Source organism: Paenibacillus sp. GYB003 (assembly GCF_036577625.1).
In the GTDB taxonomy this organism is placed as follows: domain Bacteria; phylum Bacillota; class Bacilli; order Paenibacillales; family NBRC-103111; genus Paenibacillus_AB.
In genome coordinates this window covers 1-56,945 of the sequence record NZ_JARBDC010000008.1, presented here as the reverse complement: position 1 = coordinate 56,945, position 56,945 = coordinate 1, and the positions used below count along the sequence as shown (strand labels likewise).

At 59.5% G+C, this 56,945-nt stretch carries 54 protein-coding genes (1 of these 54 running past the window's edge); 36 read left to right on the top strand and 18 right to left on the bottom strand.

From position 1 onward, the window contains the following. On the top strand, positions 1-341 hold the 3' portion of the coding sequence (gene fsa, locus PV407_RS05625) for a fructose-6-phosphate aldolase (RefSeq protein ID WP_332088911.1). Its footprint begins 319 nt before the window's first position; only the last 341 of its 660 coding nucleotides appear in the window; its start codon lies beyond the left edge, outside the window; the stop codon is at positions 339-341. Positions 342-430: 89 nt separating this feature from the next. On the opposite strand, the gene PV407_RS05620 is transcribed toward fsa, so the two are convergent. Then, positions 431-1,321 carry an AraC family transcriptional regulator gene (locus PV407_RS05620; protein ID WP_332088910.1) on the bottom strand — a complete coding sequence of 297 codons (891 nt, stop codon included), beginning with the start codon at positions 1,319-1,321 and terminating at the stop codon, positions 431-433. A 181-nt stretch (positions 1,322-1,502) separates the two neighbouring features. Here PV407_RS05620 and PV407_RS05615 point away from each other — a divergent pair, with 181 nt between their 5' ends. The 6 genes from PV407_RS05615 to glpX all read left to right on the top strand — a co-directional run bounded on the left by PV407_RS05615 (position 1,503) and on the right by glpX (position 7,044). Next, entirely contained in the window at positions 1,503-2,366 is an 864-nt protein-coding gene (locus PV407_RS05615) for a sugar phosphate isomerase/epimerase family protein (protein WP_332088909.1), read from the top strand. Further along, a complete protein-coding gene (locus PV407_RS05610) occupies positions 2,363-3,406 on the top strand; it encodes a Gfo/Idh/MocA family protein (protein WP_332088908.1) in 1,044 nt (347 codons plus the stop codon). Before PV407_RS05615 ends, PV407_RS05610 begins: the two co-directional genes overlap by 4 nt. Then, complete coding sequence (locus PV407_RS05605) at positions 3,403-4,113, top strand: PIG-L deacetylase family protein (protein WP_332088907.1); 711 nt, start codon at positions 3,403-3,405, stop codon at positions 4,111-4,113. The genes PV407_RS05610 and PV407_RS05605 overlap by 4 nt, the downstream gene beginning before the upstream one ends. Positions 4,114-4,138: 25 nt before the next feature. Next, a complete protein-coding gene (locus PV407_RS05600; RefSeq protein WP_332088906.1) occupies positions 4,139-5,089 on the top strand; it encodes a glucosamine-6-phosphate isomerase in 951 nt (316 codons plus the stop codon). A 166-nt stretch (positions 5,090-5,255) separates the two neighbouring features. Beyond that, entirely contained in the window at positions 5,256-5,942 is a 687-nt protein-coding gene (gene sleB, locus PV407_RS05595) for a spore cortex-lytic enzyme (protein WP_332089011.1), read from the top strand. A gap of 121 nt (positions 5,943-6,063) precedes the next feature. Next, the gene (gene glpX / locus PV407_RS05590) at positions 6,064-7,044 is read left to right on the top strand and encodes a class II fructose-bisphosphatase (RefSeq protein WP_332088905.1); all 981 of its coding nucleotides are present in this window, start codon (positions 6,064-6,066) and stop codon (positions 7,042-7,044) included. An 85-nt stretch (positions 7,045-7,129) separates the two neighbouring features. Here the strand turns inward: glpX and PV407_RS05585 are convergent, their stop codons facing one another. From PV407_RS05585 to PV407_RS05575, 3 genes are read right to left on the bottom strand one after another with little or no spacing between them, the layout of a single operon-like run. After that, positions 7,130-8,050 (bottom strand): glycine betaine ABC transporter substrate-binding protein, encoded by a 921-nt coding sequence (locus PV407_RS05585; protein ID WP_442951630.1) that lies wholly within the window; start codon positions 8,048-8,050, stop codon positions 7,130-7,132. Positions 8,051-8,075: 25 nt separating this feature from the next. Beyond that, positions 8,076-8,909, bottom strand: coding sequence for an ABC transporter permease (locus PV407_RS05580; RefSeq protein WP_332088903.1), 834 nt, complete (start codon positions 8,907-8,909; stop codon positions 8,076-8,078). Then, positions 8,887-10,104 (bottom strand): quaternary amine ABC transporter ATP-binding protein, encoded by a 1,218-nt coding sequence (locus PV407_RS05575; RefSeq protein WP_332088902.1) that lies wholly within the window; start codon positions 10,102-10,104, stop codon positions 8,887-8,889. Before PV407_RS05575 ends, PV407_RS05580 begins: the two co-directional genes overlap by 23 nt. Before the next feature lie 239 nt (positions 10,105-10,343). On the opposite strand from PV407_RS05575, the gene PV407_RS05570 reads away from it, so the two are divergent. From PV407_RS05570 to PV407_RS05550, 5 genes are all read left to right on the top strand, one after another. Then, a complete protein-coding gene (locus PV407_RS05570) occupies positions 10,344-10,904 on the top strand; it encodes a GbsR/MarR family transcriptional regulator (RefSeq protein WP_332088901.1) in 561 nt (186 codons plus the stop codon). A gap of 274 nt (positions 10,905-11,178) precedes the next feature. Further along, on the top strand, positions 11,179-11,952 hold the full coding sequence (locus PV407_RS05565) for a DeoR/GlpR family DNA-binding transcription regulator (RefSeq protein ID WP_332088900.1): 774 nt from the start codon (positions 11,179-11,181) through the stop codon (positions 11,950-11,952). A 139-nt stretch (positions 11,953-12,091) separates the two neighbouring features. Next, positions 12,092-12,958 (top strand): class II fructose-1,6-bisphosphate aldolase, encoded by an 867-nt coding sequence (fba, locus tag PV407_RS05560; protein ID WP_332088899.1) that lies wholly within the window; start codon positions 12,092-12,094, stop codon positions 12,956-12,958. A gap of 85 nt (positions 12,959-13,043) precedes the next feature. Continuing rightward, positions 13,044-13,982 carry a 1-phosphofructokinase gene (gene pfkB, locus PV407_RS05555; protein ID WP_332088898.1) on the top strand — a complete coding sequence of 313 codons (939 nt, stop codon included), beginning with the start codon at positions 13,044-13,046 and terminating at the stop codon, positions 13,980-13,982. 149 nt (positions 13,983-14,131) lie between these two features. Then, entirely contained in the window at positions 14,132-14,524 is a 393-nt protein-coding gene (locus PV407_RS05550) for a DUF1499 domain-containing protein (RefSeq protein ID WP_332088897.1), read from the top strand. Positions 14,525-14,621: 97 nt separating this feature from the next. Here the strand turns inward: PV407_RS05550 and tpx are convergent, their stop codons facing one another. The 3 genes from tpx to PV407_RS05535 all read right to left on the bottom strand — a co-directional run bounded on the left by tpx (position 14,622) and on the right by PV407_RS05535 (position 16,029). Beyond that, positions 14,622-15,119 carry a thiol peroxidase gene (gene tpx / locus PV407_RS05545; RefSeq protein WP_332088896.1) on the bottom strand — a complete coding sequence of 166 codons (498 nt, stop codon included), beginning with the start codon at positions 15,117-15,119 and terminating at the stop codon, positions 14,622-14,624. Positions 15,120-15,264: 145 nt separating this feature from the next. Further along, positions 15,265-15,714, bottom strand: a complete 450-nt coding sequence (locus PV407_RS05540; protein ID WP_332088895.1) for a WGxxGxxG-CTERM domain-containing protein — start codon at positions 15,712-15,714, stop codon at positions 15,265-15,267. A gap of 108 nt (positions 15,715-15,822) precedes the next feature. Beyond that, complete coding sequence (locus PV407_RS05535; protein WP_332088894.1) at positions 15,823-16,029, bottom strand: YozQ family protein; 207 nt, start codon at positions 16,027-16,029, stop codon at positions 15,823-15,825. A gap of 142 nt (positions 16,030-16,171) precedes the next feature. Between PV407_RS05535 and PV407_RS05530 the strand changes: the two genes are divergently transcribed. Together PV407_RS05530 and PV407_RS05525 are read left to right on the top strand one after the other, a co-directional pair. Further along, on the top strand, positions 16,172-16,774 hold the full coding sequence (locus PV407_RS05530) for a rhomboid family intramembrane serine protease (protein ID WP_332088893.1): 603 nt from the start codon (positions 16,172-16,174) through the stop codon (positions 16,772-16,774). A 37-nt stretch (positions 16,775-16,811) separates the two neighbouring features. Continuing rightward, positions 16,812-17,702, top strand: a complete 891-nt coding sequence (locus tag PV407_RS05525) for a LysR family transcriptional regulator (protein WP_332088892.1) — start codon at positions 16,812-16,814, stop codon at positions 17,700-17,702. Positions 17,703-17,778: 76 nt separating this feature from the next. On the opposite strand, the gene PV407_RS05520 is transcribed toward PV407_RS05525, so the two are convergent. Together PV407_RS05520 and PV407_RS05515 are read right to left on the bottom strand one after the other, a co-directional pair. Continuing rightward, positions 17,779-18,465: a zinc metallopeptidase gene (locus PV407_RS05520; protein ID WP_332088891.1), complete on the bottom strand. Its 687-nt coding sequence runs from the start codon at positions 18,463-18,465 to the stop codon at positions 17,779-17,781. An 18-nt stretch (positions 18,466-18,483) separates the two neighbouring features. Continuing rightward, positions 18,484-18,915: a MerR family transcriptional regulator gene (locus PV407_RS05515; protein WP_332088890.1), complete on the bottom strand. Its 432-nt coding sequence runs from the start codon at positions 18,913-18,915 to the stop codon at positions 18,484-18,486. A 339-nt stretch (positions 18,916-19,254) separates the two neighbouring features. Between PV407_RS05515 and PV407_RS05510 the strand changes: the two genes are divergently transcribed. From PV407_RS05510 to PV407_RS05500, 3 genes are read left to right on the top strand one after another with little or no spacing between them, the layout of a single operon-like run. Then, the gene (locus PV407_RS05510) at positions 19,255-20,646 is read left to right on the top strand and encodes an ammonium transporter (RefSeq protein ID WP_332088889.1); all 1,392 of its coding nucleotides are present in this window, start codon (positions 19,255-19,257) and stop codon (positions 20,644-20,646) included. A gap of 33 nt (positions 20,647-20,679) precedes the next feature. Continuing rightward, positions 20,680-21,777, top strand: coding sequence for a DUF294 nucleotidyltransferase-like domain-containing protein (locus PV407_RS05505; RefSeq protein ID WP_332088888.1), 1,098 nt, complete (start codon positions 20,680-20,682; stop codon positions 21,775-21,777). Beyond that, positions 21,774-22,496 (top strand): exonuclease domain-containing protein, encoded by a 723-nt coding sequence (locus PV407_RS05500; RefSeq protein ID WP_332088887.1) that lies wholly within the window; start codon positions 21,774-21,776, stop codon positions 22,494-22,496. The genes PV407_RS05505 and PV407_RS05500 overlap by 4 nt, the downstream gene beginning before the upstream one ends. Here the strand turns inward: PV407_RS05500 and PV407_RS05495 are convergent. Further along, a complete protein-coding gene (locus PV407_RS05495; protein ID WP_332088886.1) occupies positions 22,493-22,927 on the bottom strand; it encodes a M67 family metallopeptidase in 435 nt (144 codons plus the stop codon). The genes PV407_RS05500 and PV407_RS05495 overlap by 4 nt on opposite strands. A 115-nt stretch (positions 22,928-23,042) precedes the next feature. Then, the gene (locus PV407_RS05490; protein ID WP_332088885.1) at positions 23,043-24,344 is read right to left on the bottom strand and encodes an MFS transporter; all 1,302 of its coding nucleotides are present in this window, start codon (positions 24,342-24,344) and stop codon (positions 23,043-23,045) included. A 194-nt stretch (positions 24,345-24,538) separates the two neighbouring features. Between PV407_RS05490 and PV407_RS05485 the strand changes: the two genes are divergently transcribed. After that, positions 24,539-25,072: a TlpA family protein disulfide reductase gene (locus PV407_RS05485; RefSeq protein ID WP_332088884.1), complete on the top strand. Its 534-nt coding sequence runs from the start codon at positions 24,539-24,541 to the stop codon at positions 25,070-25,072. 98 nt (positions 25,073-25,170) lie between these two features. Here the strand turns inward: PV407_RS05485 and cimA are convergent, their stop codons facing one another. Then, positions 25,171-26,787: a citramalate synthase gene (gene cimA, locus PV407_RS05480; RefSeq protein WP_332088883.1), complete on the bottom strand. Its 1,617-nt coding sequence runs from the start codon at positions 26,785-26,787 to the stop codon at positions 25,171-25,173. A 160-nt stretch (positions 26,788-26,947) separates the two neighbouring features. Here cimA and PV407_RS05475 point away from each other — a divergent pair, with 160 nt between their 5' ends. The 8 genes from PV407_RS05475 to PV407_RS05440 all read left to right on the top strand — a co-directional run bounded on the left by PV407_RS05475 (position 26,948) and on the right by PV407_RS05440 (position 39,394). Continuing rightward, on the top strand, positions 26,948-28,246 hold the full coding sequence (locus PV407_RS05475) for a DNA polymerase IV (RefSeq protein ID WP_332088882.1): 1,299 nt from the start codon (positions 26,948-26,950) through the stop codon (positions 28,244-28,246). After that, positions 28,243-28,779, top strand: a complete 537-nt coding sequence (mobB, locus tag PV407_RS05470) for a molybdopterin-guanine dinucleotide biosynthesis protein B (RefSeq protein ID WP_332088881.1) — start codon at positions 28,243-28,245, stop codon at positions 28,777-28,779. Before PV407_RS05475 ends, mobB begins: the two co-directional genes overlap by 4 nt. A gap of 88 nt (positions 28,780-28,867) precedes the next feature. After that, the gene (locus PV407_RS05465; RefSeq protein WP_332088880.1) at positions 28,868-29,101 is read left to right on the top strand and encodes a ferredoxin; all 234 of its coding nucleotides are present in this window, start codon (positions 28,868-28,870) and stop codon (positions 29,099-29,101) included. Between the two features lie 368 nt (positions 29,102-29,469). Further along, a complete protein-coding gene (locus tag PV407_RS05460) occupies positions 29,470-31,329 on the top strand; it encodes a CHASE2 domain-containing protein (protein WP_332088879.1) in 1,860 nt (619 codons plus the stop codon). 43 nt (positions 31,330-31,372) lie between these two features. Then, positions 31,373-34,615, top strand: a complete 3,243-nt coding sequence (locus PV407_RS05455; protein WP_332088878.1) for a FecR domain-containing protein — start codon at positions 31,373-31,375, stop codon at positions 34,613-34,615. Beyond that, complete coding sequence (locus PV407_RS05450; protein WP_332088877.1) at positions 34,612-36,093, top strand: hypothetical protein; 1,482 nt, start codon at positions 34,612-34,614, stop codon at positions 36,091-36,093. The genes PV407_RS05455 and PV407_RS05450 overlap by 4 nt, the downstream gene beginning before the upstream one ends. Positions 36,094-36,119: 26 nt before the next feature. Then, complete coding sequence (locus PV407_RS05445; RefSeq protein ID WP_332088876.1) at positions 36,120-37,733, top strand: stalk domain-containing protein; 1,614 nt, start codon at positions 36,120-36,122, stop codon at positions 37,731-37,733. A 218-nt stretch (positions 37,734-37,951) separates the two neighbouring features. Beyond that, entirely contained in the window at positions 37,952-39,394 is a 1,443-nt protein-coding gene (locus PV407_RS05440; protein ID WP_332088875.1) for a L,D-transpeptidase family protein, read from the top strand. A gap of 162 nt (positions 39,395-39,556) precedes the next feature. On the opposite strand, the gene PV407_RS05435 is transcribed toward PV407_RS05440, so the two are convergent. Further along, positions 39,557-39,697, bottom strand: coding sequence for a hypothetical protein (locus PV407_RS05435; protein ID WP_332088874.1), 141 nt, complete (start codon positions 39,695-39,697; stop codon positions 39,557-39,559). A 753-nt stretch (positions 39,698-40,450) separates the two neighbouring features. On the opposite strand from PV407_RS05435, the gene PV407_RS05430 reads away from it, so the two are divergent. From PV407_RS05430 to PV407_RS05420, 3 genes are all read left to right on the top strand, one after another. After that, positions 40,451-41,551, top strand: a complete 1,101-nt coding sequence (locus PV407_RS05430; protein ID WP_332088873.1) for a quinone-dependent dihydroorotate dehydrogenase — start codon at positions 40,451-40,453, stop codon at positions 41,549-41,551. A gap of 23 nt (positions 41,552-41,574) precedes the next feature. Beyond that, on the top strand, positions 41,575-42,378 hold the full coding sequence (locus PV407_RS05425; protein WP_332088872.1) for a GTP pyrophosphokinase: 804 nt from the start codon (positions 41,575-41,577) through the stop codon (positions 42,376-42,378). Positions 42,379-42,486: 108 nt separating this feature from the next. Further along, positions 42,487-42,906: a DUF309 domain-containing protein gene (locus PV407_RS05420; protein WP_332088871.1), complete on the top strand. Its 420-nt coding sequence runs from the start codon at positions 42,487-42,489 to the stop codon at positions 42,904-42,906. Between the two features lie 109 nt (positions 42,907-43,015). Here PV407_RS05420 and PV407_RS05415 read toward each other — a convergent pair whose 3' ends face one another. Next, positions 43,016-43,558, bottom strand: a complete 543-nt coding sequence (locus PV407_RS05415; protein ID WP_332088870.1) for a thioredoxin family protein — start codon at positions 43,556-43,558, stop codon at positions 43,016-43,018. Positions 43,559-43,711: 153 nt separating this feature from the next. On the opposite strand from PV407_RS05415, the gene PV407_RS05410 reads away from it, so the two are divergent. Both PV407_RS05410 and PV407_RS05405 read left to right on the top strand, forming a co-directional pair. Beyond that, complete coding sequence (locus tag PV407_RS05410; protein WP_332088869.1) at positions 43,712-45,241, top strand: RsmB/NOP family class I SAM-dependent RNA methyltransferase; 1,530 nt, start codon at positions 43,712-43,714, stop codon at positions 45,239-45,241. Further along, the gene (locus PV407_RS05405; RefSeq protein WP_332088868.1) at positions 45,242-45,994 is read left to right on the top strand and encodes a pseudouridine synthase; all 753 of its coding nucleotides are present in this window, start codon (positions 45,242-45,244) and stop codon (positions 45,992-45,994) included. Between the two features lie 50 nt (positions 45,995-46,044). Here PV407_RS05405 and PV407_RS05400 read toward each other — a convergent pair whose 3' ends face one another. Further along, entirely contained in the window at positions 46,045-48,183 is a 2,139-nt protein-coding gene (locus tag PV407_RS05400; protein WP_332088867.1) for a bacterio-opsin activator, read from the bottom strand. A gap of 135 nt (positions 48,184-48,318) precedes the next feature. Between PV407_RS05400 and PV407_RS05395 the strand changes: the two genes are divergently transcribed. Then, positions 48,319-48,792 carry a hypothetical protein gene (locus PV407_RS05395; protein ID WP_332088866.1) on the top strand — a complete coding sequence of 158 codons (474 nt, stop codon included), beginning with the start codon at positions 48,319-48,321 and terminating at the stop codon, positions 48,790-48,792. 108 nt (positions 48,793-48,900) lie between these two features. Next, positions 48,901-52,218, top strand: a complete 3,318-nt coding sequence (locus PV407_RS05390) for an S-layer homology domain-containing protein (RefSeq protein WP_332088865.1) — start codon at positions 48,901-48,903, stop codon at positions 52,216-52,218. A 219-nt stretch (positions 52,219-52,437) separates the two neighbouring features. Here the strand turns inward: PV407_RS05390 and PV407_RS05385 are convergent, their stop codons facing one another. Both PV407_RS05385 and PV407_RS05380 read right to left on the bottom strand, forming a co-directional pair. Beyond that, the gene (locus PV407_RS05385; RefSeq protein ID WP_249865622.1) at positions 52,438-52,530 is read right to left on the bottom strand and encodes a YjcZ family sporulation protein; all 93 of its coding nucleotides are present in this window, start codon (positions 52,528-52,530) and stop codon (positions 52,438-52,440) included. 52 nt (positions 52,531-52,582) lie between these two features. Then, positions 52,583-52,675, bottom strand: a complete 93-nt coding sequence (locus PV407_RS05380; protein ID WP_332088864.1) for a YjcZ family sporulation protein — start codon at positions 52,673-52,675, stop codon at positions 52,583-52,585. A gap of 225 nt (positions 52,676-52,900) precedes the next feature. Between PV407_RS05380 and PV407_RS05375 the strand changes: the two genes are divergently transcribed. The 3 genes from PV407_RS05375 to PV407_RS05365 all read left to right on the top strand — a co-directional run bounded on the left by PV407_RS05375 (position 52,901) and on the right by PV407_RS05365 (position 56,130). Further along, entirely contained in the window at positions 52,901-53,941 is a 1,041-nt protein-coding gene (locus PV407_RS05375; protein WP_332088863.1) for a hypothetical protein, read from the top strand. A 235-nt stretch (positions 53,942-54,176) separates the two neighbouring features. After that, complete coding sequence (locus PV407_RS05370; protein ID WP_332088862.1) at positions 54,177-55,163, top strand: Gfo/Idh/MocA family protein; 987 nt, start codon at positions 54,177-54,179, stop codon at positions 55,161-55,163. A gap of 94 nt (positions 55,164-55,257) precedes the next feature. Continuing rightward, positions 55,258-56,130 (top strand): sugar phosphate isomerase/epimerase family protein, encoded by an 873-nt coding sequence (locus PV407_RS05365; RefSeq protein ID WP_332088861.1) that lies wholly within the window; start codon positions 55,258-55,260, stop codon positions 56,128-56,130. A 17-nt stretch (positions 56,131-56,147) separates the two neighbouring features. Here the strand turns inward: PV407_RS05365 and PV407_RS05360 are convergent. Then, positions 56,148-56,945 (bottom strand): RsmF rRNA methyltransferase first C-terminal domain-containing protein (locus PV407_RS05360; RefSeq protein WP_332088860.1); only part of this gene is annotated, 798 nt, incomplete at its 5' end.

Here is a 56,945-nt window from a genome sequence, read left to right as displayed (position 1 = left end):
ACGTGACGCTCATTTTCAGCTCGACGCAAGCTTTGCTCGCGGCCCGTGCGGGGGCGACTTACGTATCGCCGTTTATCGGACGTCTGGACGACGTGAATCAGATCGGCATGAACCTCGTGCGCGAGGTAAGCGACATTTTCCAAATCCACGGGTTGGCAACGGAAATTATCGCGGCCAGCGTCCGGCACTCCGCCCATTTTATCGAATCCGCGCTCGCGGGAGCCCATATCGCGACCGTACCGTATAAGGTCATCGAGCAGATGACGAAGCATCCGCTTACCGATCAAGGCATCGCCAAGTTTACGGCCGATTGGGAAAGCGCCAACCTGAGCAAATTTTAAAACGGCGAAAAACCGGCAGCCTTCCTTTCGAGGGCTGCCGGTTTTATTCCGATCAACAATTTTTTCAATACGATCCCCTCCGTTATATGTTACCGCATACGCGCCTTCACCGTCTTCGCGTATTCGGTCGGCGTCATGTCGGCGGCCGTCTTGAAATGGCGCGAAAACGTATGGATGCTGCTGTAGCCCAGCATTTCGGCGAGCTCGGTCATATTGTATTTCTCCTCGCGGATCAGCAATTTCGCCCGTTCGATTTTCAAGTTTTTGTACGTCTTCATGACGCTCATGCCGAGCTTGTCTTTGAACAGCGCGCTGAGGCGGGATTGCCCGACGTGAAACCGGGCGCACAGCTCCTCCAGCGTCAGGCTGCCGGACAGCCGTTCCTCCATGTAGGCGATCGTCCGCTTCACCAGCTCGTCCTCGCTGCGCTCCTTCGCGGTCGACGACAGCCGGTTCGAAGCGGCGGCCGACTCCCCGTCGCGCGTCGCCAGGCTGAGCAGCAGCAGCTCCAGATGGCAGCGCAGCAGCTGCTCGCAGCCGAACGGGGCGTCGTCCCGGCGGACGAGGTCGTGAACGGTCGGATGGTCGAACGGCGGATAATAGGCGGCGAAGCCGCATTTGACGATTTGCGCGATCAAGTTGCGTTCGTAATCGGTCAGGCAGTACAAGCCGTTTTCGAACCGGCTCATGGCGGGGGAGCGGCATTCGAAGCAGACGACGATCACGTTCGGTCCGATTTTGCGGTTCGCCCAGACGGAATGAAATTCGTTCGGCTTATGGAACAGCAGATCGCCCTGCTTCAGCACGTAGCCGACCGAATCGGCCATCACCTCGATTTCGCCCTTGTCGACGTAAAGCAGCTCCCAAAAGTCGTGCGCCTCCCCCTCGAACACGAAATCTTTGGCAAATTCGAAATAGTGCAGCGAAATCAAGTCGGTCACCGCGAATGCGGTTTGCAGCTCGGTTTTCACGAATTGCATGCGTCCGCTCCCCTCCGCCTTTTGCAATCGATTGCTGGTACTCTCATCTTAGTCGAAATCGGCAAGCCGGGAAAGCCGCTTGCGGAAAAATTGCTAAATATTCGGTTGGTTTCGGTAAAGCAATCGGGCGCGCGAATCGGTACGATGAAAGCGATATCGTCGGAAGGGAGCTGACGGCAAAGTGAAAAAAGGAATCAACCAATGGTCGTTTCCGGACGGGATGTCCGCGGCGGCGTGCATGAAGCTGGCGAGGCGGGCCGGCTTCGACGGCATCGAGCTGGCGCTGGCGGAAACGGGCCCGCTCAGTCTGGAAAGCGGCGCGCGGGAAATTGCGGAATTGCGCCGTATCGCCGATTCGGAAGGGCTCGACATCGCAAGCCTCGCCTCCGGGCTCGGGTGGACGTATCCGCTGACGAGTTCCGACAAGTCCGTGCGGAGCAAAGCGGGCGATATCGTGAAGCGGCAGCTCGAGGTCGCCTTCGAGCTGAGGGCGGATACGATTCTCGTCGTGCCGGGCGCGGTCGGCGTCGATTTTATTCCAGGCTCGGCCGTCACCGATTACGACGTCGCCTACGACAATGCGCTGGAGGCGCTGACGGCGCTCGCCTCCGAAGCCGAAGCGGCAAACGTGGCGATCGGCGTCGAGAACGTGTGGAACAAGTTTTTGCTGTCGCCGCTCGAAATGCGAACGTTCCTCGACAGTATCGGATCGGACTTCGTCGGCGCTTATCTCGATGTCGGCAATACGGTGCTGACCGGCTATCCCGAGCATTGGATCAAAATTTTGAACCGGCGCATCAAGAAGGTGCATTTCAAAGATTTTCGCCGCAGCGGCGCGGGGCTGTCCGCGTTCGTCGATTTGCTCGCCGGCGACGTCGATTTTCCGCTCGTGACGGAGAAGCTGCGGGAGGTCGGGTATTCCGGCTACGCGATCGCCGAAATGATCCCCCCTTACCGCCATTATCCCGAGCAGATCGTGTTCAATACGTCGGGCGCGATGGATGCGATACTCGGAAGAACACGTACGGAAGGAGAATCGGCATGATCAAAATCGGTTTGATCGGAGCGGGCTTCATGGGCGCGATGCACGCCTCGTGCTACGAAGCGCTGGCGGGCGGCCGGGACGATTTCCGCGTAACGGCCGTCGCGGACGACGATCCGGCCAAAGCGGCCAAGCTGGCGGGCAAGCTTGGAGCGGACGTTTATGCGTCGGCGGAGGCGCTGATGCGGGAAGCGGACGTGAACGCGGTCGACATTTGCCTGCCGACCCATTTGCATTTCGAAACGGCCGCTTCGGCGATGAAAAACGGGTTCGACGTATTCGTCGAGAAGCCGGTATGCTTGACCGAAAGCGAAGCGGAGACGCTTCTCGCCCTGCAGCGCGAAACCGGCGCGCAGGCGATGGTCGGCCAATGCATCCGCTTCTGGCCGGAATATACGGAGCTGAAGCGGCTCAAGGACAGCGGCGTCTACGGGCGGCTGCTGTCGGGGGTATTCAAACGGATCAGTCCGAGACCCGGCTGGGCTTGGAACGGCTGGCTGCACGATCCGGCCAAAAGCGGCTCGGCCGCGCTCGATCTGCACGTGCACGACGTCGACTTCGTCCGCTCGCTGCTGGGCGAACCGGACCGGCTCGTAGCGGAAACGGTTTCGCGGGATGGGGCGAACGGACATATTTTCAGCTTGTACCGGTACGGCGACGCGGTCGTTTCGCTCGAAGGGGGATGGGATTACCCCGAAACGTTTCCGTTCGAGATGGCGTACCGGGTCAGCTTCGAGCGGGCGACGGTCGTGTTCAGCTCGGCCGCCGATCCGTCGCTGCGCATTTACGAAGCGGGCGGCGGCGTCATCGAGCCGAAGCCGGAGGCGTCTACGCCCGCAGCCGGCGACGGCGACAGCGGCGGCAACATTTCCAGCCTGGGCGGCTATTACAACGAGCTGCGCTATTTTCTCGATTGCCTTGCGGCGGGCCGGCCGATCGAGCAGTCGACGCTGCAGGACGGCTGCGACTCGCTCAAGCTGACGCTGCGGGAAATCGCGGCCGCCCATCATGCGGCCGGAAACGAAGGAGGAAAGAGAACATGAACGTGCTTGCGATCGCCTGCCATCCGGACGACCTGGAGATCGGTTGCGGCGGAACGTTGGCCAAATACGCCAAGCTCGGCCACAACGTGACGATGGTTCACGTCGCGAACGGCAACAAAGGGCATAAGGTGATTCGTCCGGACGAGCTCCGGCTCATTCGCGCCAAAGAAGCGCAGCATGCGGGCGCGCTGATCGGCGCGACGGTGCTCAGCATGGACGTGGACGATTTGCTCGTCAAATCGGACCGGGACGAGCTGATCGCGGGTCTTGTGGACGTCATCCGGCAAACCGCGCCCGACGTCATCATCACGCACCCGCCGGAAGATTACATGAAGGACCATATGGAAGTGTCCAAGGCGGTGTTCGACGCCAGCTTCTCGGCGACGGTGCCGCATTACGAAACGAACGTTCCGGCGCCGGACGGATTGAAGGTCGCGCCGATATATTATATGGATACGCTGGCCGGCGTCGGCTTTCTGCCGACGGAATACGTCGACATCACCGAAACGATCGAAACGAAAATCGCCATGAACGCCGCTCACGAAAGCCAGATCCGCTGGCTGCGCGAGCACGACGGCATCGATTTTCTCGACTTCGTCCGGACGGTTTCGAAATTCCGCGGCCTGCAATGCGGCGCCGCCTACGCCGAAGGCTTCGTGCAGTGCCGGGCTTGGCCGCGCCTGACGACGGCGAGACTGCTGCCCTGATTCAAACAAGAACGGAGGAATAGCCATGAATTTCATGACGACGGCGAGCGGTTCGCTGCTCGAACGTTTTTATCCGGCGGGCTGGGATATGGCGAAGCTCGACCGCTGCTGCGACCATCCGCCCGAGGCGATCGGCGAGCGGCAGCCGTTCTGGCACCCGGAATTCGCCCCGATTGCCTGCGACAACGTATACGACTTCGATACGATGCTCGGGCACGAAATCGCCTTGAACATACGGCGGACGAAGGAGGCGGGACGCAAGCTGGCGCTCATTTTGCCGGTCGGGCCGATGGGGATGTACAAGTGGGCCGTCTATTTCCTGAAGCAGTGGAATACGGACTGCTCCCACGTCTACGGCTTCAATATGGACGAATGGAGCGACGCGGACGGCCATACGCTCGAGCCGACCAACCCGGGGGCGTTCCAATACGCGATGGAGCAAGCGTTTTACGGGCCGCTCGGGACGCTTACGGTGCCGCCGGAGCAGCGCAATTTCGCGACGAAAACGAATTTGCCGGCATACGCCGCCAAAATCGCCGAGCTGAAGGCGGGAGGCGCCGAGCTGATCACCGTGTTCGGCATCGGGCGGATGCTGCATATCGCGTTCTGGGAGCCCCATTTCGCCGCGGAATACGACAGCGAAGCGGCATGGCGCGGGGAAACGCACCGGATCGGCGCGCAGCTGCATCCGCTGACGATCGAGCAGAACGCCATCACCAGCTTCAAAAGCCGGACGACGCTCGTTCCGTGCCGTGCCAATACGATCGGCCCGGGACTGTTCCTGCAATCCGACCGGATCATCGGCGGCTGCGACGGAGCGCTCGGACGCGGCATGCAGTGGCAGGGCATGTCGCTCTGGATCACGCTCAGGCACGGTCCGGACATGTGGCTTCCTTCGACGTATATGCCGACGCTGCCGGGCAAGCTGTTTTTTTTGCGGGAATTGGCCGGCCCGCTCGTGGCGGAGGTCAATTAGAGGGGACGATTCGCCGCCCCTTTCCGTACGGGCGAAGGCGGTCGGAATAGAAAGCGCGAAATACCTTCATAATACCACTATGGAGGTGTTTGCGTTGTCGACTTCTAAATGGAAGCGGGCCGCAATCGCGCTGGCAATCGTATCGACCTTCGCGACGGCCGCATGGATGGCGCCCAAAGTCGTCTCATCGTTCAGCGATCAGACGTTTTCGTACGGAGCGAGCGGCTCCGACGTGTACGAGCTTCAAGGACGACTGCAGTTTTTGGATTACTACCGGGGGCCGATCGACGGCGAATTCGGCTGGCAGACGGACCGGGCCGTTCGCGATTTCCAGTATAAGTTCGGTATGACGGTGGACGGCGTCGTCGGACCGAAAACGAAGCTGATGCTTTGGAACGCGACGAAAAGCTGGGCTCCCGGCGCAGGCGTTGGCGCCGGCGGAGGCGGCGGAGGAGGAACGACGGGCGGCGGAGGGCTGCCTTCCGGCAATTCCGCCTTCGGCAGCAGCGAGATGAAGCTGATGGCCAACGCCGTGCACGGGGAAGCGCGTGGCGAGCCGTACGTCGGGCAGGTGGCCGTTGCGGCGGTCATTATCAACCGGGTGCAAAGCCCTTCGTTTCCGAATACCGTTTCGGGCGTCATTTTTCAGCCGGGGGCGTTTACGGCCGTCGCCGACGGCCAAATTTGGCTGACGCCGAACGAAACGTCGTACAATGCGGCGCAGGATGCGGTGAACGGCTGGGATCCGTCGGGCGAAGCGCTGTACTACTTCAATCCGGAAACGGCGACTTCGGCGTGGATTTGGACGCGTCCGCAAATCAAGCAAATCGGCAAACATATTTTTTGCAAATAGCGGAAGCCGCCGCAAAATGATGTGGCACATATAACGAAATTTCGAAATGTAATACACACTAATGAGTATAAATGATACAATATAAAGAGAGGTGAGCTTGGGTCAAAGGGGAGAGGTACCGGTGGAAAGAGAATTGGCGCTGGAAGTCGTCCGCGTCACCGAAACGGCCGCCCTGTCGGCGGCGCAGTGGATGGGGAGAGGCAAGAAGAACGAAGCGGACGCCGCGGCGACGACGGCGATGCGCATGATGTTCGATACGGTTTCGATCAAAGGAACGGTCGTAATCGGCGAAGGGGAAATGGACGAGGCGCCGATGCTGTACATCGGCGAGCAAGTCGGCAGCATGAACGGGCCCGAGGTCGACGTCGCGGTCGATCCGCTGGAAGGAACGAACATCGTCGCCCGCGGGCTCGACAACGCGATATCGGTGCTGGCGATCGCGAACAAAGGGCGGCTGCTGCACGCGCCGGACATGTACATGGAGAAGCTGGCGGTCGGTCCGCAGCTTGCCGGGAAAGTCGATATGCTCGCCCCGCTCGAAGAGACGCTGGCGATCGCGGCGAAGACGCTGTGCAAAAATTTGAGCGAGCTGACGGTCATGATGCTCGACCGCGAACGCCACGAATCGATCGTGCGGACGCTTCGAAAGGTCGGCGTGCGCATCAAGTTCATTACGGACGGCGATGTGGCGGGGGCGATCGCGCCGGCGATGCCGGAGAGCGGCATCGATCTGTTCATCGGCTCCGGCGGCGCTCCCGAAGGCGTGCTGGCGGCCGCCGCGCTCAAATGTTTGGGCGGCGAGCTGCAAGGCCGCCTGATGCCGGGCAATGCGAACGAATATCGCCGCTGCGTCGAAATGGGGCTGCAGGATCCGTACCGGGTGCTGACGATGGAAGATATGGTCGGGCGCGAGGACGTCATCTTCGCCGCCACGGGCGTAACGTCCGGCAGCTTCCTGCAAGGGGTGCAATATTTGCCCGGCGACCGCGCGGAAACGCATTCGCTCGTCATGCGGGCGCATACGCGCACGGTTCGCCACATTCGCGCCCTTCATTATTTGCCGAACAAGCATATCGTGAAAATCGCCGCGGAAGGGAAGTAACCGCTCTTTCCGCATCCGCAGCATGAAGTGAAGAAGAAGCCCCCGCTTGAATAGCGAGGGCTTCTTCTTCTTTTCTGCATTGTTATCATTTGGCCAAATCTTCGATCGACGTAATGTCCATGTAGTTTGGAACGACCAGTCCGGTTTTCGTTCCTTTCAGGTTCGGACCGAGATTGTCGACTTTGTCTTTGTACTTGTTCAAATAGTCCTCGTGCGTCGTCGGCAGCCAAGCGGCGACCATCGCATCCGTGTCGCCTCCGGCGACCCCGGCCCACATCGGACCGGCTTCGACCTGCAGGGCGGTCACTTTGTAGCCGAGCTTGCTTTCGAGAACGGCTTTGACCACGTTCGTGCTGGCGATTTCCGAGTCCCACGCGACATAGCCGAGCTTGAGCGACTTTCCGTCCGCCTTGGCGACGCCTTCCGTCCATTTGTCGACTTTCGCCTGGTTGGCGTTGATCCAGTCCTGGGCCGCCTGCTCCGGCTTTTTGCCGTCCTGGATCGCGCTCATGACGGCGGCCATGTCGTCGGCGGTCCATTCGAACCGGTCCAATACCGTATAAGCGGACGGATGGTCGTCCTTCAGCCCTTTGCGCGCGACCGTATGAATTTGTTCCTCGCCGCCGAACGATTGCTTCGGATCGTCCAAATATTTCAGCTCGTATTTGGCGAACATCCAGTGCGGCGTCCAGCCGGTGACGATGATCGGCTTTTTGTCGCGGATCGCCTTGTCGAGCGCCGCGGTCATCGCCGCGCCCGAGCCTTCGACGAGCTTCCAGTCCTTCAACCCGTAATCGGCGATCGCCTTGTTCGCCGATTTCATAATGCCGGCGCCCGGATCGATTCCGATAATTTGCCGGCCGACCTGCTCGGCGACCGGTTTCGTTCCGCCGCCCGCTCCGGGCGCGCCGCCGGCGTTTCCTTCCGGCGTCGACGCGTTGCTCGAGCAGCCCGCGAGCACGGCGGTCAGCGTCAAAGCGGCAAGCAGCGTTCGTTTCGTTTTCATAAACATCATAAGGTGGCAGTCTCCTTTACTTGTTCGATTTCGATTTCATCATGCGCTGGGTAAACCGGTCCAGCACAATGGCGACAATGACGACCGCGAGGCCCGCTTCGAACCCTTCGCCGATTTTGATCTGCGTCACGGCGCGGTAGACCGAAGCTCCGACACCCTGTGCGCCGATCATCGAAGCGATGACGACCATCGACAGCGACAGCATGATCGTCTGGTTGACACCGGCCATGATCGTCGGCCACGCGAGCGGCAGCTCGACCTTCACCAGCTTCTGCCCCGGCGTCGAGCCGAAGGCGTCGGCCGCCTCGCCGAGCTCGGCCGGCACTTGCCGGATGCCGAGATGCGTCAGCCGAATCGTCGGCGGCACGGCGAAAATGACCGAGGCGATGACGCCCGGCACGACGCCGAGTCCGAAAAACATGACCGCCGGGATCAAATAGACGAAGGCCGGCATCGTCTGCATGAAATCGAGCACCGGCGTAATCGTCTGCGCCGCGGCTTTGCTTCTCGAGCATAGAATGCCGAGCGGGATGCCGAACACGATCGAGATGAACGCCGACGACAGCACGAGCGCCAGCGTATCCATCGTCTCGTCCCAGAAGCCGAGATTGACGATCAGCAGCAGACCGATCGCCGAAAACAGCGCGAGCGGCCACCTTCCGAGCTTGAATCCGATCGCCGCCAGCAAAACGATGACGACGTAAAACGGGGCGATGTGAAGCGCCCACGAGAACGCGTCGACCAGACCGGTTATGACGGATGAGAGAAGTTCGAAAAATCCGGACATATGGTCCGACAGCCAGTCGACGATCGATTCGATGAAGACATCAAGCGGTAGTTTCGGGAACATGGGCGTTCGCCTCCTTTCCCGGTATTTGCCCGGCGAGCGCTCCGAGAACCGCGCCCCGCACGATCACCCCGACGAGCCGTCCCGCCTCGTTCACGACGGCGACGGGCACTTTCGACGTCCCGCACACCTCGAACAAATCGTTCAATACCGTTTGCGGCGAAACGGTCGGCACGTCGCGGTTGACGATGTCGTCCAGCGTCTTGTTCGAGCGCACCGCTTCCGCCGCATCGTCCGCGGAAATGACGCCGAGCAGCGTTTGCGACCGGTCGACGACGAACAGGTTCGAAATGCCCCGCTCGCGCATGAACTGCAGGGCGACGCGCGGTCCCCGGTCGGGACCGATCGTTTCCGGCCGCCTCATGACGTGTTCGGCGGTCAGCACCTTCGACAAGTCCGCGTCTTCGACGAACCGTTCGACGTATTCGTTCGCCGGGTGGATCATGATTTGCTCCGGCGTGCCGACCTGCACGACGGCTCCGTCCCGCATAAGCGCGATTTTGTCGCCGATTCGCAGCGCTTCGTCCAAATCGTGCGTAATGAAGACGATCGTTTTTTTCATTTTCAGCTGCAGCTCGAGCAGTTCGTCCTGCATGCTCCGGCGGATGAGCGGATCGAGCGCGCTGAACGCCTCGTCCATGAGCAGCACTTCGGGTTCGTTCGCCAGCGCCCGGGCGAGACCGACCCGCTGCTGCATGCCGCCGCTCAGCTCATCCGGCATTTTGTCCGCCCAAGCGGAGAGACCGACGAGCTCGAGCGCCTTCAGCGCCTTCTCGCGCCGTTCCTTCTTCGGTACGCCTTGAATTTCCAAGCCGAATTCGACGTTGGACAGGACGTTCCGGTGCGGGAGCAGGGCGAACTTCTGGAATACCATGCCGATCGTTTTGCGGCGCAGCTCGCGAAGCTCGCCCGGATTCAGCTTCGTAATATTTTGCCCACGTACGAAAATTTCGCCCGCCGACGGCTCGATAAGACGGTTCAGCATGCGCACCAGCGTCGATTTTCCGCTGCCGGACAGCCCCATGATGACGAAAATTTCGCCTTCGCCGATGTCCAGACTGACCCGATTGACGGCGAGCACGAGCTGCTTCTCTTTAGCCAGCTTCTCCTTCGTCCAGCCTTCCTCCAGCAGTCCGAGCGATTGCTGCGAATGCGGGCCGAACAGCTTGCTGACTTGCTTGAGCTCGATGATAGCCATGCGAGCACCCCCTTATTCGATTGTGTATTCACGTCTGCGTGAAGCTTACTTGTATATTGTAACCATAAACCGTACAGAATTACAACATAAAAAACTTTACGTATCGAACGTACAGAAAAAACTGTACGAAGTTTACGACGGTATGCTCGGTTATTCTCCGCCATCCTGCCCGATCCGTTCCTTTACTTTGTGAAACGCATCTCATACAATACAAATAGAACGATGGGAGGCCGAAGACGATGCAACCGTTTGACGGGTTGTCCGAACAGCAAATCGATACGATCCAGAAAGCCCGGAAACGCATAATCGAGGCGATCGGCAAAAATATGGATTTATACGGAGTGACGCAATCGGTCGGTCACTTATACGGCATGCTGTTTTTCTCGGAGAAACCGATGACGCTGGATGAGATGGGTAAAGAAATGGAAATGAGCAAGACGAGCATGAGCACCGGCGTTCGGATGCTGCTCGATCTGAAGATGGTCCATAAAGTTTGGGAGAAAGGCGCGCGCAAAGATTTGTACGAAGCGGAGCCGGACTGGCACCAAACGTTTACCGATTATTTCGCCATCGAATGGCGGCGGGCGATCGAAGCGAACGTGACCGCCCTGAACCGGTCGGCCGGCGAGCTGAGGCGGCTGCAGGAGGCGGAAGCCGGCGACGAGAAGCTGAACGCCGTATTGTCCCGCGATTTGGCCAAAATCGAAGGCGCCCTGCGCTATTACGACTGGCTCGACCGATTGATCGACACGTTCGAATCCGGGCAAATTTACGATTTCGTTCCGAAGGACAAGTCTTGACGATCCGAATATAGCAGGCAGCCATAGAAGCTGCGAGCAGCGCTCCCGAGCGGAGAAGACAGCGAACGCGTTGTCGTTTCCCGCGGCCGGGAGCGTTTTTGCGTCTGAGCAAGCCCGCATTCGGACGACGGCGGGGGGCCCGTCTGGTAAAAATCCGTTCGGGCTGGTAAACTGGAATGGAAACGATCACAAACGAACTGGAACGAACGAATGAAAAAATGGCGGCCATCGCCGGTCGAGCCTGTGGCGTTGGCGTTTATGCAGGAGGATACGCATGTTTGCGGAAGAACGGTATTTGCGCATAATGGAGCTGGTCAATCGGGACGGGAAAGCGACGGTCGCGGAGCTTAGCGACGCGCTCGGCGTATCGCCGGTAACGGTGCGGCGGGATTTGGAAAAGCTCGAGGAGAAGGAGCTGCTGCTTCGGACGCACGGGGGAGCGATGGCGCTCCATTCCCGGGTAAGCGAGGTCGCCCACGAGAAATCGTTCTCCGAGAAGGAGGAGGCGCTCGTCGCCGAGAAGGAGCGGATCGCCGAGGCGGCGGCGAAGCTGGTGAACGACGAGGACGCGGTGCTGCTGACGGCCGGGACGACCAACATGATGCTGGCCAAAAAGCTCGCCGGCAAACGCGGGCTCAAGGTGGTGACGAACGCCGCCAATATCGCCGTGCAAATCGGCAATTCCGCCGATTTCGAAGTGATTTTGATCGGGGGCAAGCTGCGCCCGAAATCGTTCGCGCTCGTCGGCCCGCTCGCCGAAAGCGCGCTCGGCAGCATCCGGGTCGACAAGCTGTTTCTGGGTGTCGACGGCTTCGATTTGCGGGAGGGACTGACGACGCCGAATTTGTCCGAGGCGAATATGGACCGCAACATGATTTCGATCGCCAAAGAGGTGATCGTCGTCGCCGACCACAGCAAGTTCGGCAAAGTGTTTTTTTCCCACGTGGCGCCGCTTTCGGTCGTTCATACGGTCGTGACGGACGACGGGCTGGACGCGCGGACGTGCGACCGGATTCGCGACCTCGGCATTCAACTCATCGTTACTTAGCCTCGCTGTTCGCACGAAGACTCCGCATGTTTTCGCAAAAATAAATTGTCACCGGATGGTCGATCGGCTACAATAGAAAAAGAAACAAAACGAAACGAAATAGTCGGAAAAGAAACACCATCCGCGGGAGGAATCACTCATGCCATTAGTATCGTCGACCCCTATGCTGCAAGCCGCCCGAGCCGGCGGATATTGTATCGGCGCGTTCAACGTGCATACGCTGGAGATGCTTCAGGCGGTCGTGGAAGCGGCCGTCGAGACGGAATCTCCGCTTATCATTCAGTCGACCGTAGGCACGGTCAAACATTTGGGGCCGGACTACATCGCCGCCGCCGCGACGGTAGCCGCCAACGCGAACCGGATTCCGATCGCGCTCCATCTCGACCACTGCACCGAATTCGATTTGATCGTGCGCTGCATCCGCGCCGGCTACACGTCCGTCATGATCGACGCCTCGCATTCCCCGTTCGACGAAAACGTGCGGCAGACGCTGCGCGTCGTCGAAGTGGCGAAGCCGGCCGGCGTGAACGTCGAAGCCGAGCTCGGCAAGGTAGGGGGCGTCGAAGACGAAATCGTCGTGGCCGACAACGAAGCGCTCATGGCCGATCCCGACGAATGCCTGAAGTTCGTCGAGCTGACGGGCGTTCCGACGCTCGCCCCGGCGATCGGTACCGCGCACGGCATTTACAAGGGCGAGCCGAAAATCGATTTCGACCGGATCGGACGAATCGCTTCTTTGGTCGACGTGCCGCTCGTCCTTCACGGCGGATCGGGCATTCCGGAGGAGCAGGTGCGCCGCGCCGTCTCGCTCGGCATGGCGAAGATGAACGTCGCCACGGAGCTGCGCATCGTCTTTTCCGATGCGATCAAGGCGGTATTCGCGCAAAATCCGGACGAGAACGATCCGCGCAAATATATGGTTCCGGCCAAACAAGCGCTGAAGGAAGCGGCGATCGAAAAAATGCGCTTGTGCGGCAGCTTCGGGAAAGCGAACGATTTCCGCTGAGCGCGGACGGCGCTTAATCGGAAGAACGGCCCGCCACCGACTCAGGACGCTATTTATAGAAGAACGATAAAGGATGCGGCGACGAATGGGACTGATTACGACCGTAACATTGAATGCGGCGATCGATAAAACGTACGTGCTCGATTCGTTTCCCCTCGGCAAAGTGTCGCGCGTGGCCGAGATGATCAGCGTGCCCGGCGGGAAAGGAATCAATGTGGCGCGCGTCGCGAAGCAGCTGGGCGGCGCGGTGAAGGCGACCGGCTTCGTCGGCGGCAGCAACGGCGATTTTATCGTGCGCGAATTGACGAGAGCGGGAATCGAGAACGATTTCGTTCGCGTCGAGGGAGAGTCGCGCCTCTGCCTGAACATGATCGATGCGAGCGCGTGGACGTCGACCGAGCTGCTCGAGCCGGGTCCGACGCTGACCGCCTCGCACGTCGAGGCGATGAAGGAGAAGGTGAAGCTTCTGGCCGCGCAATCGGCTATCGTCGCGTTTTCCGGCAGCCTGCCGAAGGGCGTACCCGCAACGCTGTACGCGGAATTGGTCGAAATCGCCAAGGCGCAAGGGGCCGAGGCGTTTCTCGATACGAGCGGCGAGGCGCTCGTCGAAGGCGTCAAAGCGAAGCCGGCTTTCATCAAGCCGAACGAGGACGAGATCGACAAGCTGCTCGGACGGAAGCCGGAGCGGGAGTCGGAGCTGCACGACTGCGTGCGGCGCCTGACGGAGCAAGGCATCGGCTGCGTCGTCGTCACGCTCGGCGCAAGCGGCTCGCTCGCGGGCTGCGGCGGAAAGCTGTACCGCATTCGCGCCCCGCGCATCGACGCGGTCAATCCGGTCGGCAGCGGCGATTCGTTCGTCGCCGGCATGGCCGTCGCACTAGCGGCCGGCGAGCCGATCGAGCGGGCGCTGGCGCTGGCGACCGCTGCCGGGACGGCGAACGCGCTGAACCGTCAAGCCGGCCACGTCGAGCCGGACGATGTGGAGCGTCTGCTGGAGCAGGTTCGCATCGAAACGATCGCATAAAACGAACGGAAAGCCGGTCCAGGACCGGCTTGCTTCGTTTTTCTCCATATATTACGTTTAACTTCTCTTTTTCTTAAAGGAAAAGCATGATAATATGGTGTATAGCGCGATAATGAGATTACGCAAACGAACCAGGGGGGGATTTGCTTTTGCTCAAGAGAATGTTGGTCGGTCTTATCCGCAGTCACGAAGTAACGGGCGACAAAGCAAGAGATCCGGCGCTCAAGACCCGATATTACAAGCTTCCGAAGGACAAGCTTTGGGAGGAAGTCATCTCGCTGCTCAAAAAGCTGCCGAAATATACCCTGCTGCACGAAGTGAAAAACGTCGGGGAAATTGTCGTCACGAAACGAACGATGACTGGACGGACTCAAGATATAACGATAACATTATTCTCCATCAATCCGGTAAAATCGGCGATCGATATTTACTCGGCGTCCCGCGGTTCGCTCGGCGATCTCGGGTCCAACTACAGGACCATTATCGAACTGTTCAAGCTGCTCGACCAAAAGCTCGGAGCGTACAAATCGGACGGCAACTAAAGGCTGCGCACGAAAAATAGCGGCCGGGACTCGCAAATCCCGGACCGCTATTTTGTTGACCGCTCGCTTGAAGCTTCGGCGTATGTAACCGAATCGATCAGGCCAACGCTTTTACCGCTTCGATGGCCGCTTCGTAGTTCGGATGCTCGGTCATTTCGCCTACATATTCGACGTAACGGACCGTATCGTCGGCGTCCACGACGAAGATGGAGCGCATCAGCAGCTGGAATTCCTGAATAAGAACGCCGTACGCTTGTCCGAACGATCTGTTCTTGTAATCGGACAGCGTCTCGACTTTGTCGACGCCGGCCGCGCCGCACCAGCGGGCTTGCGCGAAAGGCAGGTCCACGCTGATCGTCAGGATGACGACGTTGTCGCCGAGCTTGGCCGCTTCTTCGTTGAACCGGCGGGTTTGCTGATCGCATACGCCCGTATCGAGAGACGGAACGACGCTGATCAGCTTGATTTTGCCGGCATAATCGGCCAGCGACACTTCCTGAAGCAAATTTTTATTAACCGTAAAATTTGGAGCTTTGTCGCCGACTTTGATCTGGGGACCGACCAACGTGATCGGATTGCCTTTGAACGTTGCCATGAACAATCATCCTCCTACCAGTCTAAGAAAGTTTTAACAATCACCTTTCTAATTATATCGGAACGGCATAACGATTGTCCAATGGATTGCGGCACGCAAAGCCTCTTTTATGTAGAAACGCCCCCGCAGGGGCGTCCGCAGCCGGTTAAACGTCGTTTCGCTCGCGTCCGCGACCGAACAAGCCGGCAAGACCGATCAAGCCGAGCAGGCCGAGCCAGCTCCAGTTGTTATTATTCGTGCCGTTCGTCGCATTAGCGCGATAGTTGCCGACCGTATAACCGTCGGTTCCGGTGCGCGCGGCGCGAGTCGAATAGCGGTTGGTCGTGCCTCGGTTGCCGTCGGGAGCGGTCGTCGTATCGGTCGTGCCCACCGTGTTGGTCATGCCGTTGGAGGCGGGGTTGTGCATCGATCCGTATACGCCCGGCGTCGTGCCGGAATACGGGGTCGTGGTGCCTGTACCGGTGGTAGTGCCAGTCGTACCGGTCGTTGTGCCCGTCGTTGTCCCGGTCGTCGTCGTCGTATCCTGTGCCATGGCGGGAACGGCGGACAGCGTCAGCGCTGCGGCCAATGCGAGAGAAGCTGCTGCTTTTTTCAAGTCGTCAACTCCTGTTCGGAAGGGATAATGTTATTGCATCGTTATCGTTTGTATATCGGCTCCGAACTATGAATGCCTGTTGTTGCGCGCAGCGGGACAACTTTCCGGTTATTCGCCTCGGTCGGATTCGTTCTCGCGTTCGCGAACGAAAGCTCCGTCGCTCGTGCCGGCCACGTAAGCGTCGTTAGCCTGCTCGTGCGTTTCGGCCAACCCGCGGGCGACCTCGGATGCAGACGCACTGCCGGACGGAGTATACGTCTGTTCGGCGACTTCCTCGGCATGCTCCGTCAAGCTTGCTTTGGCTTCGTTTGCCATATAGTCTTCTCCCCTTTCGGAATAGGGTTCCACCGTGCGCCCGCAATATTCGTCGGCGGCGGAACGATTTGGCTTTGCCGGGTGCTCTGTTGTATGATAATAAAGTTGGTATACGAAATTCCGGGACGCGCGGAGGTACGCCATGCTTTTTTTAAGATACGAAAATTTTCGCCAGTATATCCGGTGGTACCCGATTACGACCGCCATTTTGGCGCTTCAGCTCGTCATGTACGTCTGGATGGAAATCGACGGCAGCACGCGCAGCGACGAGACGCTCATCCGGTTCGGGGCGCTGCTCAACGAGTTTCCGTACTCCGGCGAATATTGGCGCTATTTCGCCTCGATTTTCCTGCACAGCGGCTTCGATCATTTGCTGTTCAACAGCTTCTCGCTGTTCGTGTTCGCTCCGCCCCTCGAGCGGATGCTCGGCAAATGGAAATATGCGCTGTTTTATTTGGGCAGCGGCTTTATCGGCAATTTGGCTACGGCGCTGTTTTACAAGGGCGAAGAGACGATCGTATCCGTCGGCGCCTCGGGGGCGATTTACGGCGTTTTCGCCGCTTATTTGTTCATCTCGCTTTTTTTCCGAAGAGCGCTCGACAAGCAATCTTCGTCCACGATCGTTACGGTCGTCGTCGTCGGTTTCATTTATTCGTTTCTCATTCCGCAAATTAACTTTTACGCGCATATCGGCGGCTTTATCGGCGGGTTTTTGCTGTTTGCGCCATTGCTGCGGCGCCGTTAGCTGAAACGCGCGCGTCGGCGTGCCGGAGGAGGACAAGGTGGAGCTAAGACAACTGCAATATTTCGTGAAAGTGGCGCGCAAGCAGCATGTGACGCAGGCGGCGGAGGAGCTGCACGTGGCGCAGTCGGCTGTCAGCCGGCAAATTCATCAGCTGGAGGAAGAACTGGGGCTGCAGCTGTTCGTGCAGAAAGGGCGCAATTTGCAGCTGACGCCGGTCGGCAAGCTGTTTTTGACCCGGGTCGAGGAGCTGCTGACGGGGCTGGAAAAGGCGGTCGGCGAAATCAAAGAATTTTTGGATCCCGAGCTCGGCGAAATCGGCCTCGGTTTTCCGCACAGTCTCGGCATCAGCTTGATTCCGTCGGTCGTCGCCGATTTCCGCAAAGATCACCCGAACGTCAAGTTCAGGCTGAAAATGGGGACGTTTTCCAGCTTGATTCGCGACGTCATTCGCGGCGAAGTCGATATGGCGTTCATATCGCCCTTTCCGGAAAACAACGAGCACGTCACCGGCGAAATCGTGCTGACGGAGGAGCTCTACGCCATACTGCCGAGCAACCACGTGCTGGCCGATTACCAATCGATCCGGCTGGAGCAGCTGAAGCACGACCAGTTCGTTTTGTTCAGCGAAAATTACTCGCTGCGGACGATCGTCTGGGACGCGTGCCGCAAGGCGGGTTTTACGCCGATCGTCGGCTTCGAGGGGGAAGAGACGGACACGATCCGCGGCCTCGTCGCCGCGGGCATGGGCGTCAGCCTGCTGCCGGAAATGGCGCTCGTCGAAATAAGCCCGCTCATGCCGGTCAAGGTGAAGGTGACGGAGCCGCACGTGACGAGAACGATCGGACTGATCCGCAAGTCGGGACATAAGCTGCCGTTTGTCGCCGAAATGTTCCAGCAGTTTTTGTTCGACTACTTTCGGCTTCGATAAAGTGGAACGAAAAAAGCTTCCGCGCAAAGGCTTGACGCCTTGCGAGGAAGCTTTTTGATTTGCCGTCGGAATCCGATCACTCTTCCCGGCGGTTCGTAAAGATCATAATATATTTGAGCAGCTCGAGGAGCGAAATGAGCGCGGCGGCCACATACGTAAGAGCGGCAGCGTTCAGCACTTTGGCGACGCCCCGTTCTTCCTCGTTCGATATAAACCCTTCGGCGACCATCAGCTCCCGCGCCCGGTTGCTGGCGTTGAATTCGACCGGCAGCGTAATGAGCTGGAACGCGACGGCCGCGGAGAAAAAGATGATCCCTAGCAGCAACAGTCCGGACATTTGGAAGAAGAAGCCGGCGAGCAGCAGCAGCGGCGCGACGCCCGACGTAATGTTGACGAGCGGGAACATCCGGTGGCGCGCAACGAGCATCGGGTAGTTCACCTTATGCTGGATGGCGTGTCCGACCTCGTGGCACGCTACCGATACGGCGGCGATCGACCGTTCGTAATAGACCGGCTCGGACAGGCGAACGACGCGATGAATCGGATCGTAATGGTCGGACAGCGTTCCGGGTACGGCTTCGATCGGAACGTCGTACAAGCCGTTCTGGTCGAGCATGCGGCGGGCCGCGTCGTAGCCGGTCATCCCGCTGCTGTTTTCAACCTGAGCCCAGCGATTGAACGTGCTTTTGACGCGAAACTGGGCCCAAATCGAGACGGCGAACGCGATAAGGATGAGAAAATCCATCGGGTGAAACAACAACATGGTCGGCATCCTCCTTTGTTACATAAACGGCCCTTTGCCCAGAAGAAGGAGCAGCGCCTCGATGCAGGCGGCGCTTTGCGTCGCGATCGTCTTGAAAGCATACTTCGCCTGCCGCGGCTTCATATCGTCGAGAAGCGGGCCAAGCTCTTTCACTTCACGCTCTAGCTGGCGCAAATGCAGTTCGAGAGATGTAAGTTTTTCTGTCACCATCTCGTCCTGGCTTACTTTTTTCCATTGGTCCAGGCTGGCCTTTATTTCATCCAATGTGTATTTTTCCTTCTTCATCACTTCTATACGTTTCAAACGAGCCAAGGTTTCATCAGTATAAAGCCGATAATTCGTTTTCGATCGTTTTTCGGGAAAGATGAGACCGAGCTTCGTATAGTAATCGATCGTGCGCGCGCTGACTTCGGCCAGACGGGCCAATTCCCCAATGCGGTACATTTTCATATCCCCATCGACAGTCACCCCTATTATGGACAAATTGAACGATTTACAACCTTTTCGACGCTCTAGCCTCATCATAAACCATCCGAAACCGTACAGTCAAACGTCATGCTTTTGCGATCGCTTCCATCCGGAAAGGCGCAATAAGGGAACGTTGGACGGGGGAGAAAACGTAACATTGTTTCTGAAAATACGAACGATATAGGCTTCTGAACGATCGAATGTTTGGATTTTTTACATTTTCGCGAAAAAAATATTGTCTTTTTCCGATGCCGCGCGTATAATGGCACTAAAGCATTCGTAAAATGTTATGAAAACTAACACAAAAAGGTGGAATTCGCAATGAAGAAGGTCATGTTTTTATGCCTGACAATGCTGCTTGCTTTCCCGGCCATGGCGCTCGCCGCCGACGAGCCGACCGCGGGGCAGCTGCATTTGGCCGTCGATTCCGTGTGGATCATGCTTGCGGCCATTCTTGTCATCTTCATGCAGGCCGGCTTCGCCTTGCTGGAGGCCGGATCGACCCGCATGAAAAACGCCGGGCACGTCGCCGGCAAAACGATTTTGACCTTCGGCATTGCCGGTCTCGCCTTCTGGGCGTTCGGCTTCGGACTTTCCTTCGGCGACGGGGGCAGCCTCAACGGCTTGATCGGCTTCGGCGGCTTTTTCTTTAACGGAACGGAGGAGCAGACGACGCAATATTTCGCCTCGTTGTCCGCCTCGCTCGTTCCGGGCGCGATCAAGTTTTTGTTCCAGCTCGCCTTCGTCGGTGTAGCGCTTGCCATCGCGTGGGGCGGCTTCGCCGAACGCGCCAAGCTTTCCGTTTACTTCGTCTTCGGCGTGCTGTTTACGGTCGTCATTTATCCGTTCGTCGCGCACTGGATTTGGGGCGGCGGCTGGCTCGCGGAGCACGGCAAGCAAGACTTCGCCGGCTCGACGGTCGTTCACCTGCAAGGCGCTACGGCCGCGCTGGCGGCGACGCTTTTGCTCAAACCGCGTCTCGGCAAATATAATAAAGACGGGAAGCCGAATTTGATTCCGGGCCATAACCAGGTGCTTTCCGTACTCGGCGTCATCATTTTGTGGATCGGCTGGTTCGGCTTCAACCCGGGCAGCACGCTGACGGCGGTTAACGACGGCTTCTTCGGCTTCATCGCGATGAATACGAACCTGGCGGCCGCGGCAGGCGGCGTGGCGGCGCTCCTCGTATCGTGGCTCTATTTCGGCAAAGCGGACATTCCGAGCATGCTGAACGGCGTACTCGCCGCGCTGGTCGCCATCACGGCCTCGTGCGCCTTCGTCGAAACGTGGTCGGCCGTCATCATCGGTCTCGTGGCGGGAACGCTGACCTTTTTCACGGCGCAATGGTTCGAAAAAGCGGGCATCGACGATCCGGTATTCGCTTTCTCGGTTCACGGGATCGCCGGCATATGGGGCTCGCTTTCGACCGGATTTTTCGCTTCGCCGCGTCTCGTCGAAATCGTCGGCGTCGGCCGCGAAGGGCTGTTCTACGGCGGCGGCCTCCATCAGCTCGGCGTTCAGGCGCTCGGCGTCGCGGTATCGTTCGTCTTCGTCTTCGTTCTTTCCTACGGGATTTTGTGGGTCATGAAAAAAACGATGGGGCTTCGCGTTACCGAAGAAGAAGAAATTATGGGTCTCGACATCAGCGAACACGGTACGTACGGTTACCCGGAGCAAATGAAAAAGTCCGGCAACGAAACGTTGGTCGTGTGACGCCTTGCATCGGACCGGCGGAGGTGACTCCGAATGGAACCGTCCTGGATGGAACGTTTCGACGTATCGATTTATAACGCCGTGAGCACCGAACAGCTGCGCGGCTTGAGGGACCGGATGCACTTCGAGCTCCGGCCCTCCTTGTTTGAAGATGTGCTGGAATGGAACAGAAGCGTAAACGCCGCCCACGACCGGCTCATTGCCGGCACGATTTCGCTGGCGGAGCAAACGCTGCGGCTCGAAGGGTTCGGGACGCCTCCCGTTCCGTACGCCTTCGTGGCCGTCGGCAGCGCCGGACGGATGGAGCAGACGCTGTGGAGCGATCAGGATAACGCGCTGCTGTACGACGAGCCGGAAGCGGGACGGGAGGAAGAGGCGGAAACGTATTTTCGCCAGCTGTCCGAACGGGTCCATGCGTGGCTGCAGGCGGCCGGCTATCCGCCGTGCCCGGGCAACGTGCTGTGCACGAACGCGCAATGGCGCAAGCCGAAGTCGGGGTGGGCGGAGATGCTGCGGCAATGGCTGGACGACCCGCAGTGGGAGAACGTGAGGTATTTGCTCATGGTCGCCGATTTGCGCTCCATTTACGGCGAGGCCGGGCTTGCCCGGGAGCTCCGGGCGGACTATATGCGCATGCTGGCGGACCGTCCTTCGATGCTGGAGCATATGCTGCAAAATACGCTGCATCACAAAATTACGCTCGGCGTGCTCGGCAACATCATTACCGAGCGGTACGGACAGGACGCCGGATCGTTCGACGTCAAGTACGGCGCTTACATTCCGCTCGTCAACGGAATTCGGCTGCTCGCTTTGGCCGACGGCATATCGGCTTCCTCGACGATCGAGCGGCTCGACGGGCTGAGGGAGAAAGGAACGCGGCGGGCCGGGGAGGTCGACCGGTGGCGGGAAGCGTTTACGATCGCGTTGGAGCTGCGCTCGCTCGCCCGGCACGAGAAAGAAGGGACGCTGTATACGTCGCGGGGGATGCTCGATCCGGAAACGTTGACGAAAAAAACGAGACGGCGCCTGAAATCGTGCTTGCGAACCGGAATGGAGCTGCAGCAAATCGTCCGAAAAGCCGTGCAAAAAACCGCGGATCACGCGCCGAGGAAACGGGGCGGTTCGGCATGAGCAACATGTCCAAGCTATGGCGTTTGTACAAAATGGGCGGCATCACGCCGGCGGTCGCTTCGATGTTCAATCCGCAAAGCGCGCAGCAAATGGCCTTTATTCGTTCCGTCATGAAGGAGCAGCGCAAAAACAGCATGTACGATATTCCGCTGCAAAAGCTCGATACGGTCGTCTTCGATCTGGAAACGACCGGCTTTTCCCCGTATAACGGCGATGAAATCATCTCGATCGGGGCGGTCGGCATGACCGGCGGGCAGCTGCTGGAGGAGCAGTCGTATTACAGCCTCGTGAAGCCGGAGAAGGCGATACCGGATGCGGTCGTCCGGTTGACCGGCATCGACAACGACGAGGCGGGGCGGGCGCCGGAGCTGATCGTCGTGTTGAAAGAATTTTTGGAATTCGTCAATCACCGCGTGCTTGTCGTGCACGGCAGCGGCCACGATAAACATTTTCTAAATTCGGCTTTGTGGAAAACGTCGAAGGTGAACTTGTCCCACCGGTTTATCGACTGTTTGATACTGGCCCAGCGGCTCGAGCCGAAGCGGGGCAGCTACGATCTCGACACGCTGCTCGCCGACTACGGCATCGAAGCGAACGGGCGCCATCACGCCTTGTACGATGCGGGGATGACGGCGCAGCTGTGGAAATGCCTGCTGGCCGAAACGCTGCGGAGAGACGTTCATACGCTGGGCGACTTGTACGATTTTTTAAGCCGCTAAACGATTGTATGAGGTTCCCGGCGGAAGCCGAACGGGCCGGCTTCGGCGGAGTGCGGGTCATAAATATAAGAGGCGACGACGGGTCGGTCCGGCGCGGCGAAGGAGACGATCCAATAGCTGAGCGAACCGGGCGGCTGTGCGGATGCGTCTTCGCCCGACGGGGCCGCGGCCGTGCGCGGATGCGAATGAAACAGGCCGAGAAGCTTCAGCCGGTCGCGCTCGGCGGCATAGAGCGAGTCGATCCATTCGCGCCCGTCGAACGCGAACGATGTCAGCGGATCGGCGGCCCGGTTGGCGATCGGCGCCCATGCCGTAATCGGCGCAAGACGGTCCGCGCTCGGGCCGAACAGCGCGCCGCACGCTTCGCAGGGCAGCTTCGAGCGGCAGTGATCGATCATCGCCTCGCGAACGGTTCGTTCGATGCGCAGCACCGGCGTCGCCCCTTTCGGTCGTTTTCCTTCATTATAATAGCGCCGCCGAACGGATGGCAAAAGCCGCGCACTAAAGAACCGCTGGAACGTTCTCCAGCGGTTTTTCCTTTCCCCGTCAGTTTACCTGCTTGTCGGGCTTGATCAAAAAAAACACGAGTCCGAGCGCCACAAGCGACATAACGGACACCGAGACGAACACGATCCGGTCCGACACCCCCATCATCCAGCCGAAGAGCGGAGGGCCGGCGGCAACCCCGAGGAAGCGAAGACTGCTGTACAGCGACGTAATCATGCCGCGTTCTTCCTTCGTCACCGAGCCGGTGATCATCGTATTGAGACACGGAAGCAGCAGCCCGGTGCCGATGCTGCTCACCGTCAGCAGTCCGATGAACAGGTACAGGCTTTTAAAGAAGAAGATCGACGCGAAAAGCGAAACGGTCATCATGACGAGGCCGATGTTCATGAGCCAGCGGATGAGAATGCCGTTTTTCTTAATGACGCTGCCGGTAATATAAGAGGTCGTCACCATGCCGAGCAGCGGGATGGCGAGCACGAGCCCTTTCATGACGCCGTCGATGTTGTACGGATCTTTCTCCAGCACGTTGGACAAATAAAACAGCACGCCGAACAAAATGAACAACCCGAGCGAGCCGGCGAAAAACGACGTGACGAGCCATCGGCCTTTTTTGCGGAACGTCTCGCGAATGCCGCCGATATATTCCTTCAGCTTTTGCGGCTGTTTGTCCCGCTTCGGCTCCTTGATCAAAAACAGGATGGCGACGAGCGACAGCGCGCAAAAAAGCGGAAAGGCGAAAAAGGCGGCGTACCAGACGATCAGCGCGAGCAGCGAGCCGATGATCGGGCTGACGACTTTGCCGGCGCCGTTCGACGCCTCGGTCAAGCCGAGCGCCTTGCTTTCCGTCCCGCCCTTGTACATGTCGCCGACGAGCGCCATGGCGATCGGGGCGGTTCCCGCCGCGGCGAGTCCCTGGATCGCCCTGGCGGCGATAATGACCGCGTACGATTTCCAAACCGCGCCGAATCCCGCCAATATGCCGGCGGCTCCGTATACGATCAAGGAAGGAACGATGATGGCCTTTCGCCCGAACCGGTCGGACATATAGCCGAGAACGGGGATAAAGATGGCGGCCGCGAACGAAAATAAAGTTATGACCAGACTGCTCTGAAATTTGCTGATGCCGAGTATTTGCTGCATGTCGGGCAAAATCGGGACGAGCATCGAGTTGCCCAGCACAAGCACCATCGGCACGGTGGCGATGGCGATAAATTCCCAAATGCGTCCCTTCGACCCGGAATCGGCTTCGCCTTTGCCGCCGGACGCCTGCTTCGGTCCGTCGTCCGCGTCGATGTCGCTTTGGAACGAAATCGGCAATTTGCGGGATTTTATTTTTTCCATTGGCATCTCCTCTGCCGTCGTTGTACCGTTAATATGACCCGCGCGGGAAAGCGCCATTCGGGGGACGGCTGGCAAAATGTACGCCGAACGCCGAACGAAGGAATGGAAATCGGACGAAAAAGACGATAATATAAAGGAAGCAACCTATTCGACAACAGCCGACGCGCGACCGAGTTCGCAGAGAGGAAACGGTTATGAAAAGAAACGTCATTGTCGTGCTGGCCGTACTCGTGCTGGCCGGCTTCGCGATTTATCAAAATATCGCCTGGAAGGACCTTCTGACGTTCGCGCCCAAAGAAGCGGCGCCCAAGCCGAACTATTTGGCTCCCGCCTTCAAGCTGTCGTCGCTGGACGGCAACGTCTACGAGGTCGGCGGATCGCGGGAGAAGCCGCTGCTCGTCAATTTTTGGGCTTCGTGGTGCGGACCGTGCGAGCTGGAAGCGCCGGATTTGAAGCGGCTGTACGACACCTATAAGGAAGAGATCGATTTTTACGCGGTCAATATGACGGAAAGCGACCGGATGGACAACGTCAAATCGTTCGTGCGGCATTTCGACTTCAAATTTCCGGTGCTGCTGGACTCCGACGGCAAGGTAGGCGAGCTGTACCGCGTGACCGGCATCCCGATGACGTTTTTGGTCGACAAAAACGGGGTTATCAAGGAAGGGTTCGGCGTCCTGCATCCGGACGAGCTGGAGAAACGGATCAAGCGACTGATCGAATCTTGAGGCAGGACAACGAAAAAAAAGCTGCTTGGACGGCCGGACCGTTCCAGGCAGCTTTTTGTTTCGGCGAAGCTTCTCTCGCCTTTAAGTATCGGGAGGCCTTAATGGTTGACGATGCCGAGCCGCTCGGACGCAACCGGCTGGCCGGCCACTCTCGTCTTGCCGATCAGCGCGTACCGGATACTGTCGATCAGCGCTTCCCAGCTCGCCTCGATGACGTTTTCGGAGACGCCGACGGTGCTCCACGTATTGTCGAAGTCGGTCGATTCGATCAGCACTCGCACCTTGGCCGCGGTCGCGTCCTTCTCGTTGATGACGCGCACTTTATAGTCGGACAAATGCATCTGCTCGATGTCCGGATAATACTGCACGAGCGCCTTGCGCAGCGCGTTGTCGAGCGCGTTGACGGGGCCGTTGCCTTCCGCGGCCATGTAAACCGATTCGCCGTTCACCTGCAGCTTGACGATCGCTTCGGACGAAATGGACGCCCCGCCGTTTTTGCCTACGATCAGCTTGAACGACTCGACGGCGAAAATGTCCTCGGCATCGCCGAACGCGCGCCGCAGCAGCAGCTCCAGCGAGGCGTCGGCTCCTTCGAACGAATACCCTTGATGCTCGAGCTCCTTGATTTTCTCGATAATATGCTTCGTCTGGTTCGTTTCGTTGCTGATGTCGAGACCCATTTCCTGCGCCTTGGCGAGCACGTTGCTTTGACCGGCCAGCTCCGACACGAGGATGCGCTGCTTGTTGCCGACGAGCTCCGGCACGATATGCTCGTACGTTTTCGCGTGGCGCATAATGGCCGAGACGTGGATGCCGCCTTTATGGGCGAATGCCGCCGCGCCGACGTAGGGCTGGTTGACGGGCATGTTCACGTTGGCGATTTCGCTGACGTAGCGGGCGACCGTCGTCAAGCTTTGCAGCTGTTCCTCGGAAATGCAGCTGTAATCCATCTTCAATTGCAGGTTCGGGATGACGGAGCACAGATTCGCGTTGCCGCACCGTTCGCCGAAGCCGTTGATCGTCCCCTGCACCTGGCGCGCTCCGGCCTGAACGGCGGCCAGGCTGTTGGCGACGCCGAGCTCGCAGTCGTTATGGGCGTGAATGCCGACGCGCGTTTTCAGCTTGCTGCACACATGGGCGACGATTTCCGATACTTCGGAGGGCAGCGAACCGCCGTTCGTATCGCACAGGACGATCCAGTCGGCGCCGGCTTCTTCGGCTTTCATTATCGTGGCGAGCGCATAGTCGGCGTTGTTTTTGTAGCCGTCGAAAAAATGCTCGGCATCGTAAATGACTTCGAGTCCCCGGCTCTTGAGGTAACGGACCGAGTCGTAAATCATGTTCAGGTTTTCGTCGAGCGTCGTTTGAATGGCGGTGTGAACGTGGAAGTCCCACGATTTCCCGAAAATCGTCGCGACGGATACGCCGGATTCGATCAGCCGGTTCAGATTCGGGTCGGTTTCGGCGTTCGAATCTTTGCGCCGGGTGCTGCCGAAGGCGGTAATTTTCGCATGGGCCAAACGGAGCTCCTTCGCGCGGTGAAAAAACTCGATGTCTTTGCCGTTGCTGCCGGGCCAGCCGCCTTCAATATAATGAACGCCCAATTGATCGAGCTTCTGGGCGATTTTCAATTTGTCCTCGACGGAAAGGCTGATTCCTTCCCCTTGCGTGCCGTCGCGCAAGGTCGTGTCGAAAATGGTTACAGGGGTTGCCATCGTACGTCCTCCTCCGCATTCATGAAGCGTATAGCCGCGTTGCATTCCTTTCATTATAGCATTTTTCCGGGGCGATGTTGAAGTGTTTTCATAAAAGTCGTATGCTGAGGGTAACGCATTTAGTACGTGCATATCGAACGAAAAGCGGAGGCAAGCAACCATGTCCGAGCAAGCGAATCGGGACGACGCTTATCCGAAAAACGGCCGGGTCATTCTGCACATCGACATGAATGCGTTCTACTGCTCCGTTCACGAGGCGGTAGAGCCGGAGCGATACAAGGGCAAGCCGCTTGCGGTAGGCGGCAACATCGAGCTGCGCAAAGGCATTATCGTCACCTCGTCTTATTCGGCGAGAGCGAAGGGCGTCAAGACGGGCATGCATATCCGCGAAGCGCTGAAGCTGTGTCCGGACTTGATCGTGCTGCAGCCCGACTTCGACCTGTACCGGCAATTTTCGCGTCGTTTCATGCAGATCGCTTACAACTATTCGCCTTTGGTCGAGGCGATGTCCATCGACGAATGCTTTATCGATATAACGGGCTCCAAGCAGTTCGGCACTCCGCTCGAAATCGCGACCTTGATCCAGAACCGCATCCGCGACGAGCTTCGGCTCCCGTGCTCGATCGGAATCGCGCCGAACAAGCTGCTGGCGAAAATGGCGTCGGACATGAAGAAGCCGAACGGCATTTCCGTGCTGCGCAAGCGCGATGTGGCGAAGCTGCTCTGGGACAAGCCGTGCTCGTACATGTACGGCATCGGGTCGCGGACGGGGGAGCGGCTGCGCAAGCTGAACATCTCGACGATCGGGGAGCTGGCGGCGACGGACGAGCAGGTGCTCGTCAAACATTTCGGCGTGTACGGCTCGTGGCTGAAACGGGCCGCGAGCGGAATCGACGATTCCCCGGTCAACCCGGAGCGGGAGCAGAGCAAATCGATCGGCCATACGACGACGCTGCCGAAAAATTTAACCGAGCCCGCCGACATCTCCCGCGTATTCCTCAACTTGTCCGATCAGGTGGCGCGCCGCATGCGCAGGCAGAAGCTGGTGTCGTCGACCGTGCAAATCACGATCCGCGATCCGGACATGAAGACGATCACGCGGGCGCATACGCTGCCGGTGCCGACGGAAAACGCGGACGAGATTCACCGGCTTTCCGTCCGGCTGTTCGAAGCGCATTGGGGCTACGGAAAGCCGGTGCGGCTGCTCGGCGTCACGCTGCAAAGCCTGCAGCCGAAACAGTCGGCGCCGATCCAGCTCGATTTGTTCGATTACGAGAAGCATCCGAAAAAGGAGCAGCTGAACAAGGCGATGGACCGTATCCGCGACAAATACGGGGAAGACGCCATTTTGACCGCGGGCATGGTCGGAAACGATCCTTCGGCCTGGATTCGCAACCATAAACGAAGGGGCACGTCGCTGCAGATGGATCATTTGCGCGAGAAGGGGCTGGACGAATGAATGGGCGCACGACGCCGATCATCGGTTTCGCCGGATATTCGGACAGCGGGAAGACGACGCTGGCGGTGCACGCGGTCCGTTCGCTGCGGAGGTCCGGCTGGAAAGTCGCGGTCATCAAGCACGACGGGCACGATCATTACCGGGAGCCGGAGGGGACGGATTCGGGACGTTATGCGGAAGCGGGAGCGGATGCGGTCGTCGTCGTCTCGCGCGGGCGCACGGTCAAAATCGAGAGGACGGAACCGGACGCGGGGCTCGCCGAGGCGGCGTCGGGCTTGACCGGCTACGACCTGATCGTCGTCGAAGGGTTCAAGGCCGAACCGCACCCGAAAATCGTCGTGTTTCGCGACGAACGGCAGGCGGAGGCGCTCGAACGGGCCGGCCCGAACGTGGTCGCATACGCGACGACGGATCGGATGCGAACGCTGCGGGCGTACCCGAATCCGGACGGTGTATCCGTGCTGAACGTGGACGAGCCGGACGAGGTCGTCGATTTCATCGTCCGATTTTGTCGACTTTTCCGTTCGGGATAAGGGTGTTTTGCGTTCATAATCCGTTTGAACTTTGCGAAGTTTTGTATTATAGTGGACAATAGAGTTATAAATTGAGGAGGAATCATTCATGGCCAAGTACACGTGGGTAGATAAAGAGACATGCATCGCGTGCGGCGCATGCGGCGCAACTGCCCCTGACATTTACGATTACGACGATGAAGGATTGGCGGAAGTGATTTACGACGGCGACAACAACCGGGGCGTTACCGAAATTCCTGAAGATTTGTACGACGACATGCAGGACGCATTGGACGGCTGCCCGACGGACTCGATCAAAATCGCCGACGCTCCGTTCAACTAAAAATAAATCGATATGCGACGAAACCTTCTCCGGAATGGAGAAGGTTTTTTTGTCATTCCAACCTCCGCACGCTGGCGTCAATCGCGTTCGCCGGGTACGTAAGCCGTATGCCGGAAGCGGCATGTACGGGTCGCCCTTGAAAAATCCGGAAGCGCTGCCAAAACCGAAGGCCTACGTCGTTATTGCGGAAGGCCGTATTCCGCCTTCCCGGATTCGCATCGAAAGTCCCGAAAAAGAACCGGATTCGATCGACAAATCGCGCAATCTATCGTTGCTATCTATAGTTCCTCGTCTTACAATAGATGAGGGGAGGGGGGAAGTACGCACTTTTCCCGAAGGACGTGCGGAAGACGCCGAGGAGGAATCGGATGAGCAAAAAGAACTGGAAAACGACGGCCATCGCCATGCTGGCCATTTTTTTGTTTTCGGTGCTGACGTATACGACCGGGACGGGGGGTTCGTTCCATTATATCGAAAATCCGCTGCGCGATGCGCTCGGTTCCAAAGTCGTCATGCAGCGCGAGCCCGATACGCGCATCAAAATCATTAAAATCGATTCGAAATCGCTGGACGCCATCGGCCAGTTCCCGTGGGACCGGTCCGTATACGCCAGGCTGATCGAAAAGCTGGAGCAAGGCAAGGCGAAGGCGATCGGTCTCGACGTCATGATCCCCGAGCCGAGCAAAGACCCGAAGCAGGATCAGGCGCTTGCGGAAGTCATAGCCAAATACGACAACGTCGTTCTGCCCGTCAATTTCAACTTTCCCGCCAAGCAGAAGGGGGACCGTTTGCTGGAGTACGACCGGATCGAGGTGCCCGCCGCGACGATCGGCGCTTCCCGCAGCCGGCTCGCGCACGTGAACGTGTTTCCGGACAGCGACGACAAGGTGAGAAGGCTGATCGTCGGCCTGCCGGAACAAAACGGCGGCGTTATCGAAGCGTTCAGCGTCAAGCTCGCCAATTTCGCGCTGGACGATGCGAACAAAGTGCGCTGGGACGCCGGCGAGCGGAAATGGTACCGCGGAACGAAGCCGATTCCGGTGAACGACCGCAACCAGGTCATTACGCAATATTATACGTCTCCCCGGCAGGAAAAAGATTTGAAGACGGGCTACGATTCGTTTTCGTTCAGCGACGTCCTGAACGACAAAATCGACGCGAGGCTGTTCGAGAACGATATCGTGCTGATCGGTCCGTTTACGACGGGGCTGCAGGACGAATATATGACTCCGGTGAGCAAGACGATCAAAATGTTCGGCGTCGAAATTCATGCGAACATGGTGCAATCGATCATCGAGAACAAGTTTTGGTACGAGGTCGGAAAACCGCTCGGCATCGGCATCATCGCGCTCGTTTCGCTGCTCGCCGCTTTATTGTTCAACCGGTTCAAGGGCAAAACCGCGCTCGTTGTGTTCATCGTCCTGTTTGTCGGCTATATGGCCGTATTTATCGTCGCGAACGAAGCGGCTCACGTATACATACCGATCTTTTATCCGCTGCTGGCCATTATATTGACTTATGTATGGTCGATCGTCAGCCATTACCTCGAAGAACGCCGCGAGCGGAACCGCGTGACGGGCATTTTCGGCCGCTTCGTGCCGAAGGCGGTCGTGGAGCAAATGCTCGCGACCGGCGAAGAGGTGAAGCTCGGCGGCGAACGAATGGACATATCGCTTATGTTTGTGGACATACGCGGATTTACGACGCTGTCGGAGAAATTGGAGCCGGAGCAGGTCATTCAATTTTTGAACGAATATTTGGACGTCTGTACGAAGGCGATTTTCAAATATAACGGCACGCTCGACAAATTTATCGGGGACGGCGTTATGGCCATATTCGGCGCGCCGGTCCGATACGACAATCATGCCGAGATGGCGGTCCGGGCCGCGCTCGAGATGAAAAAACAGACGGCGGCGCTCGAACAGCGGCTCATGGAAAAGCTCGGCTTTACGGTCCGGTTCGGCATCGGGATCAATTGCGGTCCGGCGATCGTCGGCAATATCGGCTCCGAGGAGCTCCGTCTCGACTACACCGCCATCGGCGATACGGTCAATTTGGCCGCGCGGCTCGAATCGAACGCCAAGCCTGGACAAATTTTGATCAGCGAACCTATTTACGAGCGGGTCGGCCAGTTGTTCGAGATCGAAAGCATGGGCGAAATCAAAGTAAAAGGGAAGGAATTGCCGGTAACGATTTATCAGGTTCACGCCGAAAAAACGGCTTTATGACACAGCTATTCGCTTTGATATATGGGGAGGAAGGAATGGGAGAATGAAGAAGAGAAACGTGTTGGCCCTAACGCTATGCTTGACGATGCTCTTCAGCCTGCTGTCCGGCTTGCTGTCCGGCGCCGCCATGGCGAAGGAGAGCCGGGCGGCGATCGTTTCCGGCGTCGAAGGCACCGTTATGGTCACGAAAGCGGGGGGCTCGGCGGAGTATCGCGCTTTTGCCGATATGAGTCTGTCTCAGGGCGACCATATTCGGACGGAGGCCGACTCCAGCATCGTCCTGAAAGTCGTGGACATGGACGACGAAGTGACGATCGGACCGAATACCGAGCTGTACATATCGTCGCTGCTCGAATCGGGCAACGGCGGCAAAAAGTCGAAGCTGAAAATGTGGGCGGGCTCGCTTTGGTTCAAGGTGAAAAAGCTCGTCAACGCCGACGACGAATTCGCCGTCGAAACGCCGACGGCCGTTATGAGCGTCCGCGGCTCGAACGGTTATGTCGAAACGAAGCTCGGCCAGATTTACGCGATGATGACGTCCGGCGTTCTGGAGTCGACTTCGACGAACAGCGACTCGGCGCAAATTTTTCCGGGGCAACAAATCCAACTGCTGCCCGGCGATGAAGCCGGCATGGCCGACAACGTAATGCCGGTCGATATCAAGTCGTTCGTCTCGAACGCTTCGCCGTCGGTCATACAAGCCTTGCTTACTTCAATCCAGCAAATTCGCGAAGAAAACGAGCAATTCGTGCAGGATCTGGAAACCGGCAGGAAGCCGGGCGATTCGGGCAACGGTCTTACGCTCGGCACCCCCGATGTGCAGCGGCAGTTCGGCGAAAACTTGACGAACCTGATCGCGAACATCGCCAAGGAAGCGATCGAAACGAAAAAGCTCCCGGAAAGCGACGTGCAGGAGCTGATCAATCGGGCGAACCAAAATACGAAAAGCGATCCGATCGATTTGCAAAACGTCAAGCCGTTCGATCCGACGGTCGGATTGGATCCGCAAGTTCAAAAACAGAAAGCGGACCGTTTGCAGGAAATTAACCGGCAGCTTCAGCTGCAGCAAGAGCAGGACAAGCAAATGCAGCTTATGAAAGCAAGCCAGAACCAGGCGCTGCTGGACCGGCTGAATGCCGAACGGGAGCGCCAGCTGAAGGGCAACAAAGAGCAGCAGCAGCAAATGTCGCAAAACTTGCCGGGCGCCGGCGGCGGAAGTTCGAATGCCGGCGGAGGCGCCGGAGGCAATACCGGCGGAAATACGGGAGGCAATACGGGGGGCAATACCGGCTCCGGCGGGAATACGGGCGGCGGAAACGGCGAAGACGGCGGAACGCCGGTCGATCAGACGCCTCCCGATCTTACGGTCGTCCATCCGGGAGAAGAGCACGCAACGGTGAACGGTATTGCCCAGGAAATTTCGGTGTACGCCGAACAAGGCTCGACGGTCAAGCTGTTTAAGGACGGCTCGACGGAGCCGCTTGCGACGAAGACCGGATTCGGCCCCGATGCGGCCGTAACCTTCCCGGTAACGCTCGCCGAAGGAACGAATCCGTTCAAGCTGACCGCGGCGGATGCGGCAGGGAATACGACGACGAAGACCGTGACGTACGTGCTCGATACGCAGAAGCCCGGGCTGGCGATCGTAAGCCCGACGGGCGATGTCGTCCACGTGAACGGCAAAACGCAAACGATCCGGGTGAAGGCGGAGCAAAGCGCCGTAGTTCGGCTGTTCAAGTCCGGAACGACCGAGCCGCTGCAAACGAAAACGGGACTCGGCGAAACGGAGCTCGTCGAATTTGCCGTAACCGATTTGGCCGAAGGAAACAACGCCTTTACGGTAGTTGCGACCGACAAGGCCGGCAACGAGCAGGCGCTGTCCGTCACGTTCGTATACAGCGCGTCCGCGCCGACGCTTGCGATCGTCCACCCGGCCGGCGATACGAATTACGTCAACTCGCCGTCGCAATCGATCGAAGCGCAGGTCGCCCAAGGCACCGTCGTCAGCCTGTACAGAGGCGACTCGGCGACGCCGGAAGAGACGATAACGGGACTCGGTACGACGAACGTCGTCTTTACGGTCGCGGATTTGACGGAAGGCGTCAATACGTTTAATGTGACCGCCGCCGACCGGGCGGGCAATACGACGACGAAGACGGTGACGTACGTGCTCGATACGCAGAAGCCGGCCGCTCCGCAGGTCGATCCGAACTGGTCTTCCGTATTCGGCGCGGGCAGACCGCAAGAAATCAAAGTCAGGGCGGAAGCCGAGGCGACGATTCGGTTGATGTCGCAGCATACGGGCGAAACGATCGGAACGGCCAAAGGCCGGGGAACGGGCGAATCGGATTACGTAACGATTCCGTTCGGTCTGGCCGACGGGACGCATACGCTGCTGCTCGTCGCCGAGGACCGCGCCGGCAACGCAAGCGACGCGAAAGTCGTGCCGAACGTTTGGATCGATACGGTGCGCCCGACCGGGACGCTTTCGATCCAAGGCACCGGGGAAACGCCCGGGACGACGACGAGCCGCGGAGTCTCGCTGACGGTTCAAAGCACGGAGACGATCGCCTACTATCAAGTATCGGAAACCGGCACGTTCACCGGCGATTGGCAGCCGTTTACGAGTCCGATCCCGTATACGATCCATAGCGACGGAAACGGTTTGAAATCCATTTATATGATGCTGAAGGATGCGGCGGGGAACGAGTCGGCGAATGCGATCAAAGGCTCGATCGATTTGCAGGAGCCCGCTTCCCAGTCGCAGCGAAGAGTCGGTTTGAAAATCGCGCCGGATGTGGACCTCGGCAACGTCGGATTTGCCCTGAACGTCGTGATGAGCGATTTTCCGAATCCCGAGGACGAATTTTACGCCGTCGAGCTTCATATGACCTTCGACGACTATTTGGAAATTCCGGGCGAAGGGGTTCCGGCATACACCGACCATGGCGAAGGATTCGTCTTCGATGAGGAACACAGCGAAAGCGCCATGGGCCTCCAGTTCAGAGAGACCGAAACCGGGAACGAAGTCGAGCTGACTTACGTGGTTACGAACTTTGCGAGCGCCGCTTCCGATCCGGGGAACGTACCGGGATTCCAGGGCGAAAAGATTTTGGTGCAAATTCCTTTCCGCCTGTACGGCGTTATCGAAGGGCTTACCGGGGGCAAGATCCAAATAAAGAGCGTCAAAATCGTGAGCAAAGACGGGCAGCCGCTTACCGGCCTGCATCTTGATCCGTCGTCGATCGATTTCACAATTACGCCGTATGCGGGGACACTGCAATGATAAAAACGATGTATAAAAAGCTGTCCGTCCTTATGATCGTCATCCTGACCTTGGGGCTCGTCCCCTTGGTCGGGCTTATGCAAGCCGATGTTGCGAATGCCGCGCCCTCGCCGGCCGTGTCGTGCGAGAGCGTGGGGCAAAGCGTCTATGTCTCGGTCTATAACCGCTCGGCCGGCACGACCAGCTGCTTCGTGTCGGGAACGATCGCACTGCCCGGGAACGCGAACGATACGGTCGATATTACCGTATATACGGGGCAGCATGCGATAGTCACTTACGGTTTGGAGGGCGCTTCGGCCGCCTATATGGAAGAAATAGCGGGGGGAGCCGGCGGATATAAGCTCGCCACCGCGATTACTTTGCCAGCCGGCGAAGCCGTACTCGATATCGGAATCGTTTCGTTCGTATCGGAAGCTTCCGCGACGTATGTAAAACGAAGCGGGGCGCTGGAATATTCGTATTACGGGGGAGGCAATTATCCCGACATCATCGAGCTGGAGTACCCGTACGGTGCGGAAGGACCGCTCCTTTACGACATTTTCGTAGACTCGGGCGAACATGCGAACGATTTCGTCAAACTCGTCGAGAAAAACAGCAGCCTATGGTCGTCCGGAAGGTTGGACGCCAACGGCAGAATCATTTTCCGGAGCGTTCCTATAGCCAAGGACGGCCCGAAATTTCTGGTGATGTCGGATAGCGAATCAAGCGGCAAAGCGGATACGTCGATGATCGGATTCGAGCCGGAAGGACGTCCTATCGTGAAAGTCGTCATCGATCCCGAACAAGACTGGCCCTACTCTCTCGATACGGCGTTATACCGGCTGGATGAACGCCTTTCTCCTTTGTTGATCTGGGGAAACAACATGTATTTCGTGCAACATGATTCCTTCGACCCGTTCGATTACAAGCCCATGGAAATCGTGCTGGATGTGACGAAAGCGACGGAAGGCGGAGAGGAAAATCATCGCCTTACGCTGCTTCACTACTGGGAAGAGTCTTATTTTAGCCGCTACGGTATTTCCCCGGACCGCTGGAGAACCGTCCGATTGGTTTCCGATGCCAGACTGCCCGTTCAGCCCGCATCGCTGTCGGATGTGAAAGTATACGAGAAAACCTATGGTTTCGATCCGCGTTATGCTTATACCAATAACGAAGGAGTCGCCACTTTTTACGAGTTTTCGGAAGCCGATTATTCGTATTCGACCGCCGTACGGTTCGGAGACGTGCCGAAGGTGATTCAGACGGGCCCGTCCGAGAATAAAGGAGCGGATACATACGAGCTGAAAGTGGCGTCCTTGAAACGGCCGGATTTGGCCGATATGGACCCAAATTTTAACTTGAAGGATCTCGTATGGTTTGCGCAGAACTTGTTTAAAGAAGGGTACGAGTTTGATTTCGATCAAGACAATGTGGTAGATGAGAGCGATCTTCGCGTTTTGGTGCATTTGCTTGCGCCCACTCGCATGTTCTTTTATTGAATTTAACAGTTACCGAGGAGAAGCCGATGAAAAAAACATTGAAGCGAACGATCGTACCGCTGCTTGCAGCGACGCTGCTTCTGGGCGGAACGACGGCTTTCGGGGCCGGTATCGATAAAGCGGTAGTCGGCGGGGAAGGCCAAATTCTCGCGCAAGTGTCGACGTATGCCGGCAAGGGGGAGCTGGGCGAGACGAACGGCAAAACGGCGGATTCGACGTTCCGGGCTCCTTGGAGCCTGCTGCCGATGCCGAACGGTTCGATTCTCGTGGCCGACGCCCGCAGCAATTTGATCCGCCAAATGTCGGGGAGCGACGTATCGACTTTCGCCGGCATTACGATCAGCAAGGATGCTTACAATTACCCGATCGGAGCGCTGCTCGACGGCAAAGCGGCGACGGCGGTGTTCCAGCAGCCGAAAGGGCTGGCCGCCGACGCGAAAGGCAACGTATACGTTGCCGACGAAAAAAATCACGCCATCCGCAAAATCGACGCGGGCGGGAACGTGACGACGCTGGCCGGAAACGGCGTGCTCGGCAGCAAAGACGGCAAAGGCAGGGAGGCGGCGTTTTATTCGCCCCAGGACGTTGCCGTCGCCGCCGACGGGACCGTCTATGTGGCCGATACGTTAAACCACTCGATTCGCAAAATAGCGCCGGACGGCACGGTATCGACGCTGAACGCGCCTTCCAAACGGGCCGTCGAGGTGGCGCCGGGCCAATACGTGCCGGCGGGCGACTATGCCGACGGGCCGTTATCCGCCGCGAAGTTCAACGAACCGACCGGTCTCGCGATCGACGCCAAAGGCAATTTGTACGTCAGCGATTCCGGCAACCAGCTGATCCGCTACATCGATCTCGCGGCGAATACGGTTTCGACCGCAGCCGGCAGCACGGCTGTGAAATACGGCAAATCGGAGCTGTACGTGACCGGCGATTTCGCCGACGGGACGGCGGCCGGAGCGAAGTTCAACTTTCCGCGAGGGCTCGCCGTCACGAAAGACGGAGGGCTGCTGATCGCGGACAGCTTGAATCATTCGATCCGCTATTTGAAGAACGGCGTCGTCAGCACCGTGGCGGGGGAAAAGAACGGCTATGAGGGAAGCGCCGACGGCACGGAACGGAACGCGGAGCTGCATCATCCGTCGGACGTGGTCGTGCTTGGCGACGGGAGCCTGCTTGTCGCCGACGCCTACAATAACAAAATCCGCAAAATCGCTTTTTACGAGCTTCCGGCCGGCATTGCGGCGGACGGGGACGTGAAAGTGGCATACGGCGGCGGCAAAATCGAATTCGACGCGCAGCCGGAAATCGTAAACGGCCGTACGATGGTGCCGGTCCGGATCATTGCGGAAGCGCTCGGCTTCGAGGTTAAATTCGACGAAAACGCGCAGACGGGCGAGCGGAACGTAAGCTTGAGCCAAAACGGCACGACGATTCAGCTGACGATCGACAAGCCGGAGCTGAAAAAGACGGCCAACGGGGAAGCGCCCGTGACGAAAGAGATCGACGCGGCGCCTTATATCAAGGAAGACCGGACATACGTGCCGGTGCGGTTTTTCGCCGAGGAGCTCGGGCTGGACGTGCAGTGGCACGATGCGACGCGAACGGTCATTTTGCGCGAGAAGCTGGCGAAATCGTAAAGCCGGCCGAACCTTGGACATAGCGTCAGGAAGTCTGTCGTTTCGACAGGCTTCTTTCTTTTTCCCGGACAACCGCGGGCGGCGATCGTTCCGCAGGCCCATTTTCGCCGCATCCCTTCAAAACGGGTGCCGCGCGTCCGATATACAAGGTAGAACAGGGCAGGCTTTGCGTCTATGGCGGGTGGCCGAACGCAAGGCTGCGAACAGGAGGGAACCGGATGGAAACGCCGCCGGACGATCCCGGATATTTGAAAAACTATATTAAAGAGCATCCGAACAACAAAATGGCCTGGTATTTGCTGGGCCGCCAATATATGGCCAAAGGCGAAGTCGGCAAGGCGAACTATTGCTTCGCGCAAGCCGGAGAAGTGTACCAAGCGTTCGAGGAAGGGACCGTTTTCGGCAATCCGGCCCAGCCGGATCGGGCGGCGGACGGGGAACAGCCGGAGGAAGAGCGGGCGGTGCAGCGGAAACCCGCCAAATGGAAAACGGCGATCGTCGCCCTGCTGCTGCTGCTGGGCGGCCATATTCCGATCCGGTCCGACCTGCATTCGGCTGCGGAGGCGGCTGCCGAGGCGAACGGGCCGGATCGCGGAGGCGTATCGTTCCCTTTGGCGGCTTCCGAAATTGCGCCGGACGGCTTCGACGTCGTTTACGCCGTCTCCGACGCCTCGGGGGCGAACCGGACGACGCAAATCGGCGAGCTGCTCGCCCGGTTTCAGGATAAGGCGCAAACGAAGGCCGAATCCCTGCTGCTCGCCGAGCCGGTATGGAGCGGCGGCCGGAAATGGCTCGTATGGCCCGTTCCCGCCAAGCCGATCGCGCTCGCGGAGCATTCGAACACGGCGGCCGGCGCGCATCTGACGTATTACGACGCGAGGACGTGCCAATGCGAGCCGGCCGATCCGGCGGCACCCGCGGCCCAATACGCCGGCTGGCAAAACGCGCAGCTGCAGCGTCTCGTCGTCCGGTCGGCCGCGGCCGCCTACGAGTCGGCGAACGGCAAACCGCCGGATTCGCTCGATCGGCTCGTCCGCAATTACCCGGACAACTGGCTGTCCGGCTATACGCCCGCGATGAAGGCTTATTTCGAGGCATGGAGCAAGGAACGGCAATCCGGGGCGGCAGCAAGCGAGCGGGAGGTACCGGCCCCGACGTCGGGCGCTTCGCCGAGCGGATCCGCATCGCAGCTGCTGGCGCCCGCGGAGGCGTTAACGGAGCCGCTGACGGTGCTGGTCGATAGAACGACCCATACGCTGGCGCTCGTCAGCGGCGGCGTGCTGCTGCGCAGCTACCCGGTCGGCCTCGGCGGAGACCGGACGCCGGTCGGCGAATTTACGATCACCGAAAAAGTGCGCAATCCGAACGGGCGCGATAACGGTACGTTCGGCAGCCGCGGCATGACGCTGTCGGATACGCTGTACGCGATACACGGCACGAACCAGCCTTCCAGCATCGGCAAAGACAAGTCACTCGGCTGCATCCGCATGCTGAAGCCGGACGTGGAGGAGCTGTTCGACCTCGTGCCGAAAGGAACGAAGGTGATCATCGGCGACAAGCTGGGCATACCGGCCGAAACGTACCGTTCCCCTGCGCCGCTGCGCCTGCCGTCCCAAACGGACGAAACGAATCCGCACAAAACGTACAAATGGCTGAATTAGCGAAGCCGCCCGGCAGACGCGTTCGCAAAAAAAGCCGCCGCTTTGCGCCTTTACGGCGGGAAAGCGGCGGCTTTTCGAAAGCGGTATTCGGAACCGAATCGTCTTTTTCGCCCCGTTCGGTTCCGCTAAGGATCCGGAATGCCTTCGGAGCTTCCGTTCCTTTTACGGATTCCAGATGAGCAGCACGATCATGAGCAGGACGATCGCGCCGATAATGGAGGCGACCCAAACGATCGCTTTCTTGTTCACATCGTTTTTGTTCCTGCGCTGCATGTAGCTCGGCTTCCGGTTTGCCATGCGCATCAACCTTTCCCCTCGATAAGTCTCGCTATGTCACGATCCATGCCCGATAAGTATCTTTCAGAATATTATAACAAATAGGCGCGGCTTTTGAAAGGGCTTGCATAGGCCTCCGTTACAAGGGGTTCCGTTTCCGGCTGCGTCCGGGTGATCGAAGAGGCAGCTTCCGATACGCGGCTGCGTCCGGGTGATCGAAGAGGCAGCTTCCGATACCCGGCTGCGTTCGGGTGATCGAAGAGGCAGCTTCCGATACCCGGCTGCATCCTGGTGATTACTGGAAAACCTCCCGCTAATCGGCCGATTTTCCCTTTCCTGGCCAAATGAAAAGGAAAACCTCCCGTTAACTTCGCTCGAATCGCACTATTTGCCGATGCGGGGCCGATTTAGCAGGAGCTTTTCCCTTTAAAACGATACGGCACCTATTAGGAGAAGAAATAGCGGGAGATTTTCATGCTAATCTCGATCTTTGGGACGGGCAAGGTCGATTAATTCCGGCGGGGCGAGCAGAACAAGCACAGACAAGCCAGACCAAGGGAGCCAAGCGTGATCAAGCGAGACCAGGCTAGATCGGGTCAGGCCAGACCAAGCCGACCCAATCCAAGCCAAGTGAGTGAACCGCCCCGCGCCCAGACTGAGAGCTCCCGCGCCGCAATAATGGGATTCCGTAGCCGGGCGTGCCGAACGAGGCACTTTCTTTTTGCCGCGGAAACGGATAAACTGTTCGATAGAGTATATAACGAAAGCGGAGTGTCCTTCATGATTTACCGTAATTTGGCAAAACCTATTTTGTTTCAAATAGACCCCGAACGGGCGCACCATTTGACGGTGGACGGACTCGGGGCGGCCAGCCGACTGCCGGGGATGGCTTCGCTCATCGAGGCGATATGCGGGGTCAAGAGCGATCCCGCTACGACCGTATCGCTGTGCGGTCTGACATTCCCGAACCCGGTAGGGCTGGCCGCCGGACTCGACAAAAACGCCAAGGCGGTGCGAGGCTTCGCGTCGCTCGGCTTCGGCTTCATGGAAGTCGGCACAGTGACTCCGCGGCCGCAACCCGGAAACGACAAGCCCCGGCTGTTCCGGCTGCCGGCCGAAGAGGCGCTCATCAACCGGATGGGCTTCAACAACGTCGGCGCCGAGGCGATGGCCGCCCATCTGAAGCGGGCGGGACGTCAAAGCATTCCGATCGCGGTCAACATCGGCAAAAATAAAGATACGCCGAACGAGCGGGCCGAGGACGATTACCGGAAGTGCGTGCGGACGCTGTACCCGTACGGCGACTTTTTCGTCGTCAACATCAGCTCCCCGAACACGCCCGGCCTGCGCAATCTGCAGCACGGAGCCGAGCTGCAAAGCCTCGTCAGCGCAGTCAAGGACGAGATGAAGCGGGCGAGCGAAGCGGCGAAGCTGCCGCTGAAGCCCGTTTTCGTCAAAATAGCGCCGGACGTGACGGAGACGGAGCTGGAATTTATGGTCGAGTCGCTAGTCGCGGGGGGCGTATCGGGGGTCATCGCGACGAACACGACGATCGGCCGCGACGGACTTACCCATCCGCACGCGAAAGAAACGGGAGGGCTGAGCGGCAAGCCGCTTACGTCCCGTTCCACGGATATCGTCCGCGCCGTTTACCGGATGACCGGGGGCAAGCTGCCGATCATCGGGTCGGGGGGCATTTTCACGCCACAGGACGCATATGAAAAAATACGCGCCGGCGCCAGCCTCGTCGAAGTGTATACGGCCCTCATCTATAAAGGGCCCGGCTTGCTGCGCGAATTGAACGAAGGCTTGCTCGAATTGCTTCGGCGCGACGGCTTTTCGCACATCTCCGAGGCGGTCGGCACGGGTGCGGGAGCATGACAACGGGTTCAGGAGGCGGTCGTATGGACAGCAGGGATTGGAAAAAATTTTTGATTCCATACGAGCAGGCGGTCGAGGAGCTGAAGGTGAAATTCAAGACGCTCCGGACGGAGATGAAAGCCCGCGAGGAGTATTCCCTGATCGAATTCGTGACGGGACGGGTCAAACGGACGTCGAGCATTATGGAGAAGGCGAAACGGCTTCAAGTTCCGATGGACCGGCTTGAGCAAGGAATCGAAGATATCGCGGGCATCCGCATCATGTGCCAATTCATCCAAGATATCCGCAGCCTGTCGGAGCTTATCCGGCAGCGCAAAGATATGTCCGTCGTCTACGAGAAAGACTACATTACGAATTATAAAGAAAGCGGCTATCGCAGCTACCATATTATTATCGAATATCCGGTTCAAACGTCGCTCGGACAAAAAACGGTGCTGGCGGAAATCCAAATCCGCACGCTGGCGATGAACTTTTGGGCGACGATCGAGCATTCGCTCAGCTACAAGCACCGCGAGAAGCTTCCCGAGGACGTCAAGTTGCGACTGCAAAAAGCGGCGGAAGCCGCCTACGCGCTCGATCAGGAAATGTCGAGCATCCGCGACGAAATAATGGACGCGCAGAAGCTGTTCGAGGACAATTCGAACCTGGTGTCGAAAATGTTGAACCATATCCAGGATTTGTATTATTACCATCGCGTTCGCGAGGCGGCGAGCTTTCAGCTCAAATTCAACGAGCTGTGGGAAGCCGAAGATTATATGGGGATGCGGGCGTTGGCGGTGCAGATGGAGGATGCGGTGCAGCGAGCCAAAAGGTCGGATCCGTCGTAACGCCGTCGCCGTATGCGGCATGGCGCGAAGCCCTTATGGGGTACCGGGCGGCGAGGGCCGAACGGCGGCTTCGCCGACATCCGAAAAACGCGGAGGAGCGGGCGCACTATGAACGGTTACGATTTGCTGTACGTGGAGTTTCTGTATTACTTCAACGTCGAGCGCGACTACTTCGAATGCCACGAGGTGATGGAGGAGCTGTGGATGGAGGAAGGGCGCAACCCGCTCTATCAGGGGCTGCTGCAGGTCGCTGTCGCGCTGTACCATCACCGGAACGGAAACGTCGGGGGAGCGATCAAGCTGTTCTCGCAAGGGCTCGAGAAGCTGGAGTTTTATCCGAAGCTGACGATGGGCATCGATCTCGGCCGGCTCGTCCGGGACGCCGAAACGTATCTGGACAAGCTGCTCAACATCGAGAACGAGCCGTTCGACTTTTACGACCTCGACATTGCGATCGTGCATTCCGAGCTCGCCGCGATGGTCGAGGAGCTGAAAGCTTTTCCGCCGATCAAGGAGCAGGAGCAGTAGCAGTAGCAGTAGACCGGCGCGAGGGCAAAATATACGGTCAAAGCGAACAAGCGGCATTCCGTCGTCGGAAATGCCGCTTGCGTTTTTGCGCGAGCCGGAAAAGGCGCCGTTATTTTTTCTTCGCATCCTCGAAAAATTTCTTGAAGTCGTCGAGGGAGTAGCCGGGCTGCCCGTCGTGGCTGAGGCCGCCTTCCATCCGCAAGACTTCCTTGCCGCCTTTGTAATAAATGATCGTCGGCGTCGCCTTGATGTTGAACTCGTTCCAGCCGGCCTCGTATTCCCACAAATTGAGCTGCTTCAGGTCGACTCCCGCCGCTTTGGCGACCGGATTCAACTGCGGCGTCGTGACGATGCAGTGCGGGCACGTCGTTTGGAAATAATAGACGAACATGTCCTTTTTCGCGTTCAGATCGTTTTTCAAATCGGCCGGCTTTATAATGTTTTGATAGTTCGCATCGTTCAGCTGCGCGAGCGTTTCCGGCCTCAGCTTGGACGCTTCGACGCCGTACAGCTGCTTCGCTTTCTCGTTCGCCGCCGGATCGATTTTACTCAGGCGCGCTTCTTCCTTGGCCTTTTCGCTTTGATGATTTACAATGAAAAGCAGGACGAAAAGTCCGACGATAACCCCCAAATAAATGAACAGCTTTTTCACGATTTCACCCCGTAACGAAATAGTATGAGTTTGGCACCAACATCACTTATTTCGCTTCGTCCCCCGTCGTTTCCTTCCGGAGCAAGCGGCGAAATATTGATCATTTTTTGAACGCATAGAAAATTATCCGGAAGAGTGGAGAACGACGACACCATGACCCGATTGAAGGCGGCATTTGTCCGCAAAATGGAAAGCTTGCTCGGACCGGACTACCCGGATTTTTTTCGATCGTACGGGCAGCCCCGTCTGCAGGGCGTGCGGGCGAACGGCCTGAAGCTGTCCGCGGAACGGTTCGCCGGCTTGGCCCCGTTTCCGCTTGCTCCCGTTCCATGGGCGCCGGAAGGCTTTTACGTGCCGGAAACGGAAAAGCCCGGCAAGCATCCGTATTACCATGCCGGCCTGTATTATATCCAGGAGCCGAGCGCGATGGCGCCCGTCGAGCTGCTGGACGTACGCCCCGGCGACCGCGTGCTCGACCTGTGCGCGGCGCCGGGCGGCAAGTCCACGCAAATCGCGGCGAAGCTGCAGGGACGCGGGCTGCTCGTCGCGAACGACAACCAGCCGGACCGGGTGAAAGCGCTCGTGAAAAATATCGAGCTGTACGGCGCAACGAACGCGATCGTGCTGAACGAAACGCCGGACCGGCTCGCTCCGGCCATGCCGCAATTTTTCGATAAAATATTGGTCGATGCGCCTTGCTCGGGAGAGGGCATGTTCCGCAAAGACCCTTCGATGGCCGGCGGCTGGGACGAGTCGGCGCCTCGGCGCTATGCGGCGATGCAGCGGGACATTCTGGCGAAGGCGGCGGACATGCTGAAGCCCGGAGGGCGAATCGTTTATTCGACGTGCACGTTTTCCCCGGAGGAGAACGAAGCGATCGTCGCCGATTTTTTGCGCGAGCGGTCCGATTTCCGGGTCGTGCCGGTATCGCCGAAGCACGGCTTCGCCGCCGGCCGGCCGGATTGGATCGGCTGCGAGACCGGAACGGACGATCGCTGCGCGTCCGTGGCGGGGACGGTCCGGCTGTGGCCGCACAAGCTGCAGGGCGAAGGGCATTATGTCGCCGTGCTGGAGCGCGACGCCGCCGGCCGGTTCGGCGAAGCGGCGCAATATGCCGCGGAGGCGCCGCCCGCTTTCGCGGAGCGGGAGGCCGGCGGACGCAAGCCCGGACGCGGCGTTTCCGGCTCCGGCGGCAGGAAACGCGGCGATGGCGCGAAAGGAGCGGTCCCGAGCGCGGCGGAAGCGGAGGAGGCGTTTCGCGCTTTCGCGGCCGGGCTGCTGACCGTGCCGCTGCCCGGAACGGTCGCGACGTTCCGCGATTACGTGTATTTGAGTCCCGAAGGGGCGCCTCGCCTGGATGGCCTGAAAGCGGTCCGTCCCGGATGGTTCGTCGGCATCTTCAAGGGAGGGCGCTTTGCGCCTTCGCACGCGCTCGCGATGGGACTCGCGCGCGATACGGACGCGGCGCGATCGGTTTCGTTCCGGGCGGACGAAGACGACGCGATCCGCTATTTGCGGGGGGAAACTTTGCAGTTCGCCGCGGACCGGCTTCGCTTGCGAAGCGCGGATACGCCGGCCAAAGGCTACTGCCTCGTCTGCACGGACGGCTATCCGCTCGGATGGGGCAAATGGCTGGACGGCATGCTGAAAAACGAATATCCGGCCGGATGGAGGTGGTCTTGATTGGGCAAAAAACAGCGCATCGATAAAATATTGGCCCATATGGGCTACGGCTCGCGCAGCGAAATCAGGCGGCTCGTCAAGCAGGGCGCCGTTCGCGTAGAAGGCGCGACGATCAAAGACAGCGGCATGCAGGTCGATCCCGATACGGAAACGATCACGGTCGGCGGCGAACGGGTCGCGTATCGCGAGTTCGTCTATTTGATGCTGAACAAGCCGCAGGGAGTCGTATCGGCGACGGAAGATACGCGGGATCGCACCGTCGTCGACCTGCTACCGGACGAATACCGCCATTTCCAGCCGTTTCCGGTCGGCCGTCTCGACAAAGATACGGAAGGGCTGCTGCTGCTGACGAACGACGGCAAGCTGGCCCACAATTTGCTCTCCCCGCGCAAGCACGTGCCGAAAACGTATTTCGCCGAAGTCGACGGCCGGGTCGACGACGCCGATATTGCGGCGTTCGAGCGGGGCGTCGCGCTGGACGACGGCTACGTGACGATGCCGGCCCGGCTCGTCGTTTTGAGGGAGGGCGATCCGAAGCATGGGGTCGTTTCCAAAATCGAGCTGACGATCATGGAAGGGAAATTTCATCAGGTGAAGCGGATGTTCCAGTCGGTCGGCAAAAAAGTCGTCTATTTGAAACGGATCGCCATGGGGCCGCTGCTGCTCGACGAGCATTTGGCCGAAGGCGAGTGCCGGGAGCTGACGGAAGACGAGCTGGAGCAGCTAACGGGACATTCGGGCGGACAAGCCTGAATGTCCCGTTCGATCCGACTGCAGACAAAGAGAGGGGGGGGCCGCTTGCCTTAACCGGACCCGTTCCCCCGCTCCGTCAACGATTGCGCCAGCACATGGGCCAAATGATCCGCAGCCTGCCGTGAATGCCGGTAAAACGTCGTGCGGCTCATATGGAACGCCTCCGCGAGCTGGTTCTTGTTCAGCTCCTTCCGCAGAAAGCCGTCCCGCAGCATCCGCTGCTCGAGCCCGGTCAGCGGAAGCGGCGGAGGCTCGGCGGTCAAGATCGCCTGCACGCGCGTGCGTACCGCAGATCCCGATATGCCCAGACGCCGGACGACGGGCAATCGCTCCAACGCATCGACGTCGAACAGATGACGAAGAATTTGTCTCGCCTCGTCCGCATCGACCTTCTCTTCCGCCCCGTTCCCGGACCGGGAATCCCGTTCTCGGTCGTTCCGTCCGTTTTCCCGACCCGGTCCCGACTGCCGGATGAACCTTTCAGCCCATTGCTCGAACGTACTGTGTCGGAAATCCAACTCCCACCGGGTCATTTCGACCTCCGTCGCACCGGCGGGGCGAATCTTGTCCTTTTCCCGAAAGCCCAACATCGAGAACAGGCCGTTCAACTGCGGATCGGCCGACACCATGATGCCCCGCCAGCCGTTCGCCATCTCGATCAGCCAGCGCTGCATAAGCAGGGCGCCCAGCTCTTCCGGGCCGTAAAAGGACTGGCCGACATCGACGGCGGCCAACAGCACGCATAGGGTGTCCGCCGACTCCGGGGGGACACGGCGCAGATGCGCTCCTTCTTCCCCGAGCATCGGGAGGAGGGAAGGAGCGTATCGCTCCAGCAGCGGTACGGTGGAAGCATGCAGCCGGAATCCGGCGCAAAATCCGAGCGGCGTTCCGCCCTCGTCGCGCACGATGCAGATTCCTTCCGGACTGTGCGCGGCGATTTCGTTCAGAACGTCGTGGCAATCGTCCGCCCGGACCAGCTCCGAGTGCCAGTCGGAACGGGCGAGCGAATCGGCCAGAAACCGGTGCAGGACAGGCAGATCCTCCGGCCGATACGGCTCGGACTCCCTCGGCCGCAGGGCGGACGAGAAGTCGGCGTAAGCGTGGGCGGAGGGCAAAAATTCGCGATACAGCTCGAGCACGTGGGCGGCGATGCGCATGCGCGTCCGCCGGTCCGCCTCGCGGAATCGGTCGGTCAGCAGCCGCAGCGTCCTGTGGCGCAGCGATCGGAATAGCTCCGGGTAGCGGCTGCCGGTATCGTCCCGCAGCAGACGGGAGACCACAGGATGCAGCGACAAGCCCTGCGGCGTGGCCTGGACGAACGATAGTCGGGCCAGCGCATGAAAGTCGGACGCATCGATCGGCTCGTCCAGCAAATCGTTTAACGTCGCCGGATCGGCCGCCGGCAGCAGCGACAGCGCCGCAAGCGCGCGATGGAGCGGAGGCGAGGCCGCTTCCCGCAGCCACTCGGCGGTCAGCATGGCCGGAATTTCATTCAGTCCTTGCCGGGACTCCCCCTCCCTGGATCGCAGCAGATCGACGGTCAGGGCGAGAAGCATGGGGTGGCCGTCCGTCTTCCGGGCGACCTCGGTCTGCACGCCGGTCTCCAGGCCGCTTTCGCGCAAGTAGGCCAGCACGTCCTCCCGCGAATGCAGTCCGAGCGGAAACGATTCGATCCGCCCGCCCCAATGCGGATTCGCTCGCCATTTGGCGGATAGTCCGTTGCGCGACGCGATGACGAGAAGTATGCCGGTCGAAGGAAGCAGCGGGAGGAAGCTGGACAGGAGCCAGCCCTCCAGCCGATCGAGGCGCTCGCCGTTATCCAGGAGCAGCACGGTCCGCTGCCGGGACAGCTCCGATACGACGTATGGCAAAAGGGCGGTCTGCGGCGCTCTGAATCTGCCGTATTCGCTTTCCAGACCCATTTCCAGACCGGATAGAAATGCGGCCGGCGCGGCCGGCGCGTCCAATCCGTCCAGCCATAGCGTAAGCGCGGACGAACGTCTCGACCGTTGGGCCATCTCGACGAGCAGCGTCGTTTTGCCGATGCCCCCGATGCCGGAAACGGAAAACAGCTTCGTCTCCGCTTGGGGATCCGCCAGCCACCGCTCCAGCCGGTCCAATTCCCGGTTCAAGCCGATGACGCGCCGGCGGGAAGGGAAGTTGTTGCCGGGTATCGATATCGATTCCATCCTGCACGCTTCTTTCCGTACGGTAAAGTTGAAACAAAAATGAAACACGAAACCTTATCTTCTTATATTACACTACTGGAAGCGCCGCATAAACCGATGCCGATTTGTACCATTTTCGTTAAGGAGACTACCATCATGAAACGACTATCCTTGTTTTTGGCCATCCTGCTCGCGATCCCGATCCTGCTCGGACAATCCGGACTTCTTGCACCGACAGCACGGGCCGCCGCCGACCCGGTTCCGCCCGAATCGTCCGGCTGGGTGCTGGTCTCGACCGCCGAGCAGCTGGCTTATATCGATCAGAACCAGGCCGATTATGTCGGCCGCAACATTCGATTGACGAACGACATCGACATGACCGGGTACGACTGGATTCCGTTCGGCGGCAACGAGCACGGGCCTTTTACCGGTTTGTTCGACGGCAGGGGGCATCGCATATCCGGGCTCGAGATTCAAGGCCATACTTGGTTTGCCGCGGGCTTCTTCGGTATCGTACGGGGGACCGTCACGGACTTGGGCGTATCCGTTCAACTCGAGGGCGGACAATATGCCGGAGGTTTGGCCGGAATCCTTGCGGACGGGGGCAGCATCGTCCGTTCGTATTCGTAGGGCAGCGTTGCGAGCGGCGACCAAGGGCTCTCCGGCACGAGCGTCGCCGGGGGGCTGGTTGGAGGGGCCACCAATTCCCTCATCGCCGGTTCACATTCGACCGCATCCGTGAAGAGCGGCCCGGGCGCCAATCAATATGCGGGGGGGCTGATCGGATCGCAGGGTGCGGGCACCATCCGCAACTCCTATGCAACCGGACCGGTCGCCAATGTGAATTCCGGGTCCTCCCTTACGTTCGTCTTTTCCGGCGGACTGGCGGGACAGCTCGTTTACGGAAGGATCGAAAGCAGCTATGCGTCAGGGACCGTTACGCCGGCCGGATCGGCACACTTGTTGGTAGGGGGATTTGTAGGTACCTTTGCCGCAGGCGCCACGATCGGTCATTCGTTCTTCGATCGGGAGTCCACCGGGCAAACGGCAGGCATCGGCAGCGACTACGGCGGCGCGAAGGAGCTCGAAGGCCGGGCGACAGCCGACATGAAGCTCGAATCGAACTACGAAGGCTGGGATTTCGAGGGGACGTGGGCCATTCACCCGAGCGCGAACGAAGGCTATCCTTATTTGCGGCCCATCGTTCTGACGGATGCCCTGCCGAGAGGGATCAAGGATGCGCCCTATTCGTTGCGTCTCGAAGCATTCGACGGTGCGTCGGGCGGATTGGACTGGAGCGCATCCGGGCTTCCGGCTGGCATGCAGGTGACCGCCGAGGGGGTTCTTCAGGGAGTGCCTGCGCAGGCCGGCGTATTCCCTCTGTCGGTAACGGCCACCGATACGGGCTCGAATTCGGCCGGCGCAGCCCTGACCCTGTACGTCGACGAGTCGGTGCCGAATATTCCCGGGCTCGAAATCGCCCCGGGCGACGCGTTCGGATCGACGAAGGCCGTGGCTTTGCCGGTCGGGCCCGACCGTACGTTCGCCTATACGCTCGGCGATGCGGCAGGCGTTCGCCCACTGATCGGGTCGGCGCTTCCGGGCGAAGCGATTCGGTATACGCTGGGGGCGGACATACCGCTTGCAGCCGTCGGCCGATATTTGCAAATGTTCGAGGCGGACGCGGAGGGCAAAATTCGGGCTTGGAGCAGCGTTCAACTTGACGCCTCCAACATTCAGGATCGGATCCGCGTAACCGGAGTGAGCGTCGATCCGGCGGAGCTGACCTTGACGGCGGGGCGGCCTACGCAGAAGCTGACGGCGATTGTCGTGCCTGCAGACGCGACCGACCGGGCGGTGACGTGGAGCACGAGCGATTCGTCCGTGGCCGACGTGGACCAAGCGGGCAACGTGACGCCCGTCGCTGCGGGAACGTCGACGATTACGGTAACGACCGGGGACGGATCGCATACGGCCACCGCAACGGTTACGGTACTGCCGGCGCCCCCGACCGTCGGTACGGTGATCGGAACGGTATACGGAGCGGGTCATGCACCTTTGTCGGGCGCGACGGTATCGGTTTATGGAATCGCCGGCACGACGGGCAGTCCGGGAACATTCGCGCTGACGGATGTGGCGGAAGGCAGCCGTACGTTAACCGTTACCGCACCGGGATATTATGCGTACACCGCCGTCGTGAACGTCGTGGCGGGCAAGACCGTCGATGCGGGCCGCATCGAGTTGACTCTTGTCCCGCCGGACCCGGTAACCGTCGGTACGGTGACGGGAACGGTATACGGCGTCGGCAACGCTCCGTTGTCGGGCGCGACGGTGACGGTAGGCGGAATCGGCGGCACGACTGACGGGCAAGGAAGCTTCACGCTGACGGATGTGGCGGAAGGCAGCCGTACGTTAACCGTTACCGCACCGGGGTATCGTGCTTACACGGCCGCCGTGAACGTCGTGGCGGGCGAGACCGTCGATGCGGGCCGCATCGAGTTGACTCTTGTCCCGCCGGACCCGGTAACCGTCGGTGCGGTGACGGGAACGGTATACGGCGTCGGCAACGCTCCGTTGTCGGGCGCGACGGTGACGGTAGGCGGAATCGTCGGCACGACTGACGGGCAAGGAAGCTTCACGCTGACGGATGTGGCGGAAGGCAGCCGTACGTTAACCGTTACCGCACCGGGGTACCGTGCTTACACGGCCGCCGTGAACGTCGTGGCGGGCAATACCGTCGATGCGGGCCGCATCCGATTGACAGCGGCAGACTCTTCGGAGCCGTCGGACGGTTCGGATTCATCCGGCGATTCGAACCCTGCCGCACCGGCGGCCCAGCCTCCCGAGCCGAATTCGACTATGGAGCTGACTGTTGCGATTAACGGTAAGGACGTTCGGGTAAAAGCGGTAAAAGAACAGGCGAGCGACGGCAGGTCCGTCCTGCGTCTCGTGCCGGATACCGAGCTTCTGAAGTCGCTCCTTGCCGATAGCGGGACAGTCGACATCGCGGTCGACAATAAGGATCCGATCGTGAAGGTGGACGTTCCGGCCCGAGCACTTCGGGAAGGCTCCGAGGCTTGGCCGGATGCGTCCATTCGCATCCGGGTAAACGGCGCAAGCTACAAGCTGCCGCTGCGCGTATGGGACAATGTCCCGAGCGATGCGACCGTGACGGTGTCCATATCGAGACTGACGGAGGCTGCGGGCGGCGAGCTGAATGCCGCGCTGAAACGGCAAGGCTACGCGATGGTTGCCAAACCGATCGACTTCGCCCTGTATGCGGACGGAAAAGAAATGACGAATCTCGGCGGCATATACACAGAACGGACGATCGTGCTCGATGCTTCCGCAGCTCCCGGACGATCCACGGTTGTTTGGATCGATTCGGCCGGCCGGCCGCATTTCGTCCCTTCCGTGTTCGAGACGGAGAACGGGGAGAATGTAGCGACTTTTTACGCGCCGCATAACAGCTTGTATACCGCGGTCCGATCGGACCGGACGTTCGCGGACGTGAAGGGGCATTGGGCGCGGGAGGACGTCGAGCTTTTGGCGAGCAAGCTCGTCATTCAAGGGGTGAGCGCGGACACGTTTGCCCCCGATCGTACGGTCACCCGCGCGGAGTTTGCGGCGATGCTCGTACGCGCGCTCGGACTGGTCGAGCAGGCCGGCGAATCCTTGTATGCGGACGTACGGCCGGAAGCCGCCTGGTACGCCGGGGCGGTGGGAGCCGCTTCCGAAGCGGGATTGATCGAGGGGTACGAGGACGGAACGTTCCGGCCCGACGCGCCGGTTTCGCGCGAGCAGCTGGCAGCGATGCTGGCCCGCGCGATCCGGTACGCCGGAGAGCTTCCGCAGGCTGACGTTTCGGCATTGGGGCGCTTCTCCGACCATGCCGATGTGGCCGACTGGGCCAAGCAGCCTGCGGCCCAACTGCTGGCGGCCGGCTTGATCGAAGGCATCACGGATACGACGTTCGCCCCGCAGGAGCCGGCCACCCGCGCCCAGAGCGCGGTTCTGCTGAAACGGATGCTGCATGTTTTGAAATTTATCGATTGACCCGAGGGCTCCCTCGTTTGTACGGCTTCCGGCCTTACGAACCCGGGGGCCTTTCCTTTGCCGCGAGGCGGTCCGGGCGACCGCCTCGAACAACGGCGAAGGCGTCCATTAGGCGCTCGCCGCCTACCGCTTGGACCGATGAACGAAAAAGGGGCTATCCCGCGGGCGCTTACCCCGGGACAGCCCCTTTTTCGGTTTCAATCGGCTCGGCTATCGATCTCAGTACAAGAACCCGCGGGATACGATAACAAGCAGGATGAACAGCACGAGAATGACACCCGTCGAAGTAAATACGCCGCCTACTCCGGACATAGGATTACCTCCTTCGTTCGATCGTTTTTAAAAAAGTGGTTTCGCTCCGGGATCAGTACAGCAATCCGCGGGATACGATAACCAACAGGATGAACAGCACAAGAATGACAGCGGTCGACGTTGCGAAGCCTCCAACACCAGACACGTGCGATTCCTCCCCGTCTGAACGTATTTCCCGAATGCGGCGCGATCCGCGCTTCCGCGATCGCTTCTTATCCGTCAGCCGATTCCGCATTCGGCATACTTCATCATATTGCGGCGCCGGAACATCCGACCCGGACAAAAGCCCTGACGCATAGAAAATGGGCCTGCACCGAATAATACCGTTGAAGTAGCGACTACCCCATCATGGAGAACGGAGTTGATGACGATGATCACGTTAAGGCCCGATTTGAAAACGGCCGGCGGGGAAGTGACCGAGCTTTTGCTGGACGGCCGGTTCGTCGGGGCGATGACGCTCGTTTACCGGGAAGGCGACAGACTGTCCGGCTCGGTTCAGCTCGAGCGCGATTCGCTGGAAGGCGGCAAAAAAGCGGAGGCGATACAAGCGGCTCAGCAATACATCGAGCATTTGGTCGATGCGCTCGGAGCCAGGGACTGCGAAGTGATCGTCACTTGCAGCTCCTACGACCACATTATGACCGCAGGGCATCAGATCGGCGTTATCGAATCGTTTGCGGACGAACTCGCCGATACGTCCGAGGATGACGACGAGTCGCATCTGGACGACGTCGATCCGGACGGCCGCGATTCGATCGAAATGGCCGAGGACGACGAAGATCGATCGCCGGTGCACGAATTGGCCATCGTGGGGGAAAGCCGCAACCGGATCGAATACCATATGTACGGCCCCGACCGGGAATGGTTGGCCGAAGCGTTCGTTCGCATACGGGGGGCGGACGTGCTGGCGGAAATCGACTGGAAATTCGAGCCGGCGGATGCCGATATCGAAGCCGCGACGAGACTGCTCGTTTCCGACTTCGATCCCGACGAAGTGGATACGTTTCATATCGAAATGAAGTACGACGGCGATACGATCGAGACCGTCGATCTGACTCACGAAGATTTTCTGGATGACGACGAGTACGATGTCGCATCGGTCGACGACGACCATCGGGGCTATTCGGTCGTTCTGGCCAGAAACGACGGCGATACGATCACATACGACTTGTACAAAAAGTCGCACGGAGGTTTGCCGATCGCCCGGGCGACCGTCGACGTAAGCCGCCGCGAGCTGAGCGGTTTTATCGATTTCCGCGATCCGGAAAGCTCGGAAGACCGCGAGTATATCGGGGCGCTGCTGATGCAGGAGCTGGACAAGGAAAAAGATTACGACTCGCTCAATTTGTCGATGCTCGTCAATAACCGGCTGATCGACGATATTGTATACGAAACCGAAATCGTCCACTGACGGCTGCCGCGCCGATCCCGGCATGCCGGCGGAGGACGCCGAGACCGGGCCCCACGCCCGGTCTTTTTGCCGTTCTCCAAAAAACCGTTTGTGCACAACAAAGCAGCGCCGATTGCCAAATACAGGCTTTGGCCGCATCGCCTATACTGAGCATGGAATTTCAAGGCGGACGGACGCGGCTGTCCCCGCAGAGGGAAGGCGGACGCTCGGCCGAAATGTTACGGGAGGTCTGTACATGGCAACGATTCGAATCGGCATGATCGGGACGGGCAATATGGCCCATACGCATGCCCAAAGGCTGCGGCAGGTCGGGGATGCCGCCGTCGTGGCGCTCGCCGACCCGAGCGAAGCGAGCCGGGAAAAGCTTCGGCAAAGGTTCGGCCTGGCCGACGTCGCCGAATACGGGGATTATACGGAAATGCTGCGCAACGAAACGGTCGACGCGGTCATCATATGCTCGCCGCATACGCTCCATTTCTCCCAGGCGCGCGATGCCTTGTCGGCGGGCAAGCATGTGCTGCTGGAAAAGCCGATGACCTGCACGTCGAGCGAAGCGGAGCAACTGATCGCCCACGCGAAGCGGGCAGGCAAGCTGCTGCAGGTCTCGTACCAGCGGCATTGCGTGCCGCAGTTCATGTACATCCGCTCCGCCATCGCCGGCGGCGCGATCGGCCGGCTCACGTCGGTCAATGCGACGCTGTACCAGGACTGGAAAGACGCGCAGGCGGGAACGTGGCGGCAAGATCCGAAGCTGTCCGGCGGCGGCATGCTGATGGACTCGGGAAGCCACATCATCGACGTTCTTCTGTGGACGACCGGCTTGACGCCGGAATCGGTCGTCGCTCAGCTGGACTGCCAACAATCGCCGGTCGAGGTCGACTCGTTTTCGGCGATCCGGTTTGCCGAAGGGGCGATCGGCAGCTTGAACATCGTCGGCAAAACGAATCGGAAATGTTTCGAGGAATCGTACGTCTTCGTCGGCGAGGAAGGCGCGATCTTTTGCAACAACGGCAAAATCGAGCTGCGCCGCAACGGGGAAGAGCCCGTCGAGCCCGTGCTGCCGGCGGCGGACACCGATCCGGACCGCAACTTCGTCGAAGCGATTTTGGGCCGGCAGGAGCTGCTCGTGTCCGGGGAATACGCACTAAAGGTGCTTCGGCTGACGGAAGCGATCTACGAGGCGGCGGGATATTCGCCGGAGCTGCCGGCGGCCCGCCCGTAAGCAATAGGAGCAGGCGGCGAATCGATGTCGGCTCGCGCCCGAAGCGCAGGGCGCGGCCGACTGCGCCGAATCGAAAAGGATGGGGAGAACAACGATGCCATTGACGAATAAAATCGGCGTAATCGCGGAAAACTTCCGCGTCGGGGTCCGGGACGGACTTCGCAAGGCGAAGGAGGCGGGGGCGGAAGGCGTGCAGCTGTTCGCCCGCGGCGAGCTCGATCCCGCGGCGCTGACGCCGGGCGCGCGCAGCGAATGGAGAAACGAGATCGCATCGCACGGCCTGGACGTTTCCGCCCTGTGCATCAGCTTCGGCGGCTTCGGCCTGCAGGAAGGCGGGGCGAACGCGGACAACATCGCTCTGGCGAAGCGCGCCCTGGAGCTGGCCAAGGAGCTCGGAACCGATATCGTGACGATGCATATCGGCGTCATTCCGTACGATACCGAGAGCGCCGTTTATGCGGACATGCGCAGGGCGTGCGCCGAGCTGTGCCGATTCGCCGAAAGCATGGACGGCCATTTTGCGATCGAGACCGGACCGACGACGGCTTACCAGCTGAAATCGTTTCTCGATACGCTCGGCGGCCGGGGAGTTGCGGTCAATTTCGACCCGGCGAACATGGTGATGGTGACGGGCGACGATCCGGTCCGCGGCGTTCATTTGCTGAAGGACTATATCGTGCACACGCACGTGAAGGACGGAGTCCGCTATCTCGCCGTCGATCCGCGGGAAGTGTACGCCTCGCTCGACTACACGTTCGGCGAGGGCGGCAAAGTGCGCGAGATGGTCCGGGCGAAAAAGGTGTACGCGGAAACGCCGGTCGGGGAAGGCCACGTCGATTTCGACGCTTATTTCGGCGCCCTTGCCGATATCGGCTACGGCGGCTACCTGACGGTCGAACACGAGGGCGGCGGCGATCCGGAGCCGAGCATTCGGCAGGCGGTCGAATTCATTCAAGCCTACCGGTAAGCGGCAAACGGCCGTGCTTAGCCGCCCATCAAGCGCAGTCCTTTCGGCAAATGGTTTTTGAGCAGTCCCCCGGAAGCTTTGCCCCAACCGACCGGATGGCCCTCTACCGCAACCAGCGTCCAGCCGGCCGCAGCCGGCCCCGCCGGTATCGTCCCGCCCTTCAAATACGTTTCCAGCTCCGGGGCGTCCGCGGGCAGCGAGACGGCGGCGCGGCACATGTCCGGCGTTATCGCCATGGCCAGCGCATGCGCGGGCTCGGCGCGCCCTTTCTTGATATGGGCCAGCTGAAGGCCGGGCCGCAGCGTTTTGACGCCGTCCAAATCGTCCGCGCGTATCGCGAAGTCCGGCGCCGCCGGCAGCCAGTACAGCTGTTCGCCGAACAGCGCGGGCTCTCCCGGAGGGAGCGAAAACGACGGAGCGACCTCCCGCATCATTCGCTCGGCCAGCCGCATCGCTTCGCGCACCGATTTGTCGGCCGCGCCGGCCGGCTTTCCGCCCCGTCTGCCGCGCGCCGCGGCCGATTCGCCGCCGTCGCCCTTGCGCAGCAAAGCGACGAAATGCCCTTCGCCGCGTACGCGATGCGGCCACAGCCGCTCGGTGCGCAGGACGGCGAATGCCGGATATTTGGCGGTAAAGGCGGCGAGCACGTCCTCGTTTTCCGTCCGGTTGAACGTGCAGGTGGAGTAGGCGAGCGTTCCGCCCGGCTTCAGCATGACGGCGGCGCTGTCCAAAATGTCCAGCTGCCGCGCGGCGCACATGCGCACATGATCCGGTGACCATTCCCGGATCGCCTCCGGGTCTTTGCGGAACATGCC

Bases quoted from the DNA above. Each gene is read 5' to 3' on its own strand.
- PV407_RS05370 (WP_332088862.1), top strand. From the start codon at position 54,177: ATGGCAACGATTCGAATCGGCATGATCGGGACGGGCAATATGGCCCAT.
- PV407_RS05535 (WP_332088894.1), bottom strand. From the start codon at position 16,029: ATGGCAAACGAAGCCAAAGCAAGCTTGACGGAGCATGCCGAGGAAGTC.
- tpx (WP_332088896.1), bottom strand. From the start codon at position 15,119: ATGGCAACGTTCAAAGGCAATCCGATCACGTTGGTCGGTCCCCAGATC.
- PV407_RS05530 (WP_332088893.1), top strand. From the start codon at position 16,172: ATGCTTTTTTTAAGATACGAAAATTTTCGCCAGTATATCCGGTGGTAC.
- PV407_RS05440 (WP_332088875.1), top strand. From the start codon at position 37,952: ATGGAAACGCCGCCGGACGATCCCGGATATTTGAAAAACTATATTAAA.
- PV407_RS05450 (WP_332088877.1), top strand. From the start codon at position 34,612: ATGATAAAAACGATGTATAAAAAGCTGTCCGTCCTTATGATCGTCATC.
- PV407_RS05365 (WP_332088861.1), top strand. From the start codon at position 55,258: ATGCCATTGACGAATAAAATCGGCGTAATCGCGGAAAACTTCCGCGTC.
- PV407_RS05585 (WP_442951630.1), bottom strand. From the start codon at position 8,050: ATGAAAACGAAACGAACGCTGCTTGCCGCTTTGACGCTGACCGCCGTG.
- PV407_RS05420 (WP_332088871.1), top strand. From the start codon at position 42,487: ATGAACGGTTACGATTTGCTGTACGTGGAGTTTCTGTATTACTTCAAC.
- PV407_RS05455 (WP_332088878.1), top strand. From the start codon at position 31,373: ATGAAGAAGAGAAACGTGTTGGCCCTAACGCTATGCTTGACGATGCTC.
- PV407_RS05580 (WP_332088903.1), bottom strand. From the start codon at position 8,909: ATGTTCCCGAAACTACCGCTTGATGTCTTCATCGAATCGATCGTCGAC.
- PV407_RS05605 (WP_332088907.1), top strand. From the start codon at position 3,403: ATGAACGTGCTTGCGATCGCCTGCCATCCGGACGACCTGGAGATCGGT.
- PV407_RS05520 (WP_332088891.1), bottom strand. From the start codon at position 18,465: ATGTTGTTGTTTCACCCGATGGATTTTCTCATCCTTATCGCGTTCGCC.
- PV407_RS05570 (WP_332088901.1), top strand. From the start codon at position 10,344: ATGCAACCGTTTGACGGGTTGTCCGAACAGCAAATCGATACGATCCAG.
- cimA (WP_332088883.1), bottom strand. From the start codon at position 26,787: ATGGCAACCCCTGTAACCATTTTCGACACGACCTTGCGCGACGGCACG.
- PV407_RS05575 (WP_332088902.1), bottom strand. From the start codon at position 10,104: ATGGCTATCATCGAGCTCAAGCAAGTCAGCAAGCTGTTCGGCCCGCAT.
- PV407_RS05485 (WP_332088884.1), top strand. From the start codon at position 24,539: ATGAAAAGAAACGTCATTGTCGTGCTGGCCGTACTCGTGCTGGCCGGC.
- PV407_RS05410 (WP_332088869.1), top strand. From the start codon at position 43,712: ATGACCCGATTGAAGGCGGCATTTGTCCGCAAAATGGAAAGCTTGCTC.
- PV407_RS05460 (WP_332088879.1), top strand. From the start codon at position 29,470: ATGAGCAAAAAGAACTGGAAAACGACGGCCATCGCCATGCTGGCCATT.
- PV407_RS05385 (WP_249865622.1), bottom strand. From the start codon at position 52,530: ATGTCCGGAGTAGGCGGCGTATTTACTTCGACGGGTGTCATTCTCGTG.
- PV407_RS05565 (WP_332088900.1), top strand. From the start codon at position 11,179: ATGTTTGCGGAAGAACGGTATTTGCGCATAATGGAGCTGGTCAATCGG.
- PV407_RS05500 (WP_332088887.1), top strand. From the start codon at position 21,774: ATGAGCAACATGTCCAAGCTATGGCGTTTGTACAAAATGGGCGGCATC.
- PV407_RS05400 (WP_332088867.1), bottom strand. From the start codon at position 48,183: ATGGAATCGATATCGATACCCGGCAACAACTTCCCTTCCCGCCGGCGC.
- PV407_RS05515 (WP_332088890.1), bottom strand. From the start codon at position 18,915: ATGAAAATGTACCGCATTGGGGAATTGGCCCGTCTGGCCGAAGTCAGC.
- PV407_RS05395 (WP_332088866.1), top strand. From the start codon at position 48,319: ATGAAACGACTATCCTTGTTTTTGGCCATCCTGCTCGCGATCCCGATC.
- pfkB (WP_332088898.1), top strand. From the start codon at position 13,044: ATGGGACTGATTACGACCGTAACATTGAATGCGGCGATCGATAAAACG.
- PV407_RS05465 (WP_332088880.1), top strand. From the start codon at position 28,868: ATGGCCAAGTACACGTGGGTAGATAAAGAGACATGCATCGCGTGCGGC.
- PV407_RS05425 (WP_332088872.1), top strand. From the start codon at position 41,575: ATGGACAGCAGGGATTGGAAAAAATTTTTGATTCCATACGAGCAGGCG.
- PV407_RS05600 (WP_332088906.1), top strand. From the start codon at position 4,139: ATGAATTTCATGACGACGGCGAGCGGTTCGCTGCTCGAACGTTTTTAT.
- fba (WP_332088899.1), top strand. From the start codon at position 12,092: ATGCCATTAGTATCGTCGACCCCTATGCTGCAAGCCGCCCGAGCCGGC.
- PV407_RS05620 (WP_332088910.1), bottom strand. From the start codon at position 1,321: ATGCAATTCGTGAAAACCGAGCTGCAAACCGCATTCGCGGTGACCGAC.
- PV407_RS05445 (WP_332088876.1), top strand. From the start codon at position 36,120: ATGAAAAAAACATTGAAGCGAACGATCGTACCGCTGCTTGCAGCGACG.
- sleB (WP_332089011.1), top strand. From the start codon at position 5,256: ATGGCGCCCAAAGTCGTCTCATCGTTCAGCGATCAGACGTTTTCGTAC.
- PV407_RS05505 (WP_332088888.1), top strand. From the start codon at position 20,680: ATGGAACCGTCCTGGATGGAACGTTTCGACGTATCGATTTATAACGCC.
- PV407_RS05475 (WP_332088882.1), top strand. From the start codon at position 26,948: ATGTCCGAGCAAGCGAATCGGGACGACGCTTATCCGAAAAACGGCCGG.
- PV407_RS05375 (WP_332088863.1), top strand. From the start codon at position 52,901: ATGATCACGTTAAGGCCCGATTTGAAAACGGCCGGCGGGGAAGTGACC.
- mobB (WP_332088881.1), top strand. From the start codon at position 28,243: ATGAATGGGCGCACGACGCCGATCATCGGTTTCGCCGGATATTCGGAC.
- PV407_RS05435 (WP_332088874.1), bottom strand. From the start codon at position 39,697: ATGCGCATGGCAAACCGGAAGCCGAGCTACATGCAGCGCAGGAACAAA.
- PV407_RS05490 (WP_332088885.1), bottom strand. From the start codon at position 24,344: ATGGAAAAAATAAAATCCCGCAAATTGCCGATTTCGTTCCAAAGCGAC.
- PV407_RS05510 (WP_332088889.1), top strand. From the start codon at position 19,255: ATGAAGAAGGTCATGTTTTTATGCCTGACAATGCTGCTTGCTTTCCCG.
- PV407_RS05430 (WP_332088873.1), top strand. From the start codon at position 40,451: ATGATTTACCGTAATTTGGCAAAACCTATTTTGTTTCAAATAGACCCC.
- PV407_RS05610 (WP_332088908.1), top strand. From the start codon at position 2,363: ATGATCAAAATCGGTTTGATCGGAGCGGGCTTCATGGGCGCGATGCAC.